Annotated in this window: 52 protein-coding genes and 1 pseudogene (2 of these 53 running past the window's edge); 27 read left to right on the top strand and 26 right to left on the bottom strand. The window is 64.7% G+C overall.

The window, feature by feature from the left end:
- From KAK11_RS02545 to KAK11_RS02535, 3 genes are all read left to right on the top strand, one after another.
- A protein-coding gene (locus KAK11_RS02545; protein ID WP_210805817.1) for a DUF945 family protein crosses the window boundary here: on the top strand, window positions 1–1,685 show its 3' portion. Its footprint begins 331 nt before the window's first position; only the last 1,685 of its 2,016 coding nucleotides appear in the window; its start codon lies off the left edge, out of view; it ends in the stop codon at window positions 1,683–1,685.
- Between the two features lie 29 nt (window positions 1,686–1,714).
- Window positions 1,715–3,121, top strand: coding sequence for a tRNA uridine-5-carboxymethylaminomethyl(34) synthesis GTPase MnmE (gene mnmE / locus KAK11_RS02540; protein WP_210805815.1), 1,407 nt, complete (start codon window positions 1,715–1,717; stop codon window positions 3,119–3,121).
- A 169-nt stretch (window positions 3,122–3,290) separates the two neighbouring features.
- Entirely contained in the window at window positions 3,291–3,761 is a 471-nt protein-coding gene (locus KAK11_RS02535) for a Crp/Fnr family transcriptional regulator (protein WP_210805813.1), read from the top strand.
- Window positions 3,762–3,790: 29 nt separating this feature from the next.
- Here KAK11_RS02535 and KAK11_RS02530 read toward each other — a convergent pair whose 3' ends face one another.
- Window positions 3,791–5,788 (bottom strand): monovalent cation:proton antiporter family protein, encoded by a 1,998-nt coding sequence (locus tag KAK11_RS02530; RefSeq protein WP_210805811.1) that lies wholly within the window; start codon window positions 5,786–5,788, stop codon window positions 3,791–3,793.
- Window positions 5,789–5,849: 61 nt separating this feature from the next.
- Here KAK11_RS02530 and KAK11_RS02525 point away from each other — a divergent pair, with 61 nt between their 5' ends.
- From KAK11_RS02525 to KAK11_RS02510, 4 genes are read left to right on the top strand one after another with little or no spacing between them, the layout of a single operon-like run.
- The gene (locus KAK11_RS02525) at window positions 5,850–6,848 is read left to right on the top strand and encodes a KpsF/GutQ family sugar-phosphate isomerase (RefSeq protein ID WP_310737731.1); all 999 of its coding nucleotides are present in this window, start codon (window positions 5,850–5,852) and stop codon (window positions 6,846–6,848) included.
- Between the two features lie 9 nt (window positions 6,849–6,857).
- Entirely contained in the window at window positions 6,858–7,442 is a 585-nt protein-coding gene (locus tag KAK11_RS02520) for a KdsC family phosphatase (RefSeq protein WP_210805809.1), read from the top strand.
- Between the two features lie 15 nt (window positions 7,443–7,457).
- Window positions 7,458–8,171, top strand: coding sequence for an LPS export ABC transporter periplasmic protein LptC (gene lptC / locus KAK11_RS02515; protein ID WP_210805807.1), 714 nt, complete (start codon window positions 7,458–7,460; stop codon window positions 8,169–8,171).
- Window positions 8,171–8,974 carry an SDR family oxidoreductase gene (locus KAK11_RS02510; protein WP_210805805.1) on the top strand — a complete coding sequence of 268 codons (804 nt, stop codon included), beginning with the start codon at window positions 8,171–8,173 and terminating at the stop codon, window positions 8,972–8,974. Before lptC ends, KAK11_RS02510 begins: the two co-directional genes overlap by 1 nt.
- An 85-nt stretch (window positions 8,975–9,059) precedes the next feature.
- Here KAK11_RS02510 and rbp read toward each other — a convergent pair whose 3' ends face one another.
- The gene (rbp, locus tag KAK11_RS02505) at window positions 9,060–9,506 is read right to left on the bottom strand and encodes an RNA-binding regulator (protein ID WP_210805803.1); all 447 of its coding nucleotides are present in this window, start codon (window positions 9,504–9,506) and stop codon (window positions 9,060–9,062) included.
- A gap of 194 nt (window positions 9,507–9,700) precedes the next feature.
- Between rbp and KAK11_RS02500 the strand changes: the two genes are divergently transcribed.
- The 5 genes from KAK11_RS02500 (at window position 9,701) to creD (ending at window position 14,900) form a co-directional block, all read left to right on the top strand.
- The gene (locus KAK11_RS02500; RefSeq protein ID WP_210805801.1) at window positions 9,701–10,477 is read left to right on the top strand and encodes a helical backbone metal receptor; all 777 of its coding nucleotides are present in this window, start codon (window positions 9,701–9,703) and stop codon (window positions 10,475–10,477) included.
- A gap of 48 nt (window positions 10,478–10,525) precedes the next feature.
- The gene (locus KAK11_RS02495; RefSeq protein WP_210805799.1) at window positions 10,526–11,167 is read left to right on the top strand and encodes a MarC family protein; all 642 of its coding nucleotides are present in this window, start codon (window positions 10,526–10,528) and stop codon (window positions 11,165–11,167) included.
- A 21-nt stretch (window positions 11,168–11,188) separates the two neighbouring features.
- The gene (gene creB / locus KAK11_RS02490) at window positions 11,189–11,896 is read left to right on the top strand and encodes a two-component system response regulator CreB (protein WP_210805797.1); all 708 of its coding nucleotides are present in this window, start codon (window positions 11,189–11,191) and stop codon (window positions 11,894–11,896) included.
- Window positions 11,897–11,907: 11 nt separating this feature from the next.
- Window positions 11,908–13,359 carry a two-component system sensor histidine kinase CreC gene (creC, locus tag KAK11_RS02485; protein WP_210805795.1) on the top strand — a complete coding sequence of 484 codons (1,452 nt, stop codon included), beginning with the start codon at window positions 11,908–11,910 and terminating at the stop codon, window positions 13,357–13,359.
- A 92-nt stretch (window positions 13,360–13,451) separates the two neighbouring features.
- Window positions 13,452–14,900: a cell envelope integrity protein CreD gene (gene creD / locus KAK11_RS02480; RefSeq protein ID WP_210805793.1), complete on the top strand. Its 1,449-nt coding sequence runs from the start codon at window positions 13,452–13,454 to the stop codon at window positions 14,898–14,900.
- Between the two features lie 33 nt (window positions 14,901–14,933).
- Here creD and KAK11_RS02475 read toward each other — a convergent pair whose 3' ends face one another.
- Window positions 14,934–17,222 carry a calcium-binding protein gene (locus KAK11_RS02475; protein ID WP_210805792.1) on the bottom strand — a complete coding sequence of 763 codons (2,289 nt, stop codon included), beginning with the start codon at window positions 17,220–17,222 and terminating at the stop codon, window positions 14,934–14,936.
- A gap of 335 nt (window positions 17,223–17,557) precedes the next feature.
- Here KAK11_RS02475 and KAK11_RS02470 point away from each other — a divergent pair, with 335 nt between their 5' ends.
- The 3 genes from KAK11_RS02470 (at window position 17,558) to KAK11_RS02460 (ending at window position 22,065) form a co-directional block, all read left to right on the top strand.
- Window positions 17,558–19,228: a GMC family oxidoreductase gene (locus tag KAK11_RS02470; protein WP_210805790.1), complete on the top strand. Its 1,671-nt coding sequence runs from the start codon at window positions 17,558–17,560 to the stop codon at window positions 19,226–19,228.
- A gap of 260 nt (window positions 19,229–19,488) precedes the next feature.
- Complete coding sequence (locus KAK11_RS02465; protein WP_210806629.1) at window positions 19,489–20,247, top strand: sulfite exporter TauE/SafE family protein; 759 nt, start codon at window positions 19,489–19,491, stop codon at window positions 20,245–20,247.
- A gap of 111 nt (window positions 20,248–20,358) precedes the next feature.
- Complete coding sequence (locus tag KAK11_RS02460; RefSeq protein WP_210805788.1) at window positions 20,359–22,065, top strand: AMP-binding protein; 1,707 nt, start codon at window positions 20,359–20,361, stop codon at window positions 22,063–22,065.
- Between the two features lie 92 nt (window positions 22,066–22,157).
- Here the strand turns inward: KAK11_RS02460 and KAK11_RS02455 are convergent, their stop codons facing one another.
- From KAK11_RS02455 to KAK11_RS02435, 5 genes are all read right to left on the bottom strand, one after another.
- The gene (locus KAK11_RS02455) at window positions 22,158–23,195 is read right to left on the bottom strand and encodes a M35 family metalloendopeptidase (protein ID WP_210805786.1); all 1,038 of its coding nucleotides are present in this window, start codon (window positions 23,193–23,195) and stop codon (window positions 22,158–22,160) included.
- 143 nt (window positions 23,196–23,338) lie between these two features.
- Window positions 23,339–24,067 (bottom strand): helix-turn-helix transcriptional regulator, encoded by a 729-nt coding sequence (locus KAK11_RS02450; RefSeq protein WP_210805784.1) that lies wholly within the window; start codon window positions 24,065–24,067, stop codon window positions 23,339–23,341.
- A 29-nt stretch (window positions 24,068–24,096) separates the two neighbouring features.
- Window positions 24,097–24,480, bottom strand: a complete 384-nt coding sequence (locus KAK11_RS02445; protein WP_210805782.1) for a VOC family protein — start codon at window positions 24,478–24,480, stop codon at window positions 24,097–24,099.
- A gap of 87 nt (window positions 24,481–24,567) precedes the next feature.
- On the bottom strand, window positions 24,568–24,966 hold the full coding sequence (locus KAK11_RS02440) for a tautomerase family protein (protein WP_210805780.1): 399 nt from the start codon (window positions 24,964–24,966) through the stop codon (window positions 24,568–24,570).
- A 23-nt stretch (window positions 24,967–24,989) separates the two neighbouring features.
- Window positions 24,990–25,214, bottom strand: coding sequence for a hypothetical protein (locus KAK11_RS02435; RefSeq protein ID WP_210805778.1), 225 nt, complete (start codon window positions 25,212–25,214; stop codon window positions 24,990–24,992).
- 138 nt (window positions 25,215–25,352) lie between these two features.
- Between KAK11_RS02435 and KAK11_RS02430 the strand changes: the two genes are divergently transcribed.
- Window positions 25,353–26,252: a LysR family transcriptional regulator gene (locus tag KAK11_RS02430; RefSeq protein ID WP_210805776.1), complete on the top strand. Its 900-nt coding sequence runs from the start codon at window positions 25,353–25,355 to the stop codon at window positions 26,250–26,252.
- Here KAK11_RS02430 and KAK11_RS02425 read toward each other — a convergent pair.
- A complete protein-coding gene (locus KAK11_RS02425) occupies window positions 26,246–26,560 on the bottom strand; it encodes a type II toxin-antitoxin system RelE/ParE family toxin (RefSeq protein ID WP_210805774.1) in 315 nt (104 codons plus the stop codon). The genes KAK11_RS02430 and KAK11_RS02425 overlap by 7 nt on opposite strands.
- Entirely contained in the window at window positions 26,557–26,829 is a 273-nt protein-coding gene (locus KAK11_RS02420; RefSeq protein ID WP_210805772.1) for a YlcI/YnfO family protein, read from the bottom strand. Before KAK11_RS02420 ends, KAK11_RS02425 begins: the two co-directional genes overlap by 4 nt.
- A gap of 416 nt (window positions 26,830–27,245) precedes the next feature.
- Between KAK11_RS02420 and KAK11_RS02415 the strand changes: the two genes are divergently transcribed.
- Both KAK11_RS02415 and KAK11_RS02410 read left to right on the top strand, forming a co-directional pair.
- The gene (locus KAK11_RS02415) at window positions 27,246–28,433 is read left to right on the top strand and encodes a hypothetical protein (protein ID WP_210805770.1); all 1,188 of its coding nucleotides are present in this window, start codon (window positions 27,246–27,248) and stop codon (window positions 28,431–28,433) included.
- Between the two features lie 32 nt (window positions 28,434–28,465).
- Window positions 28,466–29,593, top strand: a complete 1,128-nt coding sequence (locus KAK11_RS02410) for a hypothetical protein (RefSeq protein ID WP_210805768.1) — start codon at window positions 28,466–28,468, stop codon at window positions 29,591–29,593.
- 195 nt (window positions 29,594–29,788) lie between these two features.
- On the opposite strand, the gene KAK11_RS02405 is transcribed toward KAK11_RS02410, so the two are convergent.
- The 3 genes from KAK11_RS02405 to KAK11_RS02395 form a co-directional block, all read right to left on the bottom strand.
- Window positions 29,789–31,150 (bottom strand): TldD/PmbA family protein, encoded by a 1,362-nt coding sequence (locus tag KAK11_RS02405; protein ID WP_210805766.1) that lies wholly within the window; start codon window positions 31,148–31,150, stop codon window positions 29,789–29,791.
- Window positions 31,150–32,574, bottom strand: a complete 1,425-nt coding sequence (locus KAK11_RS02400; protein WP_210805764.1) for a TldD/PmbA family protein — start codon at window positions 32,572–32,574, stop codon at window positions 31,150–31,152. Before KAK11_RS02400 ends, KAK11_RS02405 begins: the two co-directional genes overlap by 1 nt.
- Window positions 32,575–32,661: 87 nt before the next feature.
- Window positions 32,662–34,050 carry a cytochrome P450 gene (locus tag KAK11_RS02395; protein ID WP_210805762.1) on the bottom strand — a complete coding sequence of 463 codons (1,389 nt, stop codon included), beginning with the start codon at window positions 34,048–34,050 and terminating at the stop codon, window positions 32,662–32,664.
- A gap of 71 nt (window positions 34,051–34,121) precedes the next feature.
- On the opposite strand from KAK11_RS02395, the gene KAK11_RS02390 reads away from it, so the two are divergent.
- Window positions 34,122–35,033 carry a helix-turn-helix domain-containing protein gene (locus KAK11_RS02390; protein ID WP_210805760.1) on the top strand — a complete coding sequence of 304 codons (912 nt, stop codon included), beginning with the start codon at window positions 34,122–34,124 and terminating at the stop codon, window positions 35,031–35,033.
- Here the strand turns inward: KAK11_RS02390 and KAK11_RS02385 are convergent.
- The 3 genes from KAK11_RS02385 to KAK11_RS02375 all read right to left on the bottom strand — a co-directional run bounded on the left by KAK11_RS02385 (window position 35,028) and on the right by KAK11_RS02375 (window position 38,381).
- Window positions 35,028–35,330: a hypothetical protein gene (locus tag KAK11_RS02385; RefSeq protein ID WP_210805759.1), complete on the bottom strand. Its 303-nt coding sequence runs from the start codon at window positions 35,328–35,330 to the stop codon at window positions 35,028–35,030. The genes KAK11_RS02390 and KAK11_RS02385 overlap by 6 nt on opposite strands.
- A 72-nt stretch (window positions 35,331–35,402) precedes the next feature.
- Complete coding sequence (locus KAK11_RS02380; RefSeq protein WP_210805757.1) at window positions 35,403–37,628, bottom strand: malate synthase G; 2,226 nt, start codon at window positions 37,626–37,628, stop codon at window positions 35,403–35,405.
- Window positions 37,629–37,664: 36 nt separating this feature from the next.
- Window positions 37,665–38,381 (bottom strand): haloacid dehalogenase type II, encoded by a 717-nt coding sequence (locus tag KAK11_RS02375; protein WP_210805755.1) that lies wholly within the window; start codon window positions 38,379–38,381, stop codon window positions 37,665–37,667.
- Between the two features lie 74 nt (window positions 38,382–38,455).
- Between KAK11_RS02375 and KAK11_RS02370 the strand changes: the two genes are divergently transcribed.
- Complete coding sequence (locus KAK11_RS02370) at window positions 38,456–39,373, top strand: LysR family transcriptional regulator (RefSeq protein WP_210805753.1); 918 nt, start codon at window positions 38,456–38,458, stop codon at window positions 39,371–39,373.
- Between the two features lie 194 nt (window positions 39,374–39,567).
- Here KAK11_RS02370 and KAK11_RS02365 read toward each other — a convergent pair whose 3' ends face one another.
- Together KAK11_RS02365 and KAK11_RS02360 are read right to left on the bottom strand one after the other, a co-directional pair.
- Window positions 39,568–39,996: a PsiF family protein gene (locus tag KAK11_RS02365; RefSeq protein ID WP_210805751.1), complete on the bottom strand. Its 429-nt coding sequence runs from the start codon at window positions 39,994–39,996 to the stop codon at window positions 39,568–39,570.
- A 228-nt stretch (window positions 39,997–40,224) separates the two neighbouring features.
- Window positions 40,225–41,631, bottom strand: a complete 1,407-nt coding sequence (locus tag KAK11_RS02360) for a serine/threonine-protein kinase (protein ID WP_310737730.1) — start codon at window positions 41,629–41,631, stop codon at window positions 40,225–40,227.
- A 204-nt stretch (window positions 41,632–41,835) separates the two neighbouring features.
- On the opposite strand from KAK11_RS02360, the gene argS reads away from it, so the two are divergent.
- From argS to KAK11_RS02345, 3 genes are all read left to right on the top strand, one after another.
- Window positions 41,836–43,554, top strand: a complete 1,719-nt coding sequence (gene argS, locus KAK11_RS02355) for an arginine--tRNA ligase (RefSeq protein WP_210805749.1) — start codon at window positions 41,836–41,838, stop codon at window positions 43,552–43,554.
- Between the two features lie 27 nt (window positions 43,555–43,581).
- On the top strand, window positions 43,582–44,373 hold the full coding sequence (locus tag KAK11_RS02350; RefSeq protein WP_210805747.1) for an SPOR domain-containing protein: 792 nt from the start codon (window positions 43,582–43,584) through the stop codon (window positions 44,371–44,373).
- 74 nt (window positions 44,374–44,447) lie between these two features.
- A complete protein-coding gene (locus KAK11_RS02345) occupies window positions 44,448–45,098 on the top strand; it encodes a thiol:disulfide interchange protein DsbA/DsbL (protein WP_210805745.1) in 651 nt (216 codons plus the stop codon).
- Between the two features lie 15 nt (window positions 45,099–45,113).
- On the opposite strand, the gene ureG is transcribed toward KAK11_RS02345, so the two are convergent.
- The 3 genes from ureG to KAK11_RS02330 are packed head-to-tail and all read right to left on the bottom strand — an operon-like array spanning window position 45,114 to window position 47,569.
- The gene (gene ureG / locus KAK11_RS02340; RefSeq protein WP_210805743.1) at window positions 45,114–45,761 is read right to left on the bottom strand and encodes an urease accessory protein UreG; all 648 of its coding nucleotides are present in this window, start codon (window positions 45,759–45,761) and stop codon (window positions 45,114–45,116) included.
- Window positions 45,762–45,773: 12 nt separating this feature from the next.
- Window positions 45,774–47,060: an urease accessory protein UreE gene (ureE, locus tag KAK11_RS22130; protein ID WP_210805741.1), complete on the bottom strand. Its 1,287-nt coding sequence runs from the start codon at window positions 47,058–47,060 to the stop codon at window positions 45,774–45,776.
- Window positions 47,060–47,569 (bottom strand): GNAT family N-acetyltransferase, encoded by a 510-nt coding sequence (locus tag KAK11_RS02330; protein WP_210805739.1) that lies wholly within the window; start codon window positions 47,567–47,569, stop codon window positions 47,060–47,062. The genes ureE and KAK11_RS02330 overlap by 1 nt, the downstream gene beginning before the upstream one ends.
- Window positions 47,570–47,622: 53 nt before the next feature.
- Here KAK11_RS02330 and KAK11_RS02325 point away from each other — a divergent pair, with 53 nt between their 5' ends.
- Together KAK11_RS02325 and KAK11_RS02320 are read left to right on the top strand one after the other, a co-directional pair.
- The gene (locus KAK11_RS02325; RefSeq protein WP_210805737.1) at window positions 47,623–47,847 is read left to right on the top strand and encodes an AbrB/MazE/SpoVT family DNA-binding domain-containing protein; all 225 of its coding nucleotides are present in this window, start codon (window positions 47,623–47,625) and stop codon (window positions 47,845–47,847) included.
- Window positions 47,848–47,849: 2 nt separating this feature from the next.
- The gene (locus KAK11_RS02320) at window positions 47,850–48,233 is read left to right on the top strand and encodes a type II toxin-antitoxin system death-on-curing family toxin (protein WP_210805735.1); all 384 of its coding nucleotides are present in this window, start codon (window positions 47,850–47,852) and stop codon (window positions 48,231–48,233) included.
- Between the two features lies 1 nt (window position 48,234).
- Here the strand turns inward: KAK11_RS02320 and ureC are convergent, their stop codons facing one another.
- From ureC to KAK11_RS02300, 4 genes are read right to left on the bottom strand one after another with little or no spacing between them, the layout of a single operon-like run.
- Entirely contained in the window at window positions 48,235–49,959 is a 1,725-nt protein-coding gene (gene ureC, locus KAK11_RS02315; RefSeq protein WP_310737729.1) for an urease subunit alpha, read from the bottom strand.
- On the bottom strand, window positions 49,956–50,264 hold the full coding sequence (locus KAK11_RS02310; protein WP_210806625.1) for an urease subunit beta: 309 nt from the start codon (window positions 50,262–50,264) through the stop codon (window positions 49,956–49,958). The genes ureC and KAK11_RS02310 overlap by 4 nt, the downstream gene beginning before the upstream one ends.
- Before the next feature lie 28 nt (window positions 50,265–50,292).
- Complete coding sequence (locus tag KAK11_RS02305; protein ID WP_210805733.1) at window positions 50,293–50,457, bottom strand: hypothetical protein; 165 nt, start codon at window positions 50,455–50,457, stop codon at window positions 50,293–50,295.
- Window positions 50,458–50,494: 37 nt separating this feature from the next.
- Window positions 50,495–50,797, bottom strand: a complete 303-nt coding sequence (locus KAK11_RS02300) for an urease subunit gamma (RefSeq protein WP_210805731.1) — start codon at window positions 50,795–50,797, stop codon at window positions 50,495–50,497.
- Window positions 50,798–50,814: 17 nt separating this feature from the next.
- Between KAK11_RS02300 and KAK11_RS02295 the strand changes: the two genes are divergently transcribed.
- Window positions 50,815–54,354 carry a hybrid sensor histidine kinase/response regulator gene (locus KAK11_RS02295; RefSeq protein ID WP_210805729.1) on the top strand — a complete coding sequence of 1,180 codons (3,540 nt, stop codon included), beginning with the start codon at window positions 50,815–50,817 and terminating at the stop codon, window positions 54,352–54,354.
- Entirely contained in the window at window positions 54,351–55,310 is a 960-nt protein-coding gene (locus KAK11_RS02290; RefSeq protein ID WP_210805727.1) for a response regulator transcription factor, read from the top strand. Before KAK11_RS02295 ends, KAK11_RS02290 begins: the two co-directional genes overlap by 4 nt.
- Window positions 55,311–55,339: 29 nt before the next feature.
- Here KAK11_RS02290 and KAK11_RS02285 read toward each other — a convergent pair.
- Window positions 55,340–55,554, bottom strand: a pseudogene (locus tag KAK11_RS02285) (GNAT family N-acetyltransferase) (its annotated part continues 112 nt past the right edge of the window); the annotation flags it as partial.

The following is a 55,554-nucleotide window of genomic DNA, read 5'->3' as shown; positions in this document are numbered from 1 at the left end:
CGCCACAAGGTGACACGGCCGATGCCTTCAAGGAGCTGTTTGGCGCCGCCAATGCCTTGAGCGGGGCCGGCTCGGTGGGCATGACGGGCGCGATCTACACCGACATGAAGCTGCCCGAGGTGGCGATGCGCAAGTCACGCGAGTCGGTGCAGATCACGCCGTCGACCGGCTTTCTGCGCGTCAAAGACAAGGCGCTGGGCTTTGGCTGGAAGATGGAGCGCGCCGTCGTGCGCAGCAGCGGCGAGGCCGTTGAAGTCAAAGACATCGTGCTGGACGTAGACCTGGACAACCGCTTCTTGGGCACCGGCAGCGCCCGCTTTGCGATGGCCCATGTCAGCACCAGCGCCGGCACCATGGAGGGCTTTGAGCTGAGTTCCAAAGCCACGGAAAAAGGGGATAGGCTGGACTTCACCTTCACGCCCTCGATCAAGAAGATCGAAGCCAAGGGCCAGGTGCTCTCCGACATGGCTTTGGAGATGGCCATCAAGGGCCTGGACACCAAGAGCATTGAAACCATCAGCACCCTGTTTGATGCGAGCTGCGGCCTGGACGCGCTGACCGCCGACGAAAGCAAGCGCCTGGGCGACGCCCTGAACACGGTGCTGACCAAGGGCTTCAGCATGGGCATTCCCACGCTCAAGGGCAAGGCCAAGGACGGCAAGATCGACGGCGAGCTGCTGGTGGAGGTGCAAGCGGCCAAGGGCGGCAAGCCTTCGCTGGAAGCACAGCTCAAGTCCAGCGGCCGCTTAGATGTAGGCGGCCAGGCCTTGACGGACGAGCAGCGCAAGATGGCCGTGGGCCTGGGTGCGGCCGTGGAACAAGGCGATGGCCTGCGCGCCAGCTTTGAGTACGCAGACGGCCTGCTCAAGCTCAATGGCCGCTCTATCGACGCTTCGGGCTTCCAGGCCGCGCTGCGCAATGCAGACCAAGCCATTGCGCTTGCGATGGAGACGCTGGGCTCGCACACCAAAGTGGCCAAGGCCCCTGCGCAAGCGCCCGAGCCCAAAGAAGAAGTGATCGCCGAAGCGCCCGCCCAAGCGCCCTCCGCTGCTGCACCCGCCGAGGCGCCCGCCGCACCAACGGCCACGGCGCCTGCTCCCGCACCTGCGGCCGCGGCGGAATGCGACACCCTGAATGCCTGCGTCGCCCAAAGCCTGGCCGCTGCCAAGGCCAATGACGTGGAAGGCGTGCGCAAGATTGCCAGCCGCATTGACGCCTTGCCCAAGCCAGACCTGGGCAACAAGGCTGTCGCCCGTCAGCTCAACACCGCCGCCTTGGAGGCCTTGAAGAAGGAAGACTTTGCGGGAGCGGTGGCCCAACTGCGCCAAGCGCAAAAAGAGAACCCGCGGGATGTGGAGATCGCCGGCAACCTGGGCTTTGCCCTGGTGAAGGCCGGCCAAGCGGGCGAGGCGCAAAACGTGCTCCAAGCCGCATTGGTGCTCGACCCCCGGCGTACCTCGACCTGGACGCCGTTTGCCGAATCCCTGGCCTTGGGCGGCAAGGCCGAGGACGCGAAAGCGGCGCTGTGGATCTCCTTCCAATGGTCGGGCAACCGCGAGAAGTCGCTGGCCTACTACCAAGACCGCGCCGCCAAGGAAACCAACCCGCTGCTCAACGCGCTCTACACCCACATGGCCAAGGTGGCCGCTGCGGCGATGGCCGCGCAACCGGTGGCGGCCCTCTGAGCACAGCGCGATAGCGGACAATCGCGGCTGTGTCACTCAGCCGCCATCAAGACCCCATCGTTGCCATCGCCACGGCCCCCGGACGCGGGGCCGTGGGCATTGTGCGCGCCTCCGGCCGCGACCTGCAGCCGCTGATAGCCGCGCTGATTGGTGCCCCCTTGGCGCCCCGCCAAGCGCGTTACGGGGCGTTCAAGACCGCTGAGGGCGAGGCCATTGACCACGGCTTGGCCCTGCACTTTCCGGCGCCCCACAGCTACACCGGCGAGGCTGTGCTGGAGCTGCAAGCGCATGGTGGGCCGGTGGTCTTGCAACTGCTCTTGGCCCGCTGCTTAGAAGCCGGTGCGGCCATGGGCCTGCGCTTGGCAGAGCCCGGTGAGTTCACGCTGCGGGCCTATCTGAATGACAAGCTCGACCTGGCGCAGGCCGAGGCCGTGGCCGATTTGATCGACGCCAGCACCGAGGCTGCGGCGCGCTCGGCCAGCCGCTCTTTGGGCGGGGCGTTCTCCAAAGAGATCGACGCCTTGGCGGAGCGCATCGTCAACCTGCGCATGTTGGTGGAGGCGACGCTGGACTTCCCCGAGGAAGAAATCGACTTCCTCGAGAAGGCCGATGCTCGCGGCAAGCTGCAGCGCGTGCTGGCCCAACTCGAGGCGGTGCAGTCCCGCGCGCGCCAAGGTGCCCTGCTGCGCGAGGGCCTGCGCGTGGTGCTGGCGGGCCAGCCCAACGTGGGCAAAAGCTCGCTGCTCAATGCGCTGGCCGGGGCCGAGCTGGCCATCGTCACGCCTATTGCGGGCACCACGCGCGACCGGGTCAGCGAGACCATCCAAATCCAAGGCGTGCCCGTGCATGTGACCGACACCGCAGGCTTGCGCGACGACGCCGACGCCAGCGACGACGTGGAGCGCATTGGCGTGGCGCGCAGTTGGGAGTCGATTGCCAGCGCGGATGCGGTGTTGTTTCTGCACGATTTGACCCGTCTGAATGACCCCGATTACCAAGCGGCGGAAGCTCGCATTGCGCAGCGTCTCTCTCAGGTGGACCGCAGTCGCCTGATCCAGGTCTACAACAAGGCTGATGCGCCCCAGGAGGCGGCTGCAGTCGCCCAGGCTCACAGCCAGGGTGGCGCGGCGCTGATGCTCTCGGCCCGCACCGGCCAAGGCCTGGAGGCTTTGCGCCAGCTCTTGCTGGAGCGGGCCGGCTGGCAAGCCGCACCTGAGGGCGTGTTCATTGCCCGCAGCCGCCATGTCAATGCGCTGGGTCGCGCCCGCGAGCACTTGGGCTTGGCGGCTGAGCATGCGGCGCAGGCCGATGCAGCGCTGGACTTGTTCGCGGAAGAGCTTCGCTTGGCCCACCAAGCCTTGCAGGAGATCACCGGCCGCTTCAGTGCCGATGATCTCCTGGGAGAAATCTTCACGCGCTTTTGTATCGGCAAATAGAAAACTCTCGCGTCTAGCTGTGAGCCGCCTCCAGCGTGGGATGCCGGCTCCCCTATTGTTGGCTTGCGGCGTCTGGGTACCGCTGCTCATAATCGCGCTCAGTGTTCGCCCTGAACATGCGCATCTTTGCGTGCGGTGGTGTGGGCTTGAGGTTTGTGAGGGAGCCAAGATGGCATTCGACCAAGTGATTCAAGCGGTGCAATCGCTCAATGCGGAAGACAGCTTCAGGCCGCGTTTGGATGCGCGCCAATGGCAGTTGTTGGGCGACTACTTCAACGAAGTCAGCCTGCGCTCGGGCGAGGTCCTGGTGAAGTACCGTGACACCGAGCGCACGCTCTACCTGCTGGAGCAAGGCACGCTGCAGCTTTATGTGCCGGCACCGCCGCAGTCGGGCCGCCGGCCGGTGGCCATCTTGCGTCCCGGCTCCATCGTGGGTGAATCCGCCATGTTTGGTGACGCGCCACGCATGGCGCAGGTTGAAGCCATGTCGCCCTGCACCGTGTGGGCTTTGCCCCGCCACCGCTTGGATGAAATGGCCCTGCGCCAAACCGCGATGGCGCTGGAGGTGCTGCGCAGCTTGGGCGCCGTGATGGTGGCCCGCATGCAAGCGAGCCTGGAGCGCGGCTTGCCTATGGCCTGAGCCAGCGCGCTGGCTCCGAAGGTCCGGGCTCAACCGGTCAAGAGCTTCTTCTCGGCCAAGGCCAGCTGTTCCGGCTTGCCGGCCAACACCAAGGTGTCGCCACCGGCCAGCATCAACTCATCCTGAGGGTTGATGACCCGGCCATCGGTGCGCCGCACCGACACCACATTCACGCCCAGCGCGTGTAAGGCTTGATGGGCCAAGGTCTGGCCCACGCAGGCCGCGGCCAGCGGCAGCGGCACGCTGTGCAGCCGGGCTTGCTCCAGTTCTTCGGCGGTGTCGTCATCAGCGCCATGAAAGTAGCCACGCAGCAGGCTGTAGCGGGCATCCCGGGCGTCCCGCGTCAGCCGGATCACCCGCCGCATGGGCACACCCACCAGCGCCAGCGCATGGCTGGCCAGCATCAGCGAGCCTTCCACCGCTTCGGGCACCACCTCGGTGGCACCGGCAGCACGCAGGGCTTCCAGGTCGCTGTCGTCGATGGTGCGCACCACCACCGGCACCTGAGGGGCGTGCTCCCGCACCTGCTGCAAGATCTTCAGCGCCGAGGGGGTGTCGTGGTAGCTGATGACCACGGCGCTGGCGCGGGCCAAGCCCGCCGCCATCAAGCTTTGCAGGCGCGCGGCGTCGCCAAACACCACGCTTTGCCCAGCCGCCGCAGCCTGGCGCACGCGGTCAGGGTCCAGGTCCAGCGCCATATAGGGGATGGCTTCTTTTTCCAGCAAGCGCGCCAGGTTTTGGCCACTGCGGCCGTAGCCGCAAATGATGACGTGCGCCTCGGTGCGCATGGCTTTTTTGGCGATGGTGGTCAGCGCCACCGATTGCATCATCCAGTCGCTGGCGGCCAGCCGCACCACGATGCGGTCGGCGTACATGATGATGAAGGGCGTGGCCAGCATGGACAGCACCATGGAAGCCAGCACCGGGCTCATCCACTGCGGCGCAATGAGCTGGTGCTCGGCGCCCAGGGTCAGCAGCACAAAGCCGAACTCACCGGCTTGCGCCAAATACAGACCCGTTCGAATGGCCACACCGGTGGGCGCTCGAAACGCCCAGGCCAAGCCCGTCACCAGCACGGCTTTGGCCAACACGGGCAGGGTGGTCAGCAGCAGCACCAACAGCCACTCATCCAGCACAGGGCGCCAGTCCAGCTTCATGCCAATGGTGATGAAGAACAGGCCCAGCAGCACGTCATGGAAGGGCCGGATGTCGGTTTCCACCTGGTGCTTGAACTCGGTTTCGGCGATCAACATGCCGGCGACAAAGGCGCCCAGTGCGAGGGACAAGCCCGCATGTTCGGTGAGGTAGGCCAAACCCAGCGTCACCAGCAGCACGTTCAGCACAAACAGCTCTTCGCTCTTGCGCCGCGCCACCAGCGTCAGCCAGCGCCGCATCACCCGCTGCCCGCCCACCAAGAGCACCGTCAACAGCAGCGTGGCTTTGAGCAAAGCCAGGGCCATGGAGCTGACCATGTCTTCAGGCGAGGAGTTCAAGGCCGGGATCAACACCAGCAGCGGCACCACCGCCAAGTCCTGGAACAGCAGCACGCCGATGACGCGTTTGCCGTGCTCGCTCTCGAGCTCTAGGCGCTCGGCCATCATCTTGACGACGATGGCGGTCGACGACATGGCCATTGCGCTGCCCAGCACCACCGCGCCTTGCCAACCCAGCTCCCAGGGCCGGGTGGTGACGCTGAACAGCCAGATCAACGCCGTGTTGCCCACCAGGGCGCCCAGTATGGTCAGCACCACTTGGCTGAGCCCCAAGCCAAACACCAGGGTGCGCATGCTGCGCAGCTTGGGCAGATTGAACTCCAGCCCGATGACGAACATCAGAAAGACCACGCCAAACTCGGCCAGGTACTTCACCCCAGCAGAGTCCTTGGCCAAGGCCAGGGCATTGGGGCCGATCAACACGCCCACCACCAGATAGCCCAGCATGGGCGGCAGACGCATCAATCGGCAAGCGACCACGCCGGCCACGGCGGCGATGAGGTAGAGCAGCACCAATTCAAGCGTCGTGGCCAATCCGGAAACCCTTTCTCTGTCGCCTTCTAGAATCCCCCTATTCTCAACCAGACACCCGCCTGTGAAACCACTCACTGCTCAAGAAGCTGACCGCGCCTTGGAACTGGCGCGCCGCACCATTGACATCGAGGCTCAAGCCTTGCTGGGTGTGCGCGATTTGCTGGGCCAAGACTTTGTGCAAGCGGTGCAGGCCATCTTGGCCATTCGCGGCCGCGTGGTGGTGATGGGCATGGGCAAGAGCGGCCATGTGGGCCGCAAGATTGCCGCGACCTTGGCCTCTACCGGCACCCCGGCCTTCTTCGTGCACCCCGGCGAGGCCAGCCATGGCGATTTGGGCATGGTGGCGCCCGGCGATGTGGTGCTGGCCATCTCCAACTCGGGCGAGAGCGATGAGATCAACGCCATCCTCTCGGGGCTGCGCCGCTTGGGCGTGGTCTTGGTGGCGCTCACTGGGCGGCCGCAGTCGACCTTGGCCACCCATGCGGACCATGTCTTGCTGTGCACCGTGCAGCAAGAAGCCTGCCCCTTGAACCTGGCCCCCACGGCCAGCACCACGGCGCAAATGGCATTGGGTGATGCATTGGCAGTGGCCTTGCTGGATGCGCGTGGCTTCCGCGAAGAAGACTTTGCCCGCTCGCACCCTGGTGGCGCGCTGGGCCGCAAGCTGCTGATGCATGTGCGCGACCTGATGCGCTCGGGCGAGCAAGTGCCGCGTGTCTTGGCTGATGCGTCCTTCTTAGAGGTGGTGCATGAGATGTCGCAAAAGGGCTTGGGCGCGACAGCGGTGGTGGAGCCTGTGAACGGCGGCGACCGCATCCTGGGCATCTTCACCGATGGCGATTTGCGCCGCCTGATCGAAACTGGCGCCGACCTGCGCGCCTTGAAGGCCAGCGAGGTGATGTTTGCCCGGCCCAAGACGGTGCGCGCCGATGCGCTGGCCGCTGAAGCGGCCACCTTGATGGAGCAGCACCGCATCACCAGCTTGCTGGTGGTGGACGAGGCCGAGCGCCTGTGCGGCGCCATCAACACCAACGACCTGATGCAGGCCAAGGTGATTTAAGAGAACCCCATGCGCGAGATCACCACCCCCGCCCTGCGGTTTGAACCCGAGTTGTTGCTCAAGGCCCAAGGCCAAGGCTTGGGTGTCAAGCTGGCCATTTTTGATGTGGACGGCGTGCTCACCGATGGGCGGCTCTTCATTGGCGAGGGCGGCGAGGGATTCAAAGCCTTTCATGCGCTGGACGGCCACGGCCTCAAGCTCTTGGCCCAAGGCGGCATCTTGCCGGTGGTGATCACTGGCCGAGACTCCCCGGCCGTGCGGCGGCGCGTGGCCGACCTGGGCCTGACCCATGCGCTGTTTGGCGTCAGCGACAAGCTGGCGGCCGCCCAGCCCTTGCTCGACGCCCAAGGCATTGACTGGGCCGATGTGGCCGCCATTGGCGACGACTGGCCGGACTTGCCGCTGCTGTGCCGGGCGGGTTTTGCCGCTGCCCCGGCCAATGCCCACCCAGAGGTCAAGGCGGTGGCTGACCATGTCAGTGCCTTGCGCGGCGGTGAAGGCGCAGCCCGCGAGTTTTGCGACCTGCTGCTGGTGGCGGCGGGCCGCTATGAGCTCCTGCTGCGCGGCCACCTGCAGACCTTAGATGGTCGCTGAGCTGCGGCCCGCTACATGAACCATCCTTTGCATCTGCCTGACCTGCCCGAGGTCCCGGCCTCGCTCAGCGAACCGCTGGCCCCCGTGGTGGCGGGGCCTGGTCAGCGACGCCGGGTGGTGCATTGGCCGACGCGTCTCAAGGGCCTGCTGGCCACTTACCTGCCCTTGTTGATGATGGCCTTGCTGGCGCTGGGCACCTGGTGGTTGGTGAAGAACGCGCCCAAGCCTGTCGGCCCCGCGGCCGAAAAAGCCGTCCGGCATGAGCCTGACTACACCATGGCCACCTTCAGCATTGAGCGCTTCGATGCCCAAGGCCGTCCCATCGCCCGCTTGATGGGCGAACAACTGCGCCACTATCCGGACACCGACGAGATCGAGATCGACATCGTGCAGCTCATTGCCACGGGCGAGGATGGCCGCGTCACCCATGCCACCGCGCGACGCGCCGTAGCCTTGGGCGATGGCACGCAAGTCCGCTTGGAGGGCGGCGCCAAGGTGGTCAGTACCGGCGCCGAGGGCGACGTGGTGCAGATCGAAGGCGATCGCTTGATCGCCTATCTCAAAGAGCGCCGCATGGTGGCTGACAAGCCGGTGCGCGTGCGCCAAGGCCAGAGTGAGTTCCAGGCCGATGCCCTGGACTTTGACCAAACCCAGGGCCAACTCCTGCTGCAGGGCCGAGTGCAAGCCCGCCTGCAGCCCAATGTGGCCCCAGCCTTCCTAAAGCCCTGATGAGCAACGCCCCTGCTGCGGTTTCGTCGCACCCTTTGGTGTTCATCACCGGGGCCTCCAGTGGCATCGGCCAAGCGCTGGCGCTGCAGTTTGCGCGGCAAGGCTGGCGTCTGGCTCTGGTGGCACGGCGGGTCGAAGTGCTTCGTGAGTGGGCACTTGCTCAAGGTTTCACCCAAGATCAATGCTGGGTCACCGCAGCCGATGTGCAGGATGTGGACAGCATTGTCGCGGCCGGTCAGCGCTGCTTGGCGGAGTGCGGCCTGCCCGATGCCGTCATTGCGAACGCCGGCATCAGCGTGGGCATGGACACCGCCATTCGCGAAGATCTGGACGTGATGCGCGACACCTTCGCCACCAACAACTTAGGGCTGGCGGCGACCTTTCATCCCTTTGTCGCACCCATGCGCGAGCGCCGCAGCGGCCGCTTGGTGGGGGTGGCCAGCGTGGCCTCCATCCGCGGCTTGCCGGGGCATGGCGCTTATTGCGCCAGCAAATCCGCTGTGGTGGCCTATTGCGAAAGCCTGCGCGGCGAATGCCGCCCGTTCGGGGTGCAGGTGGTGACCTTGGTGCCGGGCTATATCGCTACCCCGCTGACGGCGGCCAACACCTATCCCATGCCATTTTTGATGCAGCCCGAAGACTTCGCCCAGAAGGCCTTTGAGGCCATCACGGCGGGCAGCAGCTACCGGGTCATTCCCTGGCAGATGGGGGTGGTGGCCAAGCTGATGCGCCTGCTGCCCAACCCGGTGTTTGACGCCCTGTTTGCCGGGCGTGGCCGAAAGAAGCGGCGCGGCGAGGACTGAGCCCCCAGAAATGCAAAAAGCGCAGTGGTTGCCCATCTGCGCTTTTGATCGGGGTCTGGAGCCTTAGAGGCTCCAGAGGGGCTGATCAGTAACCGCCGCGGCCACCGCCGTAGCCGCCACCGCCGCCGCCACCACCACTGCGGCCACCGCCGCCGTAGGGGCTACGGCCGCCGCCGCCAGCACCGCCGCCACCGTAGGGGCTACGGCCACCGCCGCCAGCGCCACCACCGTAGCCGCCGCCACCGCCACCACTGCGGCCGCCACCGAAGCCACCCGGACGCTCTTCGCGAGGACGGGCTTCGTTCACGACAATAGCGCGGCCTTCGAGGGCCTGGCCGTTCATGCCGTTGATCGCGGTTTGTGCTTCAGCATCCGAACCCATTTCGACGAAACCGAAGCCCTTAGAGCGGCCGGTGTCGCGGTCCATCATGACCTTGGCGGACGTGACGGTGCCGAATTCAGAGAAAGCTTGATGCAGAGAGTCGTCGCGCACGCTGTAAGCGAGGTTGCCGACATAGAGTTTGTTTCCCATCGGGGAAGCTCCTTTAGAACAAAAAGACCATGTGGAGCTTCAACCCAGCGTGAACCATCAAGCGAAGGCGCCGCGTCCATACACAGCAACTTGGGGACGTTTCCGACCCCGACCCATTATGAAACCAATTTCTCTTTGGAAGTAAAGCGCAAAGCAACAAAGTGTCGTTTTTATGTGGGGATAGCATCCGGTCTATGCAGACACGCATCGCCAGCTTGGTCCCCAGCCTCACCGAATTGCTCTTTGCCTTAGGGCTAGGCCCCTGGGTGGTGGCGCGCACCGGCTTTTGCATTCACCCTGCGGCAGAGGCGGGTGCCGTTCCCAAAGTGGGTGGGACCAAAGATGTGAATGTGGCCAAGCTGCGGCGGCTGGCGCCCACGCATGTGCTGGTCAATGTGGACGAGAACCGCTTGGAGACCGTGGCGGCGCTGCGCGAGTTCGTCCCCCACATCATCGTGACCCACCCTTGCGGCCCTGAGGACAACCTGGGCTTGCTGGCGCAAATGGCCGAGCACTTTGGGCACTTGCCGCCGGTGCTCCCGCGTGTGCAAACCCTGGAGCGAGAACTGCAGCAGGCTTTGGCCGAGGTGAGCGCTGCCGCGCCCGAGCCGCCGCCCAAAGTGCTGTACCTGATCTGGCGCGAGCCCTGGATGACCGTGGCCCGCGACACCTACATCAGCCGCTTGCTGGCCCGGGTGGGCGCCCAAACCTGGCCCGCGGTCGAGGGCGGCCCGCACGGTGCGGGGCGCTACCCCGTGCTGCAGGGTGACGAGCCTTGGCTCGCGGCCATTGAAGAGGTTTGGCTCTCCAGCGAGCCCTATCAGTTCACCGAGCAACACCTGGCCGCGGCCCAAACGCTGTGCCCGAACGCCCGGGTGCGGCTGGTGGATGGCGAGCTGCTGAGCTGGTATGGGCCGCGGGCCGCGGCGGGCCTGCGCTATGCGGCCGAGCTGCTGACGTGTCGAACTTAACGCCACCTGGCTCGCCAATCGGCAGCGCAGCAGACAGAATGCGCGCCCATGGACTTCCTCAAGCCCCTGATCGCCTTGCTGGCCATCGTCAACCCGATTGGCGTGGTGCCTTTTTTCATTCACTTCACGCAGCACCTCAGCCGGGAGGAGCGCCAGCGCACCATCCGCATCAGCTCTTTGGCCGCCTTTTTGGTCATCGCCATCAGCAGCGTGGCGGGGCTGAAGATCATTGAGTTCTTTGGCATCTCCATCGCCAGCTTCCAGGTGGGCGGGGGGCTGTTGCTTTTGATCTCCGCGCTGAACATGCTGAACGCCCAGCCCGCCGAGAGCCGCGCCAAAGATGTGGACGACGGCCAGGCCAAGGCGGACTCGGGCTCCTCCATTGCGGTGGTGCCCCTCACCATTCCGCTGCTGACCGGACCGGCCACGATCTCCACCATGGTCATTTATGCCGAGAAGACGCGCAGCTTTTGGGAGCATGCCGCCCTGGTGGGCTATGGCGTGGTGATTGGGGTGGCCACGTATCTGGCCTTTTCGGCCTCGGGCCGCATTGCCAAGGTGCTGGGCCAAACCGGCATCAATGTGATGACCCGGCTGATGGGCTTGATCTTGGCCGCCATGGCCGTGGAGCTCTTGCAAGACGGCTTGCTCAAGCTCTTCCCGGTGCTTGGCTCTCATCTGGCGCGTTAAGCCCGTTGTTGATCGCTCCACATGCCCCAGGTCCTGCTGCTCGAAGACGACCCGGCGATTGCCGACACCGTGGTGTTTGCGCTGCAGCGTGAAGGCTTTGAGGTGCAGCATCACCTGCTGTTGCGCGATGCCCACCAACACGCCCTGCGCCAGCGCCCCGATGTGGCGGTGTTGGATGTGGGCTTGCCCGACGGCAATGGCATGGACCTCTGCCGCCAATGGCGTGCGGCTGACGACGTCCGCCTGCGCGCCCTGCCGGTGCTGATGCTGACGGCGCGTGCCGAAGAGATGGACCGTGTGATTGCGCTGGAAACCGGCGCCGACGACTACCTCACCAAGCCCTTCAGCCCGCGTGAGCTGGTGGCCCGATTGCGCGCGTTGCTGCGCCGCTCGGCCCTCTCGCCCGCGCCCGCCGCCAGCCCGGCATCCTTGTTCGAGCTCGATGCCGACGGCCAGCGCATCCGCTATGCCAGCCACACCCTGGGCCTCACACGCATGGAGTACCGCCTGCTGGCCGCGCTCTTGAGTGCGCCGGGGCGCATCCGCTCGCGCGAATGGCTGCTGGACCAAGTCTGGGGCCTGCAGAGCGAAGCCACCGACCGCACCGTGGACACCCACATCAAGACCCTGCGCGCCAAGCTGCGCGAGTGTCGGCCCGATCTGGAACCCATCGCCACCCACCGGGGCTTGGGCTATGCGCTGGAGCTGCCGCCAGCCCGCAGCGACTGAGAGGCCAAGCCATGCGCATCGGCCTGCGCCTCTTGGGGGGCTTCTTGTTGATCACCGGCCTTGCGGCCTTCTTTGTGCTGCGCGTGTTCTTGGCCGAGGTCAAACCCAGCGTGCGCGAGGTGATGGAAGACATCCTCATCGACACCGCCAACCTGCTGGCCGAGACGGCCACGCCAGACTTAGCCGCCTTGCCGCCCGGTGGCACGCTGGAAGGCTCGGCCTTTGCCCAGCAGGTGCAGAACTACGCCAGCCGGCCCATCGACGCCAAGATTTGGGGCCTGAACAAACGCACCCTGGACTTTCGGGTCTATGTGACGGACGCCTCGGGCCGGGTGGTGTTTGACTCCGGCCCCAAACCGGCGGTGGGCGAAGACTACTCCCGCTGGCGCGATGTGGCCCGCACCCTGCGCGGCGAATACGGTGCCCGCGCCACCCGCGAGGTGCAAACCGACGACCGGACCTCGGTGATGTTTGTCGCCGCCCCGGTGCAGCAAGACGGACGCCTGCTGGGCGTGGTGACGGTGGGCAAGCCCCTGGCCACCGTCGCGCCCTTCATCGACCGTGCCGAGCGCAAAATCTTCTGGGCCGGCGTGTGGCTGATGGGCCTGTCGCTGCTGGTGGGATTGGGCGTGACGCTGTGGACCGTGGCCTCGGTGCGCCGCCTGCGCCGCTATGCCTTGGCGGTGGGCGAGCCACAGGGCGACCTGGCCGCCGCGCCCCGGCCGCCCGAGCTGCCCGGCGAGCTGGGCGAGCTGGCCCAAGCCATGGACCGCATGCGCCAGCGCCTGGAAGGCCGGGATCGTCTGGAGCACGATGTGCGCGCCCTGACGCATGAGCTGAAGAGCCCGCTCACCGCCATTCAAGGCGCGGCCGAGCTGCTGCAAGACGAGCTGCCGGCGGCAGATCGACAGCGCTTTACCGCACAGATTGAGGGGCAAGTGGAGCGCCTGCGCGAGCTGGTGGACAAGCTGTTGGCGCTGTCCAAGCTGGAGACCCAGCGCAGCCCCGCCCACCGCGACCCCATCGACCTGGTGGCCCTGACCGAGCAACTGCTGGCCGAGCATGCCGCGCTGCTCAGCCAAAGCGGCCTGACGGTGCACTGGCTGGCGCGAGACCACGCCCCGGTGCGGGGCGATGCTGAAAGCCTCGCTTTGGCCTTGTCCAATGCCCTGGTCAATGCCTGCCAGCACGGTGCCCAAGGCCAGCCGCGCCAGCTTGACCTGGCGGTGCAGCGCGAGGGCCGCGAGGTGTGCTGGAGCGTGCGCGACCACGGCCCCGGCGTGCCCGACTACGCACTGCCGCAGTTGGGCCAGCGCTTTTTTGCCACCGTCAACCCGGTCGATGGCCGCAAGGGCAGTGGCTTAGGCTTGGCCATCGTCGGCCAGGTGGTGGCGCTGCATGGCGGCAGTTGGTCCGTCCAGAATGCCGAGCCCGGCCTGCGCCTGAGCATTCGCCTGCCCTGAGGCGACTTCACGCCCGCTTCACACAGCCCCTTCTGCCTTCACGCAGCAGCGAGATGCTCTGAGCCTTCTGAACCGAGGCTGGAGGCCATCTCATGAAATTCCCCCTGTTGGGCAAAGTTGTCGCTGTGGGCGCCTTCGCGCTGGGGCTCACTATGGTGTTAGCCCGCATCGGCTTTTTGGTGGACGAGCGCGCCGAGCGCCAACAAGAGGCCGAACGCAGCGTGCAGCAGTCCCAAGCCGGCGCGCAAACCGTGCTCGGCCCGCTGCTGCAGCGCCAATGCGCCGAAGAGTGGGACAGCACCGTGGGCGAGGGCAAAGACAAAAAGAAAGTGGTGGAGAAGCGCGAGTTCCTGCTGCAGGCCACGCCCGACAACCTGCGCATCACCAGCGCCCTGAACAGCGAGCCGCGCTATCGGGGCTTGTTCAAGGTCAATGGTTATGTGGGCCGTTTTGCTTTGGACGCCGATTGGGCCAACGCCCAGGCCATGCGGCCGGTGGCCGAGCGCGCCGATGGGCGGCTGAAGTGCCAGCCTGCGGTGCTGCTGCTGGCGCTGGGCGACGTGCGCGGCGTGCGCCAGGCCAAAGCCGTGGTGCAAGGCACAGAGTTTGCGGTGCAGCCCGGCACCCAACATGCCGAGTACAAGCAAGGCTTTCACGTGACCCTGCCTGCGCCCTGGCCCTTGGCCGACGACAAGGCTGCCGTCACGGCGCGCATCGAGCTGGAACTGGTGGGCACGGCGCGCTTGGCCGTGGTGCCCGCTGCCAACGCCACCACCTGGAAGCTCAGCTCTGACTGGCCGCACCCCTCCTTTGGCGGCCGCTTCTTGCCCACCGACCGCAGCATCAGCGACGCCGGCTTTGAGGCGCAGTGGAAGGTGTCCTCCTTGGCTTCGGCCGCGCCCAAGCAGGTGCTGGACGATGCAGCGATATGCGACCTGTCCAACACACCAAGAGGGTTTGATGATGATCAGCGTTACGCCGTCGCAGCGGCGGCCGAAGCCAGCGGCGCCAAGGGCTGCGTAGACACCCTGGCTGTGGCCTTCATCGACCCGGTCAACCCTTATATGCTCAGCGACCGCGCCACCAAGTACGGCCTGCTCTTCATTGCACTGACTTTTGTGGCCGTGGGCCTGGTCGAGGTGCTGGGCAAGGGCCGCGTGCGCCGCGTCCACCCGGTTCAATACGCCTTGGTGGGCTTGGCGCTGACGCTGTTCTTCCTGCTCTTGCTCAGCCTGTCCGAGCACTTTGCCTTTTGGGTGGCCTACGCCGCCGCCAGCACCGCCTGCGTCACCTTGCTGGGCAGCTACACCGCCCACATGCTGGGCCAGCGCAAAGCGGGCGTGCTCTTCGGCGCCGCCATGGCCTTGCTCTACGGCCTGATGTATGTGCTGCTGCAACGCGAACAAACGGCACTCGTCATCGGCTCGGTGGGCCTCTTCACCGCCGTCGCCGCCGTGATGTGGCTGACCCGTCGGGTGGACTGGTATCGCTTGTTTGAGGATGCGCGGGGGACGCCGGACGACAGCAAGTTGGCAGGCTAACCTGAGGGGGCGCCCATCGGACGCCCCCTGGATTCAGGGGCCAAAGATGTAATCGTCAATGGTTGTGGTGGGTGCGCTTAACAGCGTGGTCAGCAGCTTCAGCTCAGTGGCGCTGACGTGGGCATTGCGGTCGGTGGATTTGAAGTAGTACACCGCAGAATCACTGCCGTTGCTGACCGTGAACAGGCAAGTTTGGCCCAAGGCGTAGTTGCTTGTTGCACTGCCAATGGCGAGAGCAGCGCTTTCTGCCGTGATTTCACCCTCAATGTTCTGCGTGCAAATCACCAACTCGGCTTTGTTGGAGAAGCCGCCCGGACTGTTGATGACGCATGCGCCCTCCACGAGCCTGTCGCGGTCACCCACTGGAAGCCCAGCCATGTCGAAACGCAGCACATCATCTGCTGCGTTGAAGTCCCAAATCAAGTCAGCAGCATCAAGGCCGTTGAAGACAAAGGTGTCTCTGCCTTCCTGCCCCGACAACTCGTCGGCTCCGCGGCCACCAATCAGGGTGTCGTTACCCGTACCTCCGGCCAGCGTGTCTGCGCCAGCGCCGAGTTCAATACGATCGTTACCACCCCGGCCGTCGATGAAGTTGCTGCCTCCGGCCACCAGATTGGTGATGGAGTCGTTGTGCTCGCCCAGAGTCAGGTAGAGACTCTCAATGCCTGTGATGCTATTGCCGTATACGATCTTGACTACATTCGGATCGTTGCGCCAGACAATGCTTGTGTCAGCACAACTCCAGTCTGCAGACAGGGAATCAACGCCTGCGCCACCATTTAATACATCGGGGCTTGAGTCGGGGACAAACTGGACACTGTCAATCAATTGATCGTCACCCGCTCCACCCAATAGCGTGTCTGACCCAGTTCCTCCATCCAAGTAATCGACGCCGTCGCCGCCGATCAAACTGTCGTTATCTGCCTCACCAGCCAAAAGGTCGTCGCCTCCTCCGCCGATAAGGGTGTCGTTGCCTCCACCACTCACAAACCAGTCATTTGCGCTGAACCCTGCATTGGAAAGCTTGTCGTTACCGGAACCTGTTTGCACAGAAAACCGCTCAAATCCAGAAAGGGTCATGCTCCCTACGTGTAATGTCTGACATGCACTGTTGACCAGAGTGATGTTGTTGATACTGGCACTCCATTGGGCCGCCAAAGTGTCTAGCCCGTCACCGCCGATAAGTGTGTCTGCGTCATTCTGGTTGGCGTCTACCAATAAGTGCGTCATGAGGTCGTCTCCGGCACCCCCGTGAACGTAGTCTGCGCCTAGGTCGCCATTCAGTTCATCACTACCTTCCCCACCAAGTAGGGTGTCGCTACCGTCGCCACCCAAGAGGAAGTCATTTCCGGCACCACTGGCCAGGTAGTCGTGACCACCTTCGCCAGCGAGTGTGTCATTGCCAATGCTCATCAGGTTTGTTACGACATCATCGCCGTTGGCCAGCAAAAGATGCAGGCTTTCGACATGGGTAATGTCGGTTCCCATCAGTCTGTAGACTTGATCAGGGTTGAGGTGCCAAATGAGGGGACTTGTCGACACGCGTAAATCAACGAAGAGGCTATCTGTATCGGCTCCTCCGTCGATCAACCCCGATGTGCCCATGACGCTTGAAGCTTGGAAACCAAAGCTGTCGTTACCGGCGTCCCCCAGCATCTGATCGATGCCAGCCTCACCCTCCAAGTAATCGTCTCCGTCGCCGCCCATCAGGGTATCGGTACCGCTGTCACCGCTGATTAAGTCATTGCCGCTCCCGCCCTCTAAGCGATCATCACCGCTACCACCATGCATGACGTCTTGTTCGGCCTCACCGTACAGCATGTCGTTACCGTCATCTCCATAAAGGGTATCGACGTCTTCGCCGCCATGCAAAGTGTCATCGCCACCTCCGCCATACAGACCGTCCCATCCGCCCAAGCCATACAAGACGTTGTTCCTGTCGTTGCCACGGATCACGTTATTGAGGTCATTGCCGGTGCCCTGGATAGCCTCCCCAGTCAAGATCAAGTCCTCAACATGGGCGCTTAATGCCGTGCTGACGCTGGCTAGCACGGTGTCGAAGCCTTCTTCGGTGGCCTCAACAACCACATCTGCGGCGTTATCGACGATGTAGACATCGTCGCCAGTCCCGCCAGCCATCGTGTCGGCGCCCTGAAGACCGTCGATCACATCTGCCGCACCGGTACCCGTGAGGTAGTCATTGCCGGTTGTCCCTACGATGACCTGCTGCATCCCAATAGCGCTCGGGTCCGCCAAGGTGCTCGCGAACAAGTCCCAGCGGATGGGACTGAACAGGGATGTCTCGGTGGCTTGGGTGTCCAACTCCCAGGGTTGGCGAACGCGCTGGACGAATAGGCCTCGGCTCATGGTCTCTCCTCACTCCGTTGATGCAATCAAATATGAATGTGTGGGGCCGCTCTTGTGTACTCAACACCTGACAGTGCTTGGCGCAGCCCTTTGAATGTCGGCCTCTGAATTTTCAGTGGGTGGCCATTCCATGGATTGAGCTGTTCAGTGACCCCCCTAGATTGACGGGGGCTTGGGTCGATGGGGCCTTCATCAGGGTTCGCCCGCATCTAAGGTCAAGCGGTCTCGGCGCAGAAGCTTGGCTGCATGCGGCACACTCCCCCATCTCCCCCGCAGTCTTTCTTGTATCCATGAGTTCCAACACCTACGACCACATCGTCATCGGCGGCGGCACGGCCGGTTGCCTGTTGGCCAACCGGCTTTCGGCGGACCCGTCTCGCCGCGTGTTGCTCATCGAGGCCGGTGGTCGGGACGACTATCTGTGGATCAATATTCCGGTGGGCTATCTCTATTGCATTGGCAACCCGCGCACCGACTGGCTCTACAAGACGGAGCCCGATGCGGGGCTCAATGGCCGCTCGCTGCGCTATCCACGGGGGCGGGTGCTGGGCGGCTGCTCCAGCATCAACGGCATGATCTATATGCGCGGCCAGGCGCGCGACTATGAGCAATGGGCCACGCTGACGGGGGCCGAGCATTGGCGCTGGGACCAGTGCCTGCCTTATTTCAAGCGCCACGAGGACCATTGGAAGGGTGAGAACGCCTTCCATGCGGCGCCGGGCTTTGACCCCAAGGGCCAGCGCGCTGGGGGCGAGTGGCGGGTGGAAAAGCAGCGCCTGTCTTGGGAGATTTTGGACGCCTTTGCTCAGGCGGCACAGCAAGCCGGTGTGCCCGCGACGGAAGACTTCAACCGCGGCAGCAACGAGGGCGTGGGCTACTTCGAGGTCAACCAGCGCAGCGGGTTTCGGTGGAACAGCGCCAAGGCCTTTTTGCGCCCCGCTTTTGCGCGCCCCAATTTGCAGGTGTGGCTGGGCGCCACGGTGCAGCGCTTGCTGCTGGAGCCCCAGGCTGATGGTGGCTTACGCGCCGTGGGCGTGGAGATCATCCCCGAGCAAGGCGGAGAGCCCGTGCAGGCCCGCTGCACCACCGAAATGGTGCTCACCGCCGGCGCCATTGGCACGCCGGCCATCCTGCAGCGCTCGGGGCTGGGCCCGGCTCAAACCCTGCAAGCCCTGGGCATCAACGTGCAGCAAGACTTGCCGTCAGTGGGCGCCAACTTGCAGGATCATCTGCAGATCCGCTCGGTCTACCAAGTCAGCGGCGTCAAAACCTTGAACACCATGGCGCACTCGCTGTGGGGCAAGGCGATGATGGGCTTGGAATACGCGCTCAAGCGCAGCGGCCCCCTGAGCATGGCGCCTTCGCAGTTGGGGGCGTTCACGCGCTCGTCGCCTCAGCAGCCGCACCCCAATGTTCAGTACCACGTTCAGCCTTTGTCGCTAGATGCTTTTGGCGAGCCGCTGCACCGCTTCAATGCCTTCACGGCCAGCGTGTGCAACCTCAACCCCAGCTCGCGCGGCCGGGTGGACATCGCCTCGGCCGACCCCAAAGCCGCCCCCGCCATTCGCCCCAACTACCTCTCCACGGCGGAAGACCGGCAAGTGGCGGCCGATTCGCTGCGCCTGACCCGCCGCATCGTCAGCCAAAGCGCGCTGGCCCGCTACCAGCCGCAGGAGATCAAGCCTGGCGTTCAGTACCAAAGCGACGACGATTTGGCTCGCTTGGCCGGCGACATCGGCACCACCATCTTTCATCCGGTGGGCACCTGCAAGATGGGGCGCGATGACGACCCGACGGCGGTGGTGGACGCCCAACTCCGCTTTAAGAGTGTGGCGGGTCTGCGCATTGCCGACGCCAGCGTGATGCCGCTGATCACCAGTGGAAACACCAATTCACCAGTCTTGATGCTGGCCGAGAAGGCCGCCGAGTGGATGTTGCAAACACCCCTAGCCCGGGGTTAGCACGGATACGAGGCGCGCTCGCGCCCCTTTACAGTGCGCTCACTCTCAGCGATGCACCCCCACGGGGTGCCGCGTTGATGGGGGTCCGAGGAGACAAACTGTCGGGCCGATAACCAGAACTCATCGAGCCAGTTGGCCGCCCTCACCCGGGTAGATGCCAGCACGACGCATCGCAAAGCAAGGGCACCAGTCACCGCTGGTGCCCTTTGTTTTTGGGGTGCTACCCTCGACAGCTTTTGCACAGCTTGGATGCAGCAATGTTGGAATGGATCATCGTCACGGCGGCCTCCGCCTTGGCCGGCTTTGTCGATGCCATCGTCGGTGGCGGTGGGCTGGTGCTCTTGCCCGCCTTGTTTGCCACCTTTCCAGCCGCTGCCCCCGCCACGCTCTCGGGCACCAACAAGGGCGCGGCCATCTGGGGCACGGCCTGGGCGGCCAGCCAATATGCCCGCCGCGTCAGCCTGCGCTGGGGGGCACTGGCGCCGGCCGTGGCGGCGGCCCTGGTGGGCAGCTTTGCCGGCGCTTGGGTGCTCACCCTCATCAGCGCCGAGGGCTTGCGCAAAGCCTTGCCCCTGATCCTGCTGGCCATCCTCATCTACACCTTAGCGAAAAAGGACCTGGGCCGCGAACACGCTCCGCGCTTTGAAGGCCGCCAAGAGGCTTGGCTGGCCACCGGCGTGGGCCTCACCATTGGTTTTTACGACGGCTTCTTTGGCCCAGGCACCGGCAGCTTTTTTGTCTTCTTGTTTGTGCGCCTGTTGGGCTACGACTTCTTGCATGCCTCGGCCAGCGCCAAGCTCTTGAACATGTCCACCAACGCAGCGGCCATTGGCTTGTTTGCCTGGAAGGGCCACATCTGGTGGCACATGGCGGCGGTGCTGGCCGTGGCCAATGTGGCCGGCAGCCTGCTGGGCACACGCTTGGCGCTCAAGCATGGGGCGGGCTTTGTGCGCGGCGTGTTCATCGTGGTGGTGGGGGCGCTGATTTGTAAAACCGGCTACGACGCCTTTTTACGTTGAAACTTTCTCAGAACTGACAGTCTCCAAGGGTAGACGCCGATGCCTGCGCCTGCAGTCAGTGGGTAGGCTCTGCGCCGTAGATTCGTTGGACCCCTAACCCCTATGCCAAACATGAGCAGCTTCAATCCCGCTACCGATACCCAGGTCCCGGCCAGCCACTTGGCCCTGGAGCGCCTGTATCACTGGGAGCAGCATTCGCCCCAGCGCATCGCGTTCAGCCAGCCTGTGGGGGGCGGCGTGGTGCGCGACTTCACTTGGCGTGAAGCCCTGGAGGAAACCCGCCGCATGGCGGCTTGGCTGAAGGCTCAGGGCTTTGAGCCTGGCGCCAAAGTGGCCATCTTGTCCAAGAACACCGCTTGGTGGCTGATGGCCGACTGGGCCATCTGGATGGCGGGGTATGTCTCGGTGCCGCTCTATCCCACCTTGGCGGCTGACACCATTGCCCAGATCCTCGCCCACTCTGAATCTCGCGCCCTCTTTGTGGGCAAGCTCGACGGCTTTGCCGACATGCGTGCGGGTATTCCGCAAGGCCTGCCTTGCGTGCGCATGCCGCTGAGCCCGGAAGACGCCCCGGGCCTGCGCTGGGAAGACATCTCGGCCAGCACCGGCCCACTGGGCGGCAACCCTGTGCGGCCGGCAGACGAGCTGTGCACCCTGATGTACACCTCGGGCACCACCGGCACGCCCAAGGGCGTGATGCACAGCTTCGGCACCTTTGCCTGGTCGGTGGCCTCGGGCCTCAAGCGCGTGCCCATGCGCCAAGACACCCGCATGCTCAGCTACCTGCCACTGTCCCACGTGGCCGAGCGCGTGTTGGTGGAGCATGGCCAGTTGGCCACCGGCATGCGCGTGTGGTTTGCCGAAAGCTTAGAGACCTTTGCGGCCGACCTGCAGCGCGCTCGCCCCACCACCTTCTTCTCGGTGCCGCGCTTGTGGGTCAAGTTCCAGCAGGGTGTGCATGCCAAGATGCCGCCGGCCAAGCTCGACAAGCTCTTGGGCCTGCCCTTGGTGGGTTGGCTGGTGCGCCGCAAGATTCAAAAAGCGCTGGGCCTGGACCAATGCGAGTTCGCGGCCGGTGGCGCCGCCCCCATGCCGCCAGACCTGCTGCGCTGGTATGCCAAGCTGGGCCTGGAGGTGATGGAGGTCTACGGCATGACCGAGAACTGCGGCCTGAGCCAATGCACCATCCCCGGCCAGCCGCGCCCCGGCACCGTCGGCCCCAACCATGTCGGCGTGGAGACCCGCATCGATATGGCCACCGGCGAGATCCAAATGCGCCACCCCGGCGTGATGCTGGGCTACTACAAATCACCCGAGCAAACCCGCGAGACCTTCACCGACGACGGCTGGCTCAAGACGGGCGACCAAGGCCAGTTCGACGCCGAGGGCAACCTCAGCATCACCGGCCGCATCAAAGACTTGTTCAAGTCCAGCAAGGGCAAGTACATCGCCCCGGCGCCCATTGAAGACAAGCTGGTCACCCACGAGGCTGTTGAGGCCTGCTGCGTGGTCGGCGCCAATATGGGCCAGCCCCTGGCCTTGGCCATGCTCAACCCCGAGGCCGCGCGCAAGGCCTCGCAGGCAGAAGGGCGCGCCGAGCTGGAAGCCTCCATGGCCGGCTTCCTCAAGAAGCTGAACGCCCAGTTAGACCCGCACGAGCAACTCGACTGCGTGGTCTTGATGACCGAGCCCTGGACCGTGGCCAACGAGCTGATCACGCCCACCTTCAAGGTCAAGCGCAACCAAGTCGACAAGGCCTTTGGCCACCACTACGAAGGCTGGGTGCGCCTGGGCAAGCCAGTGCTCTGGGCTTATTGATCTGCGCCTGATGCAAAAGGCCCCCGGTGCTTGTGGCGCCGGGGGCCTTTGTCGTGAAGGGCGTCAACAGGCCCTTGGCGGGCCTGCGGGACTCAGTTCTGGAAGGGTGTGTTCTCCGCAAAGTACTCGTGGCTGTCCGAGTTGTCCAAGGCCTTGGTGGGGCTGGAGATGGCCAGGGACTTGGCCGCACTTTGGCCATAAGCCCAGTCGTCGGTGGCCGCCACCACATTGAAGTGCATCATCTCGTGCACCAACGTGCCGCCCTTGGAGTCTGTGCCCGTCATCGGGGCGTTCCAGAACGCGCCGCACACATAGATCTTGTAGGGCTGGGTAGGGTAGACATAGGCATAGGTGCCGCTCTGCTTGCACGAGCAATCCAAGGTGATGGGCTTGGTTTGAAAGGCATCACGCGCCGCCGTGAAGTGGGCTTTGGCGATGTTCCAGTTGCCGCTGCTGAAGGCCCCAAACCAGGTGGTGTAGCGCGGCGTGCCTGAGGCTGGCCCATTGAGGTAATTGGTGGACGCCACCGAGTAGTTGGTGGCGGCCGTCACGGCCGAAGTCAGCGTGCTCTTTTGCGTGGTGGTGCACTTGCCGGTGAAGCTCAGCGTGGCTTGCGTGCCAATGGCGGCTGGCGCAAAGCTGGCGCTGGCGGTCTCGGTGCGCTCTTGCAGCCACAGCGTCAGGGCGGCGGAGTTCAGCGACTCGGTGTTGACGCCGCGCTGGCCGCGCCCGATGTAGCTGATGCTGTACTCGCCGTTTTGGCTCAGGTCATAAGTCCCGGTCAGCTCGACGGTGTATCGCGTGGTGGAGCCTGCCGCCAACGTCACATGGTCTGCCGCCGTGGGCTTGGCGCGTTTGAAGACTGGGCCCAGGTAGGTCACGGGCTGACCATCACGCTCGATCTGGAACAAGCGGCCCTCGACCTCGTCGCTGGGCAACTGCCAGCGCAGCACCTTCACCGCGTGGCCGCAGCGGTTGCTGACGGCCACGTCAATGCTCACATCCACGTTACCGCGCAACACGGCTTGGGGCGCACTCAACTGAACATCCAAGCAGCTTGTGGCAGCTTGCGCTGAGCTCAAGCCCAGCATGGACACGAGAAACACGGGTGCAGCGGACAGCTTCTTCATGAGATCTCCCGAGGGCCTGGTCAGGCCTTGTTGATGGAAGGGCCGACTCTAGGCTTGTTGGCCCCAAATGTCCCGAGGGGTATGCCGCCGATCCTGTATGTCTTTGGCAAGAGATGTAACGAAGATATTGAGCCTAAGAAGGATCAACTACTTTGCTGCCACTGCGCCACCACCTCTGCCGGTGCGCGGCTGCGCAGGTAGTCCGCCAGGGTGCGGCCGGGCTCATCGGCAAAGCGGCCTTGCGGCAAGGCCTGCACCTCCACCGCCACCAGCCTGTCGAGGCGAAAGCTGCGAAAGTCTTGGCGCAGCTCGCACCAGGCCGCCAGCGTCCAGCGCCCGCCCCAATAAAAGCAGCCCAAGGGCCGCACGCAGCGCTGGCTGGATTGGGCCTCGGCATCGCGGTAGTGCAGGCTCACCCGCAAGCGCGCTTGCGTGGCCTCGCGCCACTGCTGCAAGCCCTGCTGCTGCGCCGGGCTCAGGCTGGCCGAGGCCACGGGTGGCGCAAACAAGGGCAAGGCCTGGGCAGCGGCGCGCGTGCTGCTGGGCAGCACCGACATCACCCGCCCCAAGGCCAGCTCGGCCGCGCGGGCCAGGGCCGGGTCCAACCAAGGCTGGGCCAGCCGCACCGAGGCCACCAAGGCCATCGCCTCTTCAGCGCTGAACAAGAGGGGTGGCAAGTCAAACCCCGCACCCAGCCGATAGCCCACACCCGCCTCGCCTTCCAGCGGCACACCCTGGGCTTGCAGGTCGGCCACATCGCGGTAAATGGTGCGCTCTGACACCTCCAGCCGCTGCGCCAAAAACGCCGCCGTGGTCAGCCGCCGCCCGCGGATGATCTGGACGAGTTGAAACAGGCGGTCAGCGCGGCGCATCTGGCAATAGCGGTGTGGCGATGGACGGCTTAGTCTAGGGCGTGCAAGCCCACGCGGTTGCCGTCCAGGTCGGTGATGTGCGCAAAGAAGCCCATGCCCGGTGGCAAGGCCTGGCGCGGCAGCGCCACCTGGCCCCCGGCCGCCACGGCGCGGGCCAAGGCGGCGTCCAGCGAGGGGCTGGCGTCCAGATACACCAGCGTGCCGCCGGTGGCGGGCGCCGGTGCCGTGGGCCCACACATCAGCGCACCGCCCACACCCTGCGGGTAGTCATAGGCAAACACCGCGCCTTGCGACGGGCCCATGGCCTCGCGCCGCAGGGCGTGGCCCGTCACGGCCTCATAGAACGCCTGGGCGCGGGCCAGGTCTTGCACAGGGATCTCGAACCAAGCAATGGCGTGGGTGGGGTGGGTCATGAGAAGGGGCTCCAGTGAATTGAACGTGAAGAAGAAAACGTCTTCACATGGTGCCCACCCCCTGCTGACACCGTGGTGTCAGCAGAGTCAGCCCGCGCTCATCGCTTTGCGCTGCGCCTGGGTCAGCCCCCCGTAACCCCAATGTTGAGCAGGCACCTCCAGCACCGTCACATAGCTGGCTTCGGCTAAGGGGCTGCTGCCGCCCAGGTGGGCTTGCAGCGCGGCAAAAGCCTGGGCCACAAAGGCGGCCTTCTCCTCATCGGTATTGCTGCCTTGGCTGATGCGGATCTCCACCAGCGCCATGGGCGCATTGGGCGCTTCGCCCCCCAGTGCCCACAGCCAGGCCTCGGTTTGCTGAATGTGCAGCGCCGTGACGGACGCGCGCTTGCCCAGCACCGTGGTGCTGAGCTGGGTCAGTGCCTGGGCCAAGGCGCGAAGGCGCGCGGGCTCTTGGGGTGGGCAGAGCTGCAAGTGCAGGGTGGGCATGGTGTGGGGCCTTTCCTAACGCTTCAACCCAAGGTCAGCCGCTGGCGCAGCTTGGCATGGGCCCGCAGGCGGGCCTGCAGCCGGGTGGCGGCGCGTTGGGCCGCGTGGGCGGCGCCGGTGGCGGCCTGCCACAGCGCATCCCCCGCGTCTTGCAAGGCTTGCTGGCGCAGACGGTGCGCCTCGGCCAGCGCCTGGGTGCGCAGCAGGTGGCGGGTGGCAACGTCCAGGGCGGGTGGGGGGGTGTGCATGGTGCGGGTCTCCTTGAGGTGGGTGGCTGGGGCGATGGCTGAACTCTAAGCAGCAAGCAGAACCCGCGAAACCACTCAAAAGGCCAATTGCTTTTGCACTATTTGCAAAGCCAAGCCCGCCCGCCGCACAATGCGGCCATGAACCTGCAACTCGACGACTTGGCCCTGTTCTTGCGCGTGCAGGCCCTGGGCTCGCTCTCGGCGGCCGCGCGCGAGCGCCAATGGCCGGTCAGCCAAGTCAGCCGCGCCCTGGTGCGGCTAGAAGCCCAATGCGGCGTGCGCCTGATGCACCGCAGCACCCACGGCCTCTCGCTGACGGACGAGGGCGACACCGTGGCCGAGCACGCCCGCGCCATGCTGGGTCATGCCGAGGTTCTACAGGCCGATTTAAGGGGCCGCTTGGCGGGGCCCAGCGGCTGGGTGCGCGTGGCCGTCAGCCCCGCCCTGGCCGAGGCCGTGGTGGCCCCCAGCCTGCCCGGCCTGTACGAGCGCTACCCCGACCTGAAGATCGACCTCAGCGCCGACGACCGCCTGGCCGACATGGCCCGCGACGGGATCGACCTGGCCATCCGCACCGGCGAGGTGCTGCAAGACGGCCTGGTGGCTCGCCCCCTGGGCGGCTATGGCCGCCTGCTGTGCGCCAGCCCCGCTTATCTGGCGCGTTACGGCGCGCCCAAAGCCGTGGCCGACCTGCACCAACACCACCTCATCGCCAGCAGCGTCAGCCCCAGCCTCAACCGCTGGCCCATTGCCCCCGCCGCAGGCGGCGGTGAGTGGCTGGTGCAAGGCCGCACCCGCAGCGACAACAGCGCCGCCACCCTGGCCCTGGTGCTGCACGGCGTAGGCCTGGCCCGCCTGGCCGAGCCCGTGGCCCGCCCCCACCTGGCCAGCGGCGCGCTGGTGCAACTCCTAACTGAGCAAATCGACCCCCAGCACGTGCCCGTCTACGCCGTGATGCGGCCTGAGCGGCAGCGGCTGCCTAAGCTGCGGGCGTGTATTGAGTGGTGGGGGAGGTGGGTGGGGAGCGAAGGTCAGTGATAGTCCTCTTCACGCTGATGGCGCAGCGCCAGCACCACCACCTTGGAGGGGCTCACGATTTCATAAAGTGCCACATAGCCCGTGGCGCCGACCGGAATGATCAATTCCCTCTGCACGGGGCTCTGTCCTGACTTGCGGAAACTGAACGGCGTGGAGCCCAACTGGTGCACTGCGGTGGACCTGACAGCATCGATCACCGCCTGCGCTCGGTAGAGGTCATCGTCACTCTCAGCCCTGTCTAGCAAGAAGTCGAAAAGCCGTTCCAAGTCGACCTCGGCCATGGGCGAAAACTCGACGACAAAGCTCATCGCTTGAGCTGCTTGCGCTTGGCGTCCAGCTTGGCTTGCAGCTTTTCAAGCACGGCTTCCACCGGCACAGAGACACCTGTGCGGTGGTACTCGTCAGACGCTGCTTGCGCCCGGGCATGAAACTCGTCTTGCACGCGCCTGAAGGCGATGGCGTTACGCATCGTGGACTCGACGAAGGCGGTCAGCGTTTCGCCCTCACGAAGGACGGACTCCAGGTCTGCGCGCAGTTCGGGCTCTACCCGAATTTGGGGGATGACGGCGGTCTTCATGAGGCTAATGTATTGCGAATGCAATACAAATTCAAGCGTTCATTCGGCGATGGCTCTTGCGGCATTCACGTGATCCGGCGCAGACGGCAGGGTCTGAAGCCGAGCCCAAGCCGGTGCAACCGGATGAATGGCCTGAAGTTATGCTGCAGCCCACCTCGAAACTGAGTACATCAAACCCACCGCTGGTGGCCAATTTGGAGTGTGCAGACCTCGACGCTGGTGATAATGAGCAGCATCAGCGGGGCCAAAGGTTCAAACCCCCATTACCCACCGAGGCGCTCCCTGCCACCGACACCACATGGTTCAGTTCACAAGGGTTTATCTGCTGCAAACAGTGGCTGCGCAGTCCCTGAGCTGGGTGGCGCGGCTGATAAACGCTATTCGTTGGGCCTTCTAAACGCATACCGATGACAGACATGAGTTCCGACAGCACCAAACAGCCGAAGAAGGGATTGGTCATTCAGCCGCTTAAGCAGCCCTTCGACCTACAGACTGAAAAGCTAGGCGTCGTGAAGGTAGGACACCTCACGATGAAGGCACTCATCAAGATATCGCCAGACCTTGATCCGAAAAGCGAAGTAAGCGACCAAGACCTAATAATGGCTGTATTTCTTGCTGTGGCAACGCATCCCCCAGAAACTGATGGGGTACAGCCTTGCCCACTGACAGCAGATGAGGTAGCCCAAGTTACCGAGCAAGATATTCGCGACTTTGCTAAGCGCTTTCTTGAAGCCGAGAATTGGGAGGCTTCTTCTGAGGCAGACCCAGTAGCTTCGTTGGCTGAAAAAATTCGATCGCAGATTCGTCAAATTGGTGAATCGACGAAGAAGACGATGGACCAATTTCAAGGCATTTTGTCAAACGATACAAAGCGCCTCTTTATGATGAACACTGCCCTTAGCGAACGACTTAAGGAGGTATCGGGCTTAGCAAAGATCAATCAGTTCATCAAGGACCGAGAGCAATTTGAATCGCTCACTGCCGCAAGTCAGTTATTGAAAGAAAGAGAAGAATATTTGAAGGTGGGCGCTACAGCCGACCTATTAAAGAATCTTCCGGGGGCAAGTGCAACCGGTGCGTTTGCTCCATTGCCTAAATTAGAGCTTCCAAAAATCGAAATCCCTCAGCCAGTCGATCTGCCTATCAATCGAGCAGCGAAGGCCATGACGGAGTTGAACCAAAAGGCCGATTCTCTAAAAGAAACTGCGGATGCGATGGCCTCGGCGATTGGAATAATGAACGAAGCTATCGCAAGTGCATTGCTCGACTTCAAGGCCAAACAACAGCGCGATGATAAGAGTCAGCGGATTAGCCTAAATATTGCAGCGGGTTCGCTGGTCGCGTCGGTTATCGTGGGCTTAGTCTCGCTTTGGTTTTCCTGGGGAAGTTACGAACTCGCGAAAGCTTCGGACACCTCATCTAGCGAGCAAAGAATAGGCACTGAGAATGCAATGGCGGAGCAAACAAAACTGCTGAGAGACCTCTTACTGACCCAACAGGAGCAAAAGAAGCTGCTCGCTGACAGCCAATCCTCCGTTGCCGCTCGGGGGCCAAACACTGCTGTGCAGGGGGCGCTACGTGATAAAGCCATGCCGCGCCACTGACCTTGAACTTTAGGATCTCACACAAGGTAACAATGAATCAAATCGAACTTGAAAGTCAGCTAAATACCCTTGATGAGTGGATCAGGCAAAATCAAGCGCCTGCGATTGCAAGATTCTCTTCTGTTGCCAAGAAGCCATGCAGCGTACATGTCATGCACGCTCACCTTGGGAAAAACAACAACACCTTCGTCGATAGTGTCAGGACTCAATTCCTCAGCCCTGAAGACTTCATCTCCAAATGGATTGAGGGGTTGCACGGTAAGCTAGCGAAGATACAAACCGGAGCCAAGAGGCGCTATGAAGGCAAGATATTCAGCGAAGAAATACTTTTTGAAGCCCTGCAGGATGATCTTCTGAGGGAATACACATTCAAATTTCTTACCCGCAATTTCTACAGGAATTTTCAAGCGAGAATACGAAGCAAGCCAAACGAGGAGCTATGGTCAATTTGGTTTGGAGCGGGTAATTTATGCTGGGGCCTGGTCATCTCACCAACTCGCCGCAATGAGGAATGGACAAATGACAAAAGCCAAATGCGCAGGGAAAGCTACCATTATTGGACAATTGGGCACGTTCTTGCAACCGGATTAATTGACCCGACATCGCCAGAACCGGTCAGCTTTGCAAACATCAGCGAATTCGCGGTATTTTATCGCAGCATACTGAAGAGAGTCTCAAACTCTTTGTACGAACAAGCGATTTATGATAAGTACATCGACTACATTAAAGCATCCACGCAACCAAGTGACGTCCCGCTTTTGATACCTGAACTTAGGTATGCTGGTAAGGAAAAAATGCACGAGCATCGGTTGGATTTTTCGGTGCTGAATGTACACACCTCAACACTTACAGGTTTCGAATTGAGCCCAGCGTCCACGCATATTAGCGTGGCGGGGATTAAAGATAAGACGCAGGTTGCAGTCAATGCCCAACTAGCAAAAGACTGGGAAAAGGAAGTGGACAAGAGAAATGATTACTTCGAAAAGTATGGAATAACGACCATAACGTTCGCCGATAGAGATTTAAAAGACGTCGATTCGTGTTTCTCAAAAATAAAGTACTTCCTCGATCAGCGTGCAAAAAAGCAAGTTTCCATATCTGAAGCCCTAAACAACCTATCCAAGCTTCGCATAAACAAGACCAACCAAAATATGCCTTAACTGTCGATTCAACGCGGATGCCAACATTGGGCAGGGTTCGCCATGTTATTGGCCAGTGCTGGTGCCCGCCGCCTTAGGCTACGGCGCCGGTTGATCTGGTCGTTGATAACTTCGCCTACGGCAATGACCGCTTTGTAGCGCTGAGCGTGCATTCACCCCAAAACCCCAGCTGACTGCACCCGCTGCATACACCCCTCACAACGTAAACGTAAACCCCTCAATCAACGCCCCCGGCGTGCGTGAGCCCCCCAAGGCCCTTTCCTCATAGGTGTCTACGGCCGGGTCGATGGCAGTGTGGCTGGTCAGCGCGATGAGCTTGGGGCCGAGGGCGTCGAAGAGGCTTTCGTCCCAGCGCATGTCTTTGATGGGGCCGACGATGGCGCCGTTGTCGACCCAGAAACAGGCATAGCGCGTCATGCCGGTGACGCGGGCGGAGACGGGGTCGCTCCAGTTCAGGTAATGCAGGTTGGACACGTACAGGCCCGTGCCCAGCGCACTCAAAACGTCGGCTTCGGCCAGGGTGCCAGGGGCGACATCCAAGGCGCGGGGGGACTCCCCCTCATTGGCGCCGTTAGGCTGGAGGCCAAACTCTTTGGCGGTGCGGGCGTTGACGAGCAGCGAGGCCAGTTGGCCGTTGGCAATCAGCGGCAGTTGAGGGGCTGACACTTCGCCTTGGCCGTTGAAGCGCGGGGTCAGGCCGAGGTTGAAGTTCTCGGTCACGTTCAGCAGGGGCGAGAGCTGCACTTCGCCCTCCACCAATTTCTTGAACGGGCTGAGGCCCTGCTTCCAGGCCAAGGCACTGAGGGCATCCCAGCCCATCATCCCCACCAGGTCGCTGAGGGCGCGTGGTGCCAAGTAGGTGCGGTACTGGCCAGGGGCCACGGTTTGCAAGGGCTTGTCCATCAAGGCCAGCAGGCTTTTGCTGTGCGCCAGGTTGGCCGCCCATTGCTCGGCGCTCCACTGGCTGTCGGCATAGCTGCCTTTGACGGCGCGTGCGCCGTTGTAGAGCGAGTAGTCCAAGAAGAAGTTTTGCGTGGCAAACCAGTGCCGCTGGCCTTTGGAGTTGCGGTTGGCGCGCACGATGGAGCCACTGGCATACAAGCCCGCCATGTCGCAGCCTTGGGCCGGGGCCAAGATGGCCGGCACCACCTCAGACGGCGCCAGCAAGTGGGCCCTGAAGGTCTCGTCGCTGCTGCCGTGGTTCTCAATGGGGACTTGGTGGGGGTCAGGGGGCAGCACCTGCAGCTCTTGGCGGCACTGTGCCAAGAGCTGGGCCATGTTTTGCGCATCGGTGGGCCCATCGCCAGACAGGGTGCGTGAGGCCTGGGTGCTGCGCCCATGCCCTTGGAGCTCCAGGGCCAAGGTCATCTGCTCGACCTGGGTGGCCTGGCGCACCTGGTTGTTGTTGAGGCGCACAAACAAAGACGCTTCGGCGCTGAGGTTCAGCGTGGCGGCCTCGTCGCCTTGAAGCTGGCCCAGCACCTGGTCGCACAGGGCATCGAAGTGGCCACGCACGGTGTCGAGAAAATCGGGTGTCGTGCTTTTCATCATCATCATCACGCTTGGCCTCCGAAAACTTCCACACCCCTGAACAAGCAGGGCGGCGACGCATGGCCGACACGGATGACTTGGCTGGGTTCACCCTTGCCGCAAAACAGGGTGCCGAAGACTTCGCTGTGCTGGCCCACGGCGGCCAAGCGCCGCCAGAAATCGACCGTGATGCCTCGGTAGTTGGGGTTGCGCACCACTTCGCCGAGCTGGCCCTTGCGGATGATGCGGCCGTACTCACAGCCAAACTGGAACTTGTTGCGGTAGTCGTCGATGGACCAAGAGCGGTTGGTGGCCATCAAGACACCGTGCTCGACCGAGGCGATCATGGCCTGCAGGTCTGAGCTGCCGGGCTCGAGGTTGATGTTGGCCATGCGGTCGATGGGGGCGCGGTTCCAGGCCGCCGAGCGGAAGTTGGCCACACCGGGTAGGCCCGAGCGGACTTGAGACTCGACCGAGCCCAAGCCACGGCGCAGGATGCCACCTTCGATCAGGAACTCGCGCTGGGCGGGGTGGCCGCCGTCGTCAAAGGCATAGCTGGCCAAGGCGTGCTCGGTGGTGGGGTCGAAGGTCACATTCATCAGCTCAGAGCCATAGCGCAGTTGCCCAAAGTCGCTGGGCTGCACAAAGCTCCAGCCAGCATAGTTGCGCTCGTCGCCCAAGATGCGATCCAGCTCCAGCGGGTGCCCGATGGACTCGTGGATCTGCAACATCATTTGGTCGGGCATCAGGATCAAGTCCATCGTGCCCGTCGGGCAGTTGGGCGCCGCCAGCAAGGCCAGCGCCTCTTCGGCCACCCGCTGGCCTTGCTGCGCAAACACCGCCGCATCGAAGACCTCACCCCCGAACTGGCCGGTTTGGTTCCAGCTTCGGGTTTGGGACTGCACGCCCTCGGCAGCGGTGGCCGCCAAGAGGATGTCCACCATGTCGAACTGCTGCGTCGTCTGCGTGCCATTGCTGGCGTAATAGTCGATCTGGGTCTGCACCAGCGTGGCATGGGCGCTGCGGCTGACGACCTGCTCGCTCAGCGCCATGGCGCGCGAGGCCTGCTGCAGGCACTGCGTGACCTGAGCCAAGGGCACTTGAGAGAGACGGCTCTGCGCCGGGCTGGTGTAGCGGCCCTGCACGGCGGCGCGCTGGGCCTCGGTGAAGGCATGCACCTTGTAGGGGGCCATGGCGCGCGTCGTCGCAATGGCTTGGTCAAAGGCGCGCTTCAGGCCTTCGGGGCGCAAGTCGGCGGTCGCGGCATAGCCAAAGTGGCCGTCCACCAAGACTTCGCACATTGCGCCCTCATCGCAGCTCGTGTGATTGCTGTCGGGGCTGTCATTGCGAATGGCGCGTGATTGGGTGACTTCGCGCGAGTAACGCACACCGGCCCATTGCGCGGCCTTTTGGGCGTGGCTCAGGGCTTCTTGGGGGTCGAACTGATGCATACAGATGAAGAATGGGCAGGGTGACGACGGTTGCTCAAAACGAGTTTACGCCGCACGCCTGGCCACAGGCGCAAGGGCTTTCCTGCCTCAGGCGCTGGCCACCACCAGCCTCAGGCCTCCCTTGGGCCTCAGCGTCACATGCATCTGGGGCACGGGCTCGGCGGCCCCCTCGGGCCAGCGCAGCTCAAAGCGCTGCAGCATCATCGCGGCCAGCAGGGTCATCTCCAGCGTTGCGAAGTGCTGGCCCAGGCAGACGCGGGGGCCCAGGCCTAAGGGGATGTAGGCGCCTTTGGGCGGGGCTTCTGCGGGAGCCATAAAGCGCTCGGGGCGGAAGGCCTGGGGCTCGGGGAAGGTGCGGGCGTCGCGGTGCAGCACCCACGGGGTGATGCGCAGCATGGCGCCTTGGGGGATGGCCCAGCCGCCCAGGGTGATGGGGGCGGTGGTGCGGCGGCTCATCAAGGCGGCCACGGGCGGGTAGAGCCGCATGGCTTCTTTCAGCGTGGCGCTCAGCCAGGGCAGTTGGGCCATGTCCTCGGCGCAGGGGTCTCGGGGGCCTAGCAGGCTGCGCACTTCTTGGCGGGCGCGGGCTTGGGCCTCGGGGTGGCGGGCCATCAGCGCGCTCCACCACAGCAGGGCGGTGGACGAGGTTTCATGCCCCGCCTGAAAAGTCACCACGCACTGGTCAAACACCTCTTGGCGCGACAGGGCTTGGCCGTCCTCATCGCGCAGGGCCAGCAGTTGGCCCAGCAGGTCGGTGCTCGTCGGCTGAGCTTGAGCCAGCCGCTCCTCAATGCGGCCGTTAATGAGCTGGCGCAGCGTGCGCAGCGCGGCGCGCTTGGCGGCCTTGCCGGGCAGTGGCAGCCAGTCGGGCAGGGTCACGGGCCAGAACATTTCTTTGAAGGCGGTGGCCGAGAGCACCTGGGTCGCGTGCATGGCGGCGTCGGCCTCGCCGGGGCGGGCCTCGCCAAACAAGGTGCGCAAGATCACCTCAATGGTCATGCGGTTCCACACCGTGTCCATGGTGTGCTCGCGGCTGGGCGATGTGGCCAGCGCGTTCAGGCCTTGGTGGCCGGCCTGCACCATCAGCGCGGCATAGCCGGCCACGCGCTTGGGGGTAAAGGCGGGCATCAGCATGCGGCGCTGCCGTTGCCACAGCGCGCCTTCGGTGGTCAGCACGTTTTGGCCCAGCGCATCGGCAAAGACCGCCACACCGCGCTGCCAGCGCACCAGGTGCTCAGACTGGGTGATCAGAGCCTCGCGCACCAGATCAGGCGACATCAGGTCGTAGGCCTGCTCGTTGAAGATCTTCATCAGGCTGATGTCGCCATGCGCGCGGTGCAGGCCGTCCATCAACCCCAGGTAGTCGCGGCGCATGGCCAGCAGGAGGTTCAGGCCGCCCCATCGGCGGGCTGGCCCAGCCAGCGGGGTGGCGGCGTGGTGAGGGGGCAGGGCGGCGGGCTGAGAAGGGGTGTCCATGCTCGCAGCATGCCAGCGCTGGGGGGCAAGGTATTGAACGATTCCGACAAGGGGCAGGAATAATGCGCCCCATGGCCACGCCCTGTGACACCACCATTCCTACGCCGCCGGGCTTGCTGCCTGCGGGCAGCTTGTGGCGGCCCAGCACGGCACTGGCGTCTTGCGTGTGGGCCTATATGTTGCGCAGCACGCTGGGGCATGCGCTGGCGGACGAGCAACGGCTGAATCACTTTCCAGCCACGCCCTTGTGCAGCTTGACCTGGTGGCTGGAGGGCGAGGCGGTGAGCTTGTGGCCCGACGACCCTCAACACCTGCCCACCACGCCTGAGGCGCCGCGGCAGGCCTTGCCCTCACGCTGGGTGTTGGGCGGGCCGCGCACCGGCCCCGGCACCAGTTGGAACCCTGGCCCCGTGCACAGCCTGACGGTGATGCTGATGCCCGAGGCCCTGCAGGCGCTGACGGGCTTGGCACCTGCTGAGTTGACCGATCAATTCGTGGACGCCCACCAGGCCTTGCCCGCCCCTTGGCAGGCGGTGCATGAGCAGGTCTTGGCGGCCCCGAACGATGCGGCACGCTTGCAGGCGCTGGAAGATTTTCTGGAGCCTTTGTGGGCGGAGCGCAGGCCGGCTGCGGCACCTGCTACACAAAGAATGAGTGACTGGGTGGCTCACCTGGCCCAGCGTGCAGCCACCTCGGCCAGTGGCCGCAGCCTGCGCCAGTTGGAGCGGCGCATCAAGCACTGGGCCGGTATGCCACTGCGCGACTTGCAGGTCATGGGCCGCTCAGAGCAAGTGTTTTTCGACGCGGTGGCGGCCCAGTTGCGGGGGGATGTGAACTGGACCCAACTGGCGCTGGAGGCGGGTTACACCGACCAGGCCCATTTCTGCCGCGTGACCCGCCGCATGACGGGCCTCAGCCCCGAGGCTCTGCGCCAGGGCATTCTGACGGGCGAGGGCTTTTGGCCTTATCGCCTGTGGTTATGAGTCGGCCTGGCCGAACTGCATCAGCATCTCACGCCCCCAGTCTTCGGGGCCCGTGAGGGTCAGCGTCACGGTCACCCAGTCGCCCTCTTGGGTTTGCTGCTGCTCGGCGTCCCACGCTCCACCGTCATCCAGCGGCCCGCAAGGCCCCGGTGCATGGGCTTGGCACCAGGCCAGCACGGTCTGCACCTCGGCCAGCACCGCCCCCAGTTGCGGCGGCTTGACGCTGGCCATGGCGTCCCAGGTGCCGTGGCCTTCGCCGTCGTCGCTGCTGTCGAAGTGGAGGTAGTTCAAAGCCATGGCGCAAGGATAAGCCACATGAAAAACGGCGCCCTGAGGCGCCGTTGTGCAGGGGGCAAAGGCCTAGAAGGATCAAGCCGCCTTGGCCTTCAAGCGCCATGCGTGCAGCAGGGGCTCGGTGTAGCCGCTGGGCTGGGCTTCGCCCTTGAGCACCAGGTCCAGCGCGGCTTGGTAGGCCGGGCCTTCTGGGTTGGCCGCCAGGGGCTTGTAGGCCGCGTCACCCGCGTTCTGCTTGTCCACCACCTTGGCCATGCGCTTGAAGGTGCTCTTGACCTGGGCCTTGGTGGCCACGCCGTGGCGCAGCCAGTTGGCCATGTGCTGGCTGGAGATGCGCAGCGTGGCGCGGTCTTCCATCAGGCCGACGTTGTGGATGTCGGGCACCTTGGAGCAGCCAATGCCTTGGTCGACCCAGCGCACCACATAGCCCAAGATGCCCTGGGCGTTGTTGTCCAGCTCTTGCTGCACTTCCTCGGCGCTCCATTTGGCCTGCTTGACCACGGGGATGCTGAGCAGGCCTTCAAGGATCTCTTCGCGCACGGCCGCACGGTCGCTGGCTTTGTCGGCCTTTTCCAGCGCCTTTTGCACGCCGAACACGTCCACCTGGTGGTAGTGCAGCGCGTGCAGCGTGGCGGCGGTGGGGCTGGGGGTCCAGGCGGTGTTGGCACCGGCCTTGGGGTGGCCAATCTTTTGCTGCAGCATCGCGGCCATCAGGTCAGGCATGGCCCACATGCCCTTGCCAATTTGCGCCTTGCCACGCAGGCCGCATTGCAGGCCCACCAGCACGTTGTTGCGCTCATAGGCCTGGATCCAGGCGCTGGTCTTCATGTCGCCCTTGCGCATCATGGGGCCGGCGCGCATGGCGGTGTGCATCTCGTCGCCGGTGCGGTCCAGGAAGCCGGTGTTGATGAAGGCCACGCGGGCCTTGGCGGCGCCAATGCAGGCCTTGAGGTTGACGGAGGTGCGGCGCTCTTCGTCCATGATGCCCAGCTTGACGGTGTTGGCCTTCAGGCCCAGCAGCTTCTCCACGCGGGTGAACAGCTCGTCCGCAAACGCCACTTCGGTGGGGCCGTGCATCTTGGGCTTGACGATGTAGACGCTGCCGGTGCGGCTGTTGCGCACCGACTCACCGCTGGGCAGTTGGCCCCGGCCTTGCAGGTCGTGCAGGGCGATGGTGGTGGTGATGACGGCATCCATGATGCCCTCAGGGATCTCTTGGCCGGCCTCACCCCAGAGGATGGCGGGGTTGCTCATCAGGTGGCCCACATTGCGCACAAACAGCAGCGAGCGGCCGTGCAGCACGATGGTGCCGCCCTTGGGCGTCGTGTATTCGCGGTCGGGGTTCAGGCCGCGGGTGAAGGTCTTGCCGCCCTTGCTGACGGTCTCGGTCAGGTCACCCTTCAAGATGCCCAGCCAGTTGCCATAGGCTTGCACCTTGTCGTCGGCATCCACCACGGCCACCGAGTCTTCCAAGTCCAAGATGGTGGACAGGGCCGATTCGATCACCAGGTCGCTGACACCGGCGGCGTCCGAGGCGCCGATGGTGGTGTTGCGGTTCACGCGGATCTCCAGGTGCAGGCCGTTGTGCTCCAGCAGCACGGCGGTCGGCGCCGCAGCGTCGCCCTGGTAACCAATCAATTGAGCGGCTTTCTTCAGGCCCACGGTTTGGCCATTGGCCAGCGTGACTTGCAGCGCGCCTTGCACCACGGCATAGCCGGTGGAGTCCACATGCGAGCCCTTTTGCAGCGGGGCGGTGCGGTCCAGCACGTGGCGGCAGTAGTTGATGACCTTGGCGCCGCGCACGGGGTTGTAGGCCTCGCCATTCGGGCCGGCTTTGGTGGCGCCGTCGTCTTCGCTCAGCGCGTCGGTGCCGTAGAGCGCGTCATACAAGCTGCCCCAGCGGGCGTTGGCGGCGTTCAGCGCATAGCGGGCGTTGGTGATGGGCACCACCAACTGCGGGCCGGCTTGCGTGGCCAATTCAGCGTCCACGTTCTTGGTGGTGGCCTTCACGTCGCCTGGGTCGGCCACCAGGTAGCCAATCTTTTCCAGGTGCTTGCGATAGGCCTTGGCCTTCTTGATCGGGCCTGGGTTGGCTTGGTGCCAGGCGTCCATCTCGGCTTGGATGCGGTCGCGCTCGGCCAGCAGGGCGGCGTTCTTGGGGGCCAGGTCAGCCACCAGCTTGTCAAAGCCGGCCCAGAAAGCGGCTTGCTCTACGCCGGTGCCGGGCAGCACCTGCTCATTGACGAAGTTGTAGAGGTTCGTGGCCACTTGCAGGCCATGGACGGTGGTGCGGTTGCTCATTGCAAGTCCTAGAGGAAGGTAAGAAAAACGGGAGGATTAAGCGGGAAAGAAACTCATCACATCGCGCAGGCTGGTGCCCTGCACGGTGGGTGCGGTGCCCAGGGCTTCCAGCGGCGCGCCGGCCCGGTTGACCCACAGCGTGGTGTAGCCAAACCAGGTCGCGCCGATGGCATCCCAGCCATTGCTGGAGACGAACAAGATCTCCTTGGGCGGCAGGCCCAGTGCATCGACCCCCACCTGGTAGGCGGCTGGGTCGGTCTTGAAGCGGCGGGTGGTGTGCACGCTCAGCACGGGGGCAATCAAATCGCTCAGGCCCGCGCTGCGCACAGCGATGGCCAACATGTCGGGGTCGCCATTAGACAGGATGCCCGCCGGCACGCCCTGGCGCTTCAGCGCTTCCAGCACCTCGCGGTTCTCGGGGAAGGCCGAGAGATGCCGGTACTGGTTCATCAGCCGCTCTTCGGCGTCTGTGCTCCAGGCCAGGTTCAGGCGGGCGGCCGTCCACTGCAGGGCACTGCGGGTCAGTGTCCAAAACGGCTGGTAATGCTTGGGGCCACTCATGGAGACCAAGCGGGTGTATTCGATCTGCTTGTCGCGCCACAGCTGGGCCAAGCGCTCGCCCTGGCCCGCAAAGAGCTGCTCGGCCACCAGCGCAACGCTGTAGACGTCGAACAAGGTGCCATAGGCGTCGAACAGCACCGCGCGGGGTGCAGCATGAGGCGCAGGGCGGCTGAGGGCGGGGCTCTTTTCCATGTCGCCAATTTATTCGATACTTGGCTACACATTACCCGCACCAAAAGTCATGGATTCATGACTTCTACGCAAAGATGGACCGCCTCAAGCAGATCGAGACCTTTGTCGCCGTGGCCCAAAAAGGCAGCCTGACCGCCGCTGCCCAGGCCGAGGGCGTGGCCCCGGCGGTGATCGGGCGGCGTATGGACGCCCTGGAAGAGCGCCTGGGCGTCAAGCTGCTGCAGCGCACCACTCGCCGCATCAGCCTGACCCACGAAGGCAGCGCTTTTTTAGAGGACTGCCAGCGCCTTCTGGTGGATTTCAACAACGCTGAGGCCAGCGTGTCAGCGGGTGGCGTCAAAGCGAGTGGTCACTTACGTGTTACGGCGCCGGCCGGTTTTGGGCGCCGCCATGTGGCGCCGCTGGTGCCCGGTTTTCTGGCCCAGCACCCCGAAGTGAGCTTGTCGCTCAACCTCTCAGACCGGGTGGTGGACATCGTCAACGAAGGTTTTGACTGTGCCGTGCGCGTGGGCGACCTGCCCGACTCCAGCCTGGTGGGCGTACGCTTGGCCGACAACCGGCGCCTCTGCGTGGCCACGCCCGAGTACCTGCGCCGCGCGGGCACGCCGAGCAGCCCCCAAGACCTGGGCCGCCACCAATGCCTGACGCTGAGCAGCGAAGCCAGCCAAACCCGCGGCTGGGCCTTCAGCGTGGACGGCGTGGTCAGCCACCTACGGCCCGGCGGCCGCCTGGACTGCAGCGACGGCCAGGTGCTGCACGAGTGGTGCTTGCGCGGCCTTGGCATTGCCTGGCGCAGCACCTGGGAAGTACAGGCCGACTTGGCCGCCGGCCGCTTGGTCAGCGTGCTGGACGATTTTGCCGCCCCACCCAACGGCATCTACGCCGTCGTCCCCAGTGCCCGCCACCTGCCGCTGCGGGTGCGGCTGTGGATGGACTTTTTAAAGCACAGTTATGGGGACCCGGGGTATTGGAGCCGCTCGCAGCGGGTCTGAGCGCCCAGCAAAAAGCCCGGCAGGTGCCGGGCTTTGAGGGGTAGTCCCAGGTCTCGCCAATGGCTCGACCCTTCGCTAGGCGCAGACAGTCGACTGGACTGTCTGCGTCCGGGCTCGCCTTGCAGGCCGCGTCTCGCCAATGGCTCGACCCTTCGCTAGGCATAGGCAGTCCACTGGACTGCCTATGTCCGAGCTCAGCCCTTCAAGCAAGAGCTCATGAACTTCTTGCGCTCGTCGCCCTTCAGGTCTTTGGCCTTGGCGTCAGCGTTGCAGGTCTTCATCTTGTCCTGCTGCTTCTCTTGCTTGCTGGCGGAGAGGCACTCGCTCATGAACTTCTTGCGCTCGTCGCCTTTCAGGTCTTTGGCCTTGGCGTCGGCATTGCAAGTCTTCATCTTGTTTTGCTGCTTGGTCGGCTCTTTGGCGTCCGACGCGGGAGCCGCAGCGGGTGCAGGGGCCGGGGTGGCAGGGGCTGCAGCAGCCGGCGCAGCGGCAGGCTTGGTGGCCGTGACGGTGGCAGGCATGGGCTTGGCAGCGGGGACAGCAGGCGATGCGGCTGGGGCGGTCTGGGCTTGTGCGGCCAGTGCGAACAGGGCGATGACGGTAGCGCTGATAACGTTCTTCATGGGTGGGTTCTCCTCAGAGTGACAGTCCGTGGGTGGCTTTAGTAGTCAGACCTAATGCCGCAGAAGTGCCTTGGGGCGCCTCCGCTGCGCATTGCAGCAGGTTCAGTGCGACAAGACAAGCGCACAACGCGGACGCGCAGCAAACGGTGCACATGGGGTGCAAATTTGTCGCAGGCCTGGGGGCTGGCCGCATGAGCCGCGGCACGATGCATGAGCCAAGGGCTGGTGCTACAGAATGCGGCGCGGGTGGGCCAGCGCTTCGTGCGCAGCATGTAGCCGCCGCACCAGCACGCGGATGAAGGCGGTGTCGAAACGGTGCCGGGTTTCGGCTTGCAACTGGGCCAGCATATCGGGCGTGAAGCTCACCACCGTGGCGGCCTTGCTAACCACCACATCGGTGCTGTGGCGCTTCAAGTCCGGGCTGGGCGCCAGGTAGGCCATCTCGCCCACCGAGGTGCCGGCCCCCAGGGTGGCAACCTTTTCGCCCTCGCGGTAGACCTCGACCTCGCCTTGGCCAATGATGTAGAACTGATTGCCCTCTTGGCCGCGCTTGTAGATGCGGTGGCCATACGGAAAGCGCAGCCACCGGGCCCGGTGCACCACCTCCCACAGCTCCACATCGCCAAAGCCCTCGAAGAACTCTAGCGAGCGCAGCAGGTTGAAGCGCTCGGAGTCCAGCACTTGCTGCAGGCGCCCGCGCGGCACTTCGTTGTTGGTGATCAGCGCGGAGAGCGCCTGCGCAAATTCGTCCCAACTGCTGGGGCGGTTGCCACGGTCTTTGGCCAGGGCGCCGCGCACCAGGCGGTCCAGGGCTTCGGTCACGCCTTCTCGCAGGCCCGTCAAGGGCAGGGGCTGGGCATGGCAGATCAGGTTGAGCAGCGCGCCTTGAGTTTCGGCCTCAAAGGGTGGGCGGCCACAGATCAGGTGGTAGAGCACCGCGCCCAATGAGTAGATGTCGGCGCGGCAGTCCAGCGTGGCGCCGTCCAATTGCTCGGGCGACATATAGGCCAAGGAGCCCACGCGGTGGACTTGGGTGGCGTCGGAGTGAAAGTTCAGCACACTGCCAAAGTCGCTGAGCTTGACGTCGGTGATCTCGCCTTGTTCATCGATGGCGGCCAAGATATTGGCGGGCTTCACATCGCGGTGGATCAGGCCCTGGCGCCAGACATAGCCCAAGGCCATGGCGCATTTGAAGCCGATTTCCACCACCTGCTCCAGCGGCAGCAAGCGGCTGGGTTGGCAAAAGCTGCGCAGGGTGACGCCCGGCACGAACTCCATCACCAAGTAAGGCGCCACCGGGTCGTCAAAGGCGTCCATGATCTGCACCACATTCGGGTGGTGCAGGCGGCCGACCAGGGCTGCCTCGGCGGCAAAAAAGCGTGAGGCAAAGTGAGCCTCATTGGCGGGCCGCCCAGCCGTGGGGCGGGCGCGCTTCAGGGCCACTTCCCGGCCATGGAACTCGTCATAGGCCAAGAACACATCGCTGGTGGCGCCCTCGCCCAGCTTGCGCAGCACCTGATACTTGCCAATATAAGAAGGAATGGGCTGCGGCCCCATCAGCGGGGGCGGCGGCAGCGGGTCAGCCCGCGTGCGGGTCTGGCTGCGCGAGGCGCGATGGGCGTGGCTGGAGCTCAAGGTCAAAGCGGGCGTTGCGGGCGGCAAAGGGGCGCGGCAGACAGCAAGCCGCAGGGTTGCTGTGACTGTGCCAGCAGCAAAAGCGCCGTGTTGCGTGAATCAATGCGGTGTTTTGCAGGCATTTAGCCCCCAGAGTCGCCCGGCGAAGACACCCTCGCGTGCCGGCGCCCGGCGAGCGCGTGCAGCCCCCGTAGAATCGCCCCCATGATTCAAGCCAAGGCAGAGCTCCAGCACGCGCTGGCCCGCGTGGTCGCCGAGCTGGCACCCGACACCCCCCTTCAGCCCCAGTTCGAGAGCCCCAAACAAGCGGCTCATGGCGACCTGGCCATCACGGCCGCCATGCAACTGGCCAAGCCCCTCAAGTCCAACCCGCGCGCGGTGGCCGAGCGCCTGATCGCCGCGCTGCAGGCCACGCCCGAGTTCGCGCGCTGGGTCTCAGCGCTGGAGATCGCTGGCCCCGGCTTCATCAACCTGCGCCTGGCCCCGGCCGCCAAGCAGGCGGTGGTGGCCGAGGTGTTGCAGGCCCAAGACCGCTTTGGCCACCAGCCGGCCAAGGGCCAAAAGCTCTTGCTGGAGTTTGTCTCCGCCAACCCCACCGGCCCCTTGCATGTGGGCCACGCCCGCCAAGGCGCCTTGGGCGACAGCATGGCCCATCTCTTTGAGACTCAGGGCTATGAAGTCCACCGCGAGTTCTATTACAACGACGCCGGGGTGCAGATTGCCACCTTGGCCAGCTCCACCCATGCCCGCATCAAGGGCCTGAAGCCCGGCGATGCCGGCTGGCCCGAAAGCGCCTACAACGGCGACTACATCGCCGACATTGCGGCCGACTACCTGGCCAAGAAAACCGTCAAGGCCGACGACCGCGAGTTCACCGCCTCGGGCGACCCGGACGACCTAGACAACATCCGCCAATTTGCCGTGGCCTATCTGCGCCACGAGCAAGACCTGGACTTGCAGGCCTTTGGCGTCAGCTTTGACCATTACTTCCTGGAGTCCAGCCTCTACAGCAGCGGCCGGGTCGAGCAGACCGTGCAGCGCTTGGTGGACGCCGGCAAGACCTTTGAAGAGGGCGGCGCGCTGTGGCTGCGCACCACCGATGACGGGGACGACAAAGACCGCGTGATGCGCAAGTCCGACGGCAGCTACACCTACTTTGTGCCGGACGTGGCCTACCACGTGGCCAAGTTCGAGCGCGGCTTTGGCCAATGCATCAACTTCCAGGGCACCGACCATCACGGCACCATTGCCCGCGTGCGCGCCGGCCTGCAGGGCGTAGGCCTGGGCATTCCCAAAGGCTTCCCCGACTATGTGCTCAACACCATGGTGCGGGTGGTGCGCGACGGCGCCGAGGTCAAGATCAGCAAGCGTGCGGGCAGCTATGTGACCTTGCGCGACCTGATCGACTGGACCAGCCGCGACGCCGTGCGCTTCTTCCTGATCAGCCGCAAGGCCGACACCGAGTTCACCTTTGATGTGGACCTGGCGCTCAAGCAGAACGACGAGAACCCGGTGTTCTACGTGCAGTACGCCCACGCGCGCATCTGCTCGGTGCTGAGCCAAGGCGCTAAGCAAGGCCTGGACGCTGCGGCCTTGGCCGGCGCCGACCTGAGCCTGCTGACCGCGCCAGCGGAAGCCGCGCTGATGATGAAGCTGGCCGAGTACCCGGACATGCTCAGCAGCGCCGCCGCCTCGCTGGCCCCGCACGACGTGGCCTTTTACCTGCGCGACCTGGCCGGGGCTTTCCACAGCTATTACGCGGCCGAGCGCTTCTTGGTGGATGACGCCGCCCTGGCCCGCGCCCGCCTGGCCCTGCTGGCCGCCACCGCCACCGTGCTGCGCAATGCGCTGGCGCTGCTGGGCGTGAGCGCGCCCGAGGCCATGCACCGCGACACCCCCGCTGACGCGGCCACCGCGTCCTGAGCTTTGCTTGCAACACGAGTCGGCACCATGCACATCTCCCAGACGCCTACGTTCTCACGCCGCACTGCTGTCGCGACTGCGCCCGCCTGGGGGCCGCGTGCTCAAGGCGGCGGCTTCTTTCTGGGGGCCATCGTGGGCCTGCTGGCGGGCTTGGCCATCGCCCTGGCGGTGGCGCTCTACATTGCCAAAGTGCCCGTGCCCTTTGTCGACAAAGTGCCGCATCGCACGGCCGAGCAGCAGCAAGAGGAAGCCGAGCGCCTGAAGAACTGGGACCCGAATGCTGGCCTGGGCGGCAAGCCCGTGCAGCGCCCTGCGGGCCTGCGTGACCCGGCCTCGGCAGCGTCTGGCGCCTCTGCGCCTGCAGCGCCACTGACCACCGTCAAGGCCCCGCCGCCAGCCCAAACGGCTGACGCCCCGGCAGCCGCTGCCAGCCCGGCCAAGGCCGCCTCCCGCCCTGCGGCGGCATCGGCCCCGGCCAAGCCCGAGCGCGATCCTGCCGCCTTGTTGGCCGGCCAAGGCCTGCCGGGCGAGAAGCCGGCGGTTGTGGCCTCGGCGCCCAAGGCCGAAGGTGGCTTCATCTACTTTGTGCAGGCCGGGGCTTTCTCCAGCGCCGACGACGCCGAACAGCAGCGTGCCAAGCTGGCCATGGCGGGGGTGACCGCCAAGGTGACCGAGCGTGAACAAAACGGCCGCGTTGTCCACCGAGTTCGGGTTGGGCCGTTGGACAGTCGCGAAGACGCCGCGACCGTGCAAGAAAAGCTCAAGGCCGTGGGCGCCGAAGCTGCGTTGGTGCGCATTGAAAAGCCCGTCAAACCCTGATCGCAGGCTTGGCGTTGAACTTTTGCGTGGCCCCGCGCTCTACCTGAGAACAATCACCTTGAGAGGATGCCCCGATGAAACGCCGTGAGTTTTGTTTGACCTCCACCAGCCTAGCCTCGGTGGCCCTGCTGTCCAGCCCTGTGGCCCAGGCCCAAGGCACCCCGGTGGAGGGCACCAACTACGTCAAGCTGGCCCAGCCCGTGCCGGTGGCGGCTTCGGGCAAGATCGAAGTGGTCGAGTTCTTCTGGTACGGCTGCCCGCACTGCTTTGCGCTGGAGCCCTTCATTGAGCCTTGGCATAAAAAGCTGCCGGCCGATGTGGCCTTCCGCCGCGTGCCGGCCGGCTTCACGCCCCAGCATGAGTTCCACCAGCGCGTCTTCTACGCGATGGAGGCGCTGGGCATCTTAGAGGCCATGCACCGCCGCTTCTTCAATGCCATGCAGATCGACCGCAAGCCCATGCGCAAAGAAGAGGAGATTGCCGCCTTCTTCACCGCCGCGGGCCAAGATGGCGCCAAAGTGGTGGCCACGATGAAGTCCTTCGGGGTGGTGGCTAAGGCCAAGCAAGCCAAGCAGCTCAGCGAGGGCTACCGCATTGACGGCGTGCCCGCCATCGGCGTGCATGGCCGCTTCTACACCTCCAGCGTGCTGGCTGGCAACAGCCATGAGCGCGCCTTGGGCGTGGCCGACTACCTCATCGCCCAGGTGCGCAAGGGCCCGCGCTGATCAGCGCCTTGCTCATCAAGCCTTGAGCAGCCCCCGCTGCTCGATGAACGCGATCACCTGCGCCAAGCCCTCTTGGGCGCGCAGGTTGGTCATCACCCAAGGCCGCTCTGGGCGCTGGCGGCGGGTGTCGGCGGCCATCACCTCCAGGTTCGCGCCCACATGCGGGGCCAAGTCCGTTTTGTTGATCACCAACAGGTCGCTCTTGGTGATGCCCGGGCCGCCCTTGCGCGGGATCTTCTCGCCCCCGGCCACGTCAATCACATAGATCGTTAAGTCCGACAACTCCGGGCTGAAGGTCGCGGCCAGGTTGTCACCGCCGGACTCGATGAAGACGATGTCCGCATCGGGGAACTTCTCCAGCATGCGGTCCACCGCCTCCAGGTTGATCGAGGCGTCTTCACGGATGGCCGTGTGCGGGCAGCCGCCGGTCTCCACGCCCATGATGCGCTCGGGCACCAGGGCCCCAGCCACCGTCAGCAGGCGCTGGTCTTCCTTGGTGTAGATGTCATTGGTCACCACCACCAAGTCCCAGCGCTCGCGCATGGCTTTGCACAGCACCTCGACCAAGGTGGTTTTGCCGGAGCCCACCGGGCCACCCACGCCCACGCGCAGTGGGGGCAAGGTCTTGGTGCGATTCGGGATCTGATGCAGAGCAGTCGTCATGGTGTGGGGCGCTCAAGAGCGGAAGATGCGGGTGTATTGGGTTTCGTGCTGGGCCGAGAGGATGGCCAGCAGCGGTGAAAAACATTGGCGCTGCGCGTCCTTCACTTGCAGCGCCGCTTGGGCCGCTTCAGGCAAGGCAGCCACCAGTGCAGCCAACACGCGCTGGCCTGCGGTTTGGCCCAGCGGCGTGGCTTTGATCGCGGCCTGCGCCTGCGCCTCGGCCCAGCCAAATCCAAAGGCCATCACGGCGTCTTGCGGGCTGGCCTGGGCGCAGGCACAGGCGGCTGCAAACATCACCGGCCAGGTGGGGGCCGGGGCCAGCGCTTGGGTGGGGGTGTGCTCCAAGGCGACGGGCCAGTTTGGCCAGATGCCATCGGCCTGGGCCTGGGCCAGCCAGGCCGCCAGCGAGCGGCCCATCTGCTCGCTTTGGCGGCGCAGCTCGGCGGACTCGCGGGTGTGCAAGCACCAGTCGTTCAGGGTTTTGAGCTGCCCCCAGTCACCGCTGCGCCAGGCGGCCAGCGCGGCCAGCATCAGGGGGGCTTCTGAGCGCGCCCAGCTCAGCTGCAACTGGTTCAGCAGCCAGGCTTGCACGCTGGCTTCGTCACGCACGCCGGTGTGGTGGCTGGCCGCCAGTGCGGGCTCCAGTCCCTCAGAATAGCTGTAGCCGCCCACCGGCAAGGTCGGGCTGGCCAGCCACATCAGGCGCATCATGCGCGTGGGGTCGGTCATGGGTGTGGGGGGCGGCGTTGGCATGGCCCCTGAGGCGTGGTGGTGGGTGTGGTCGCCGCCGTGGTGGTGATGGCCGTGTCCATGCCCATGCTCGTGTCCGCTGCGGTGGTCGCCATAAGCGCCGCCTTCGGGCTCAAAGGGCTCGCGGGCTTCGCGCACCTCCAGCCCCAAGCCCTTCAGCATCTCGCCCAGCACTGGGTCGGGCTCCATCACCAGGCGGCCGCTTTGCAACGAGAGCATCACATGCCGGTTGCCCAAGTGATAGGCGCCGCGCATCAGGGCATGGGCAGCCTCGGCGGGGTTCAGCATGGCTGGTGCACTGACCACCGTGACGGCTTCATCGGCCGCCACCACGCGCACCAGGCGCCCGTCCTCGGCCACCAGCACATCGCCGCCCCGCAGCACATGGCCGCGCGGCAGGAACACGCCCACATGCTCGTCGTTACTGAGCCGAGCATCAAAGCGGCTCTTCTGGCGCGTGGCCCAGTCCAGGGCCAGCGAGGGGGCGCGGCGCAGCAGCGCAGCGGCCAAGCCCTGGCCTTGGGGAATGCGTTTGGAGAGGCGCAGCATCACAGGGCCAAGGTCATGTAGCGGCTGTGCGGGTCCAGCCGGTAGTCGGCAAAGGGCGGGCAGTCCACAAAGCCATGCGCCTCATACAAGGCTTGCGCGGGGGCGAAATAGGGCTCAGTGCCGGTCTCCAGGCTCAAGCGCTTCAGGCCCATGCTGCGCGCCTCAGTCAGCAAGTGCTGCAACAAGCGGCGGCCCAAGCCCTGGCGCCGCACGCTGGCCCGCGTGCGCATGGACTTCAGCTCGCCATGCTCGGCGCTCAAGCGCTTGATCGCCCCCGTGCCCACCAGTTGCTCGCCCGAGCTGCCCTCACCCAGCCACAAGCTGAAAAAGCGGATGTCCGGCTGCCGCAGCCGATCCAGGTCCAGCGCATGCACGCTCTCCGGCGGCGAGGTGGCCCGCATATCCGCCAGATGCTCGTTCAGAAACGCCGCAATGCGCGAATCACTCAGGTCGTCGAGGCGGATGGTGAAAACGGGCTGCTGCGGGTGCGTAGCGTCTGGGCTTGTCATGGACGGTGTCTCCGTTTAGTATTACTACTGTTATAACTCAACTGGTGCCTCCCATGACCGCACTCAAAGTGACCCAAATTGGCAATTCCATGGGCGTGATCTTGCCCAAGGAGGTCTTGGCGCGCTTGAAGTTGGAGAAGGGGGATTTGCTTTACATGACGGATGCAGCTAACGGTGTGACCTTGACACCCTACGATCCCGAGTTGGATGAGCAAGTGAAAGCCGGGCGCGAGTTCATGCGTGAGTTTCGCGACACCTTCCACCAACTCGCCAAGTAAGCATGGCTTGGCGTTTTGTCGACGAGCGTGTGCTGTGTCTGCTGCATGATGAAAGCTTGGCAGAGCATGGCGGTGCGCCAGGTTTGCGAGACCAAGGATTGCTGTCATCAGCCTTGGCTCGTCCGAAGCAGTTGGCGCATGACGCAGAGCCCGACTTGGCCGATTTGACTGCTTGCTATGGCGTTGCTCTGGCGAAGAACCATGCCTTTGTGGATGGCAACAAGAGAGCTGCGTTTTTGGCCATAGGCCTTTGTTTGGCGATCAATGGGCATCGACTGGTGGTGTCTCAGGCTGAAGCGACGCTGACCATATTCGCCGTCGCTGCAGGCGACATGAGCGAAGAGGCTTTGGCCCATTGGTTGCGGCAGCACATCCAACCTCGCTGACTCAAAACAAGAAATAGCGCTGCGCCATGGGCAGCTCGGTGGCGGGCTCGCAGCTCAGCAGTTGGCCGTCGGCATGCACGGCATAGGTTTGAGCATCCACGGACATCTCGGGCAGATAGCTGTTGTGCACCATGTCGGTCTTGCGCACGCGGCGGCAGCCTTTCGCGGCGCTGATGGGCTTGTGCAGGCCCAGACGCTGGGCCAAGCCCTCGTGCACCGCATGCTGGCTCAAGAAGGTCAGTGAGCCCTGGGCCAAGGCGCCGCCCAAGGCGCCAAACATGGGCCGGTAGTGCACGGGCTGCGGGGTGGGGATGGAGGCATTCGGGTCGCCCATGGCGGCCAGGGCGATGAAGCCGCCTTTCATCACCAAGGCCGGCTTCACGCCAAAGAACGCGGGCTTCCAAAACACCAAGTCAGCCCACTTGCCCACCGCAATGCTGCCCACCTCGTGGCTGATGCCGTGGGTGATGGCCGGGTTGATGGCGAGCTTGGCCCAGTAGCGCTTGACGCGGGCGTTGTCATGGCGCGCGGTGTCGCCGGGCAGCGCGCCGCGCTGGGCTTTCATCTTGTGGGCCGTCTGCCAGCAGCGCAGCACCATCTCGCCGACCCGGCCCATGGCCTGGCTGTCGGAGGAGAACATGCTGATGGCGCCCAGGTCATGCAGGATGTCCTCGGCGGCAATGGTCTCGCGTCGGATGCGGCTCTCCGCAAAAGCCAGGTCTTCGGCAATGCTGGCGTCCAGGTGGTGGCACACCATCAGCATGTCAAGGTGTTCGTCCAGCGTGTTGATGGTGAAAGGCCGCGTGGGGTTGGTGGACGAGGGCAGCACATTGGCCTGCCCCACCACGCGCAAGATGTCTGGCGCATGGCCGCCGCCCGCGCCCTCGGTGTGAAAGGTGTGGATGGTGCGGTCTTTGAAGGCCGCAATGGTGTCTTCCACAAAGCCGGATTCGTTCAGCGTGTCGCTGTGGATGGCGACCTGCACATCCGTCTCTTCGGCCACGCCCAGGCAGCAGTCAATCGCTGCAGGGGTGGTGCCCCAGTCCTCGTGCAGCTTCAAGCCAATGGCCCCGGCCTCGACCTGCTGGCGCAGCGCTTCGGGGCGGCTGGCATTGCCCTTGCCGAAAAAGCCCAGGTTCATGGGCAGGCCTTCGGCCGCTTGCAGCATGCGGGCGATATTGGCCGGCCCGGGCGTGCAGGTGGTGGCAAAGGTGCCAGTGGCCGGGCCCGTGCCGCCGCCCAGCATGGTGGTCACGCCGCTGGCCAGGGCTTCGTCCACTTGCTGTGGGCAGATAAAGTGAATATGAGTGTCGATGGCGCCGGCAGTGACAATCAAGCCTTCGGCGGCAATGATCTCTGTGCCCGGCCCGATCACGATGTCCACACCCGGCTGCACATCGGGGTTGCCGGCTTTGCCAATGGCGGCAATGCGCTGGCCGCGCAAGCCGATGTCGGCCTTGACGATGCCCCAGTGGTCGATGATCAGCGCATTGGTGATCACGCAGTCCACCGCATCTTGCGGGCCGAGGCCATTCGGCCGTTGGCCTTGGCCCATGCCGTCTCGCACGGTTTTGCCCCCGCCAAACTTGACCTCTTCGCCATAGCCGCCGGCGCGCAAGGTGTAGTCCGCCTCGACCTCGACGATCAAGTTGGTGTCGGCCAAGCGCACGCGGTCACCCACCGTGGGGCCCAGCATCTCGGCATAGGCGCGGCGGTCGATGCTCACTTCAACGCTCCTTGCACATCGGCCCTGAAGCCCCAGACCTGGCGCTCGCCCCCGTAGGGCACCAAGGTGACGGTGCGCTGCTGCCCCGGCTCAAAGCGCACAGCGGTGCCGCTGGCAATGTCCAGCCGCATGCCATAGGCGGCCTCGCGGTCGAACTGCAGAGCCGGGTTGGTTTCGGCAAAGTGGTAGTGCGAGCCCACTTGAATGGGCCTATCGCCCGCATTGCGCACCACCAAGGTCAGGCGTGGCCGCCCGGGGTTGAGTTCGTGCTCACCCGCATCCACCAACAGCTCTCCAGGAATGATGCTCATGGGGCCTTCCTTCCTTTCTTACTTACTTTCGGGCGCGCAGCCACACCACCACCGCCAAGATCACGCCCACAAACAGGGCCACATCGGTGGCGTGCCAGTGGCTGCTGTGCCCCTGCCCATGCCCTTCATGGGCCAAGCCCAGCAAAGGGGACAGCAGTGCCAGCAGGGTCAAGCAACGAATCAACATGGGGCTTCCTTGAAGAGTGATGCGCAACGCGAGGGCGTTATGCAATGGGTTGGTGCACGGTCACCAATTTGGTGCCATCGGGGAAGGTGGCCTCGATTTGGATCTCCGGGATCAGCTCCGGGATGCCGTCCATCACCTGGTCTCGGCGCAGCACGGTTTTGCCCAGGCTCATCATCTCGGCCACGCTGCGGCCATCCCGTGCGCCTTCCATGATGAAGGCCGAGATCAGCGCCACCGCTTCCGGGTGGTTGAGCTTCAAGCCACGGGCCAAGCGCCGCTCGGCCAGCAAGGCGGCGGTGAAGATCAAGAGCTTGTCTTTTTCGCGCGGGGTGAGGTCCATGCACCCTACTTAGCAGGATGAGTGCCAGGGTGGCGCGCATCCTGCATACAGCGCTGTGCGTGAAGCCCGAGTCCGCCCCCGCCCCCCACACCCCGCACCAGCGGGTGGTGACGCTGCGCCGTGACTACAACCGCTGGGTCACCGAGGAGTCGCTGGAGGACTACGCGCTGCGCTTCACCCCGCGCTCCTTCAGGCGCTGGAGTGCCAGCCGCGTGGCCCACACCGCCTTTGGCGGCGCCTCGTCCTTTTTGGTGCTGGAGCTGATCGGGGCCACCTTGCTTTTGCAGCACGGCTTTGTGAATGCCTTTGCGGCCATCTTGGCCACCGGCTTGGTGGTGGCCTTGGCGGGCTGGCCCATCAGCGTGATGGCGGCGCGCCACGGCCTGGACATGGACTTGCTGACGCGCGGCGCGGGCTTTGGTTACTTGGGCTCCACGCTCACCTCGCTGATCTACGCCAGCTTCACCTTCATCTTCTTTGCACTGGAAGCGGCGGTGATGGCCTATGCGCTGGAGCTGGCGCTGGACATCCCACCCGCCTGGGGCTATTTGCTCTGCGCGCTGGTGGTGTTGCCCCTGGTGCTGCACGGCATCAGCGCCATGTCGCGCCTTCAAGTTTGGACCCAGCCGCTGTGGCTGCTCTTGTTGCTCACGCCCTATGCCGTGGTGCTGTGGCAAGACCCCGACTTGGTGCAGCGCCTGGTGCAGACGCCCGCGGCCAATGGGGCGTGGGGCTTTGACGCCCTGGCCTTTGGCGCGGCCTGGACGGTGGGCATGGCGCTCATCACCCAGATGGGCGAGCAGGCCGACACCTTGCGCTTCATGCCTGCCCCTGAGCCCGGCCGTGCGGGGCGCTGGTGGTGGGCGGTGGCCCTGGGTGGCCCCGGCTGGGTGGTGCCCGGCGTGTTGAAGATGCTGGGCGGGGCCTTGTTGGCCACTCTGGTGCTGGGCCACAGCATCCCGGCCGAGCGCGCGGTGGACCCGAACCAAATGTACCTGGCCGCTTGGGAGCAGGTCTTCAGCAAGCCGCAATGGGCGGTGGCGGTCACCGCCTTGTTTGTGGTGATCTCCCAGCTCAAGATCAATGTGGTCAATGCCTATGCCGGCTCGCTGGCCTGGTCCAACTTTTTTGCGCGCCTGACCCATAGCCACCCGGGCCGTGTGGTGTGGGTGGTGTTCAACACCGGCATTGCGTTGCTGCTGATGGAGCTGGAAGTCTTCAGCGTGATGTCGCAGGTGCTGGGCTTGTATGCCAACGTCGCCATCGCTTGGTTCATGACGGTGGTGGCCGACTTGGTGGTCAACAAGCCGCTGGGCCTGTCGCCCAAGGGCCTGGAGTTTCGCCGTGCCTATCTGCCCGACATCAACCCGGTGGGGGTGGGGGCGTTTGGCCTGGCGTCTGCGCTCTCGGTGTTGGCGCACCTGGGCGTGTTCGGTGCCTATCCGCAGGCCTTCTCGGGGGCGCTGGCCGGGGCCATTGCGCTGCTGGCCACGCCGCTGCTGGGCTGGCTGTGGCGCCGGCACCCGGCCCTGGCGCGCCAGCCCGAGGCCGTGGCTGCTGGACAGCGTTGGCGCTGCGTGGTGTGCGAGCGCCACTATGAGGCCGAAGACATGGCCACCTGCCCGGCCTATGGTGGCCACATCTGCTCGCTGTGCTGCACCTTGGACGCCCGCTGCCACGACCGCTGCAAGCCGCCTGAAGCCCGCCTCAGCCACTGGGGCTGGCGCCTGGTGCAGGCGGCTTGGCCGCAGCGCGGTTTGCCGGCGCCCACCAGTGTGCTGGGCCGCTATCTGCTCAGCCTGATGTGGCTGTTACCCGCCACGGCGGCCGTGTTGGCCCTGCTGTACCAACTAGAGCTGCGCGTGCTGGGCGACGCTGCCACGGCGCTGGGCCCAGCTCTGCGCCATGCGATGCTGATCTTGGCGGCCTTGCTGAGCTTAGGCTTGGGCGTGGCGGCGTGGTGGTGGGTGTTGGCCCAGCACAGCCGCCGTACGGCCGAGGCTGAGTCTGAGCGCCAGACCGAAGCCCTGATGCGCGAGATCGACGCCCACCGCCAAACGGACTTGCAACTGCAGCGTGCGCGCGAGCAGGCCGACCAGGCCAACCAGGCTAAGACCCGCTACATCACCACCATCAGCCACGAGCTGCGCACACCACTCAACAGCATCTTGGGCTATGCCCAATTGCTGGAAGACGACCCCGCCTTGCCGGCCCACCGCCGCCAGGCCGTCAGCGTCATCCGCCGCGGCGGCGACCATTTGCTCAGCCTGATCGAAGGCACGCTGGACATTGCCCGCATCGAAGCCGGCAAGCTGCAGTTGCAGGTCGCCCCCTTTCGCTTTGCCGACGGCGTGGCCGAGCTGGCCAGCATGATGCAGTTGCAGGCGCAGGCCAAAGGCATTCGCTTTGAGTGTGATGCCCCTGGCTTGCCGGACGTGGTGCGTGGCGACGAGCGCCGCCTGCGCCAGATCTTGCTCAACCTCTTGGGCAACGCGGTGAAGTTCACCGACGCGGGCCGCGTGGTGTTCCGCGTGCGCTATGCGCGCGAGATGGCCCGCATCGAGATTGAAGACTCCGGCCCCGGCATGGGCGAGGCCGAGCTGGCCCGCGTCTTCGAGCCCTTTGTGCGCGGCTCTGCGGCGGGTGCGGTGGCGGCGGGCGGCACAGGCCTGGGCCTGACCATCAGCAAAATGCTCACCGACCTGATGGGGGGCGAGATGAGCGCCCGCAGCCAGCCTGGCGTGGGCAGTGTGTTCAGCCTCAAGCTCTTCTTGCCCGAGGTGCGCGCTGAGCTGGCGGCTCCGCCCGCCTTGGCGTCTGCGGCCACAGCGGCGTTTGCGCGGCAGGCCCGCCGCGCCACCACGCCCGAGGGCCGTGCGCCCTGCATCTTGGTGGTGGACAACGAAGCTGCCGACCGCCAACTGCTGCGCGATTGCTTGGCGCCGCTGGGCTTTCAGATCGAGCAAGCCGCCAGCGGCGAGGCCGCCCTGGCAGCGCTCGCTCAGTTCAGCCCCGACGCCGTCTTCATGGACCTGGCCATGCCCGGCATCGACGGCTGGGAGACCATCCGCCGACTGCGCGAGCAGGGCTTGAGCGAAGCACCGCTGGCCATCATTTCAGCTAATGCCTTTGATAAGGGACTCGACCATGCCGTGCCCTTTGACAGCGCCGACTTCTTGGTCAAGCCGGTGCGACTGAGCGAGCTGCTGGCCTGGCTGGAGCGCCGTTTGGCGCTGGTGTGGCAGGACGCGCCCGAGGCGACAAGCACCGGCACCGCTGCCGTTGGCTCTGAGCTTGTCGAAGGGCCTGCGCCTGCCGCCACCCTGCCCGCAGACGCCGACCTGCGCCCCCTGCAACACGCGCTCTCCCGCGGCCATGTGCGCGGCGTGCAGCGCGCCTTGGCCGACCTGGCCACCCAGCACCCCGCCAGCAGCGCACTGTGGCAGCCCTGGCGCAGCCTGGCCGACCGCTATGCCTTGGACGCCCTGAGTAAGGCGGTGAACGCCGCCCTGCATCCAGGCCGCCCTGACCGACTCCCCGACGAAAGCCCTCCATGAGCGCCCCGAACTTTGATGACCCTCGCGATGATGTCGTGCTCATCGTCGACGACATCCCCGACAACCTGGCCGTGCTGCACGATGCGCTGGACGAGTCCGGCTACACCGTGCTGGTGGCCACCCATGGCGAGGCCGCGCTGCAGCGTGCCGCGCAAGCCCAGCCGGACCTGATCTTGCTGGACGCGGTGATGCCCGGCATGGACGGCTTTGAAGTGGCCCGCCGCCTCAAGGCCGAGCCCAGCACCGCCGCGATCCCCGTGGTGTTCATGACCGGCCTGACCGACACCGAACATGTGCTGGCCGCCTTTGCCGCCGGGGGCGTGGACTATGTGACCAAGCCCTTGCGCCCGCGCGAGGTGCTGGCCCGCATCGCCGCCCATCTGCACACCGCGCGCGCCCAGCGCCAGGCCCAACATGCGCTCGATGCCTTCGGCCACGCCACCTTGGTGGTCAGCGAGCGCCGTGGCCAACGCCTGTGGCAAACCAGCCTGGCCCGCGAGCTGATGCGCGAGTACTTCCCCGATGCGCCAGAGGTCGCGATGCCGCCTGAGCTGATGGCTTGGATCGCCCGTGAAGCCTTGCGCCGCAGGGGCGGTGCCGAAGGCCTGACCTTCACCGTGACACGCGGCCCCAAGCGTCTGAACTTTGCGCTGCACGCCATGGACGACGAGGCGGGCAGCGAAGGCCAATGGCTGCTTGTGTTGCGCGAGGCCTCAGAGACCGCACTGCTGCAATCGCTGATGCAAGCCCACCCCACGCTCACCGCGCGCGAGAGCGAAGTCCTCTACTGGGTCATCCAAGGCAAAACCAACCGCGACATCGGCGAGATCCTCGGCACCAGCCCCCGCACCGTGCACAAGCACCTGGAGCATGTGTTCGAGAAGCTGGGGGTGGAGACCCGCACCGCCGCAGCGGCGATGGCGCTGGGAAAGGTGAGGGGCGGGGTGGTGGCGTGAGGGGATGCTCGCCGGAGCAAGGCCTGGAATCCGTAGTGCTCGTAGAACCGCTTGGCGTGCGGGTGCAGTGCATGGACAAGCAGGGCACGAACACCTGTGTGCTGTGCCACGGTGAGGGCGCGGTGGACAGCATCCTGCAGCAGTGAGCCCCCCAGCTTGATGCCTTGAGCGCGGCGATCAACCGCCAGTCTGGCCAGAACCAGGACGGGCGCCGGGGCCGGCATGTTTCTGCGCACCCCGCCGG

Source organism: Ideonella paludis (assembly GCF_018069865.1).
Classification (GTDB): Bacteria; Pseudomonadota; Gammaproteobacteria; order Burkholderiales; family Burkholderiaceae_C; genus Ideonella; species Ideonella paludis.
Note: the sequence above shows the minus strand (reverse complement) of the source record. Positions and strands in the feature narration are given on the sequence as shown.

Excerpts from the sequence above, each read along its gene's own strand:
- ureE (WP_210805741.1), bottom strand. The coding sequence starts at position 47,060 with ATGCTGCGCCTCTCCAAACGCATTCCCCAAGGCCAGGGCTTGGCCGCT.
- ureG (WP_210805743.1), bottom strand. The coding sequence starts at position 45,761 with ATGACGACTGCTCTGCATCAGATCCCGAATCGCACCAAGACCTTGCCC.
- KAK11_RS02410 (WP_210805768.1), top strand. The coding sequence starts at position 28,466 with ATGAATCAAATCGAACTTGAAAGTCAGCTAAATACCCTTGATGAGTGG.
- lptC (WP_210805807.1), top strand. The coding sequence starts at position 7,458 with ATGAACCATCCTTTGCATCTGCCTGACCTGCCCGAGGTCCCGGCCTCG.
- creB (WP_210805797.1), top strand. The coding sequence starts at position 11,189 with ATGCCCCAGGTCCTGCTGCTCGAAGACGACCCGGCGATTGCCGACACC.
- KAK11_RS02500 (WP_210805801.1), top strand. The coding sequence starts at position 9,701 with ATGCAGACACGCATCGCCAGCTTGGTCCCCAGCCTCACCGAATTGCTC.
- creC (WP_210805795.1), top strand. The coding sequence starts at position 11,908 with ATGCGCATCGGCCTGCGCCTCTTGGGGGGCTTCTTGTTGATCACCGGC.
- KAK11_RS02440 (WP_210805780.1), bottom strand. The coding sequence starts at position 24,966 with ATGCCCACCCTGCACTTGCAGCTCTGCCCACCCCAAGAGCCCGCGCGC.
- KAK11_RS02405 (WP_210805766.1), bottom strand. The coding sequence starts at position 31,150 with ATGATGATGATGAAAAGCACGACACCCGATTTTCTCGACACCGTGCGT.
- KAK11_RS02365 (WP_210805751.1), bottom strand. The coding sequence starts at position 39,996 with ATGAAGAACGTTATCAGCGCTACCGTCATCGCCCTGTTCGCACTGGCC.
- KAK11_RS02330 (WP_210805739.1), bottom strand. The coding sequence starts at position 47,569 with ATGACAAGCCCAGACGCTACGCACCCGCAGCAGCCCGTTTTCACCATC.
- KAK11_RS02290 (WP_210805727.1), top strand. The coding sequence starts at position 54,351 with ATGAGCGCCCCGAACTTTGATGACCCTCGCGATGATGTCGTGCTCATC.
- KAK11_RS02470 (WP_210805790.1), top strand. The coding sequence starts at position 17,558 with ATGAGTTCCAACACCTACGACCACATCGTCATCGGCGGCGGCACGGCC.
- KAK11_RS02370 (WP_210805753.1), top strand. The coding sequence starts at position 38,456 with ATGGACCGCCTCAAGCAGATCGAGACCTTTGTCGCCGTGGCCCAAAAA.
- KAK11_RS02495 (WP_210805799.1), top strand. The coding sequence starts at position 10,526 with ATGGACTTCCTCAAGCCCCTGATCGCCTTGCTGGCCATCGTCAACCCG.
- KAK11_RS02425 (WP_210805774.1), bottom strand. The coding sequence starts at position 26,560 with ATGAGCTTTGTCGTCGAGTTTTCGCCCATGGCCGAGGTCGACTTGGAA.
- KAK11_RS02375 (WP_210805755.1), bottom strand. The coding sequence starts at position 38,381 with ATGGAAAAGAGCCCCGCCCTCAGCCGCCCTGCGCCTCATGCTGCACCC.
- KAK11_RS02455 (WP_210805786.1), bottom strand. The coding sequence starts at position 23,195 with ATGAAGAAGCTGTCCGCTGCACCCGTGTTTCTCGTGTCCATGCTGGGC.
- KAK11_RS02345 (WP_210805745.1), top strand. The coding sequence starts at position 44,448 with ATGAAACGCCGTGAGTTTTGTTTGACCTCCACCAGCCTAGCCTCGGTG.
- KAK11_RS02380 (WP_210805757.1), bottom strand. The coding sequence starts at position 37,628 with ATGAGCAACCGCACCACCGTCCATGGCCTGCAAGTGGCCACGAACCTC.
- KAK11_RS02305 (WP_210805733.1), bottom strand. The coding sequence starts at position 50,457 with ATGTTGATTCGTTGCTTGACCCTGCTGGCACTGCTGTCCCCTTTGCTG.
- KAK11_RS02400 (WP_210805764.1), bottom strand. The coding sequence starts at position 32,574 with ATGCATCAGTTCGACCCCCAAGAAGCCCTGAGCCACGCCCAAAAGGCC.
- KAK11_RS02320 (WP_210805735.1), top strand. The coding sequence starts at position 47,850 with ATGGCTTGGCGTTTTGTCGACGAGCGTGTGCTGTGTCTGCTGCATGAT.
- KAK11_RS02385 (WP_210805759.1), bottom strand. The coding sequence starts at position 35,330 with ATGGCTTTGAACTACCTCCACTTCGACAGCAGCGACGACGGCGAAGGC.
- KAK11_RS02535 (WP_210805813.1), top strand. The coding sequence starts at position 3,291 with ATGGCATTCGACCAAGTGATTCAAGCGGTGCAATCGCTCAATGCGGAA.
- KAK11_RS02415 (WP_210805770.1), top strand. The coding sequence starts at position 27,246 with ATGAGTTCCGACAGCACCAAACAGCCGAAGAAGGGATTGGTCATTCAG.
- KAK11_RS02435 (WP_210805778.1), bottom strand. The coding sequence starts at position 25,214 with ATGCACACCCCCCCACCCGCCCTGGACGTTGCCACCCGCCACCTGCTG.
- KAK11_RS02390 (WP_210805760.1), top strand. The coding sequence starts at position 34,122 with ATGGCCACGCCCTGTGACACCACCATTCCTACGCCGCCGGGCTTGCTG.
- KAK11_RS02520 (WP_210805809.1), top strand. The coding sequence starts at position 6,858 with ATGCGCGAGATCACCACCCCCGCCCTGCGGTTTGAACCCGAGTTGTTG.
- KAK11_RS02460 (WP_210805788.1), top strand. The coding sequence starts at position 20,359 with ATGAGCAGCTTCAATCCCGCTACCGATACCCAGGTCCCGGCCAGCCAC.
- argS (WP_210805749.1), top strand. The coding sequence starts at position 41,836 with ATGATTCAAGCCAAGGCAGAGCTCCAGCACGCGCTGGCCCGCGTGGTC.
- rbp (WP_210805803.1), bottom strand. The coding sequence starts at position 9,506 with ATGGGAAACAAACTCTATGTCGGCAACCTCGCTTACAGCGTGCGCGAC.
- KAK11_RS02430 (WP_210805776.1), top strand. The coding sequence starts at position 25,353 with ATGAACCTGCAACTCGACGACTTGGCCCTGTTCTTGCGCGTGCAGGCC.
- KAK11_RS02300 (WP_210805731.1), bottom strand. The coding sequence starts at position 50,797 with ATGGACCTCACCCCGCGCGAAAAAGACAAGCTCTTGATCTTCACCGCC.
- KAK11_RS02450 (WP_210805784.1), bottom strand. The coding sequence starts at position 24,067 with ATGCGCCGCGCTGACCGCCTGTTTCAACTCGTCCAGATCATCCGCGGG.
- KAK11_RS02445 (WP_210805782.1), bottom strand. The coding sequence starts at position 24,480 with ATGACCCACCCCACCCACGCCATTGCTTGGTTCGAGATCCCTGTGCAA.
- KAK11_RS02510 (WP_210805805.1), top strand. The coding sequence starts at position 8,171 with ATGAGCAACGCCCCTGCTGCGGTTTCGTCGCACCCTTTGGTGTTCATC.
- KAK11_RS02295 (WP_210805729.1), top strand. The coding sequence starts at position 50,815 with ATGAGTGCCAGGGTGGCGCGCATCCTGCATACAGCGCTGTGCGTGAAG.
- KAK11_RS02325 (WP_210805737.1), top strand. The coding sequence starts at position 47,623 with ATGACCGCACTCAAAGTGACCCAAATTGGCAATTCCATGGGCGTGATC.
- creD (WP_210805793.1), top strand. The coding sequence starts at position 13,452 with ATGAAATTCCCCCTGTTGGGCAAAGTTGTCGCTGTGGGCGCCTTCGCG.
- KAK11_RS02420 (WP_210805772.1), bottom strand. The coding sequence starts at position 26,829 with ATGAAGACCGCCGTCATCCCCCAAATTCGGGTAGAGCCCGAACTGCGC.
- KAK11_RS02350 (WP_210805747.1), top strand. The coding sequence starts at position 43,582 with ATGCACATCTCCCAGACGCCTACGTTCTCACGCCGCACTGCTGTCGCG.
- KAK11_RS02395 (WP_210805762.1), bottom strand. The coding sequence starts at position 34,050 with ATGGACACCCCTTCTCAGCCCGCCGCCCTGCCCCCTCACCACGCCGCC.